The organism is Pseudomonas sp. JH-2, assembly GCF_036231725.1.
GTDB classification, from domain to species: domain Bacteria; phylum Pseudomonadota; class Gammaproteobacteria; order Pseudomonadales; family Pseudomonadaceae; genus Pseudomonas; species Pseudomonas delhiensis.
Map to the genome: position 1 here is coordinate 1 of NZ_JAZAQP010000029.1, position 54,666 is coordinate 54,666.

Sequence of the window (54,666 nt, forward strand, 5' to 3'; positions counted from 1 at the left end):
TATCTGCCACCCACCAGCTACGAGCGCAGGCCACCCAGACAACCTATCGAAGTGTCCGAAATTATTTGACCACCACACTGCGAGACTGTGGGGAACCGGCTGACTCTTGATCTTCAGCTCGCTCAGGACAAGCTCCCTCTCCCTTCAGGGAGAGGGCTGGGGAGAGGGTTCCGGACTTCGCCGATGTGTGGTGGTTGGCCTGAACTCCGTTCCCCCTCCCTAACCCTCCCCCGCAAGCGGGAGAGGGGACCGTTCGGTGTGAGGCGGGGCCGCAAAGCTCACTGCGAGACTGTGGAGCTGCCGGCGGGCTCTTGATTTTCAGCTCGCTCAGGACAAGCTCCCTCTCCCTTCAGGGAGAGGGTTGGGGAGAGGGGCGGACTTCGCCGATGTACCGGTGCCTGGCCTGAACTCCGCTCCCCCTCCCTAACCCTCCCCCGCAAGCAGGAGAGGGGACCGTTCGGCGTGCAGTGGGGCTGCGAAGCTCCCGGGACCGTAGGGCGGATAACGCCTCAAGCGTTATCCGCCGTCGTCGTGGGCTCCGGCGTTCCGGCCGGCGGCGGATAATCGCGAACGGTTATGCGTCCTACGTTCAGGCCTTCTGGTCCGCCTGCCACGCCTCTATCACTTCCTGCGCCGCGCGGAAGGCGTCGATCGCTGCCGGTACGCCGGCGTAGACCGCGCAGTGCAGCAGCGCTTCGCGGATTTCTTCCACCGTGCAGCCGTTGTTCAGCGCGCCGCGCACGTGGCCTTTCAGTTCCTGCGGGCATTTCAGCGCGGTCAGGGCGGCCAGGGTGATCAGGCTGCGGGTCTTGCGCGGCAGGCCGTCGCGGGACCAGACGCTGCCCCAGGCGTTTTCGTTGACGAAGTCCTGCAGCGGCCGGGTGAAGTCGGTGGCGTTGTTCAGGGCGCGGTCGACGAAGGCGTCGCCCATCACTTCCCGGCGTACCTGTTCGCCGGCCTTGCGCTTGTCGGTCATTCGGACTGCTCCTAGTCGATGGCTTCCAGGCGCACCGGCGCCGTGCCGGTGCGCAACATGTCGAGGCGTTGCGCCGCACCGCGGGACAGGTCGATGATCCTGCCACGGCCGAAGGGCCCGCGGTCGTTGACGCGCACCACCACGCTGCGGCCGTTGTCGAGGTTGGTGACCTTCAGCCGGGTGCCGAAGGGCAGGCTGCGGTGCGCGGCGGTCAATGCGTGCTGGTCGAAGCGCTCGCCGCTGGCGGTCTTCCTGCCGTGGTGCGCGCGGCCGTAGTAGGACGCGGTGCCTTCGGCGCGGTAGCCGCGCGCCGAGCCGCCGTCGTACGACGAAGTGGCGCAGCCGGCCAGCAGGGCCAGGCCGCAGAGCAGGGCGAGAGAACGCAGCATCGAGCCTCCGGACGAAAAAACGCCGGGCAAGCCCGGCGTCAGGAAGAGTGGGCTCAGCCTTCGAGCTTCTTCTTCAGCAGTTCGTTCACCTGCCCGGGGTTGGCTTTCCCCTTCGAGGCCTTCATGGCCTGGCCGACGAAGAAGCCGAACATCTTGCCGCGCTTGGCTTCGTCGCTGGCGCGGTACTGTTCGACCTGCTCGGCGTTGGCCGCCAGCACCTCGTCGAGCATCTTGTCTATGGCGCCGGTGTCGGTGACCTGTTTCAGGCCCTTGGCCTCGATGATCGCATCGGCCGAGCCTTCGCCGGCGGCCATGGCCTCGAAGACCATCTTGGCGATCTTGCCGCTGATGGTGTTGTCCTTGATGCGCAGGATCATGCCGCCCAGTTGCTCGGCGGAAACCGGCGACTGCTCGATCTCCAGGCCGTCCTTGTTGAGCAGGCTGGACAACTCGCCCATCACCCAGTTGGCCGCAAGCTTGGCGTCGCCGCAGATGCCCTGCACCTGCTCGAAGTAGTCGGCCATCTCGCGGCTGGCGGACAGCACGCTGGCGTCATAGGCCGACAGCCCGTACTGGCTCTCGAAGCGCTCGCGCTTCTGGTCCGGCAGTTCCGGCAGGCTGGCGCGCAACTCTTCCAGGAAGCTGCGCTCGATCACCACCGGCAGCAGGTCCGGGCAGGGGAAGTAGCGGTAGTCGTTGGCTTCTTCCTTGCTGCGCATGGAGCGCGTCTCGTCCTTGTTCGGGTCGTACAGGCGGGTTTCCTGCACCACCTTGCCGCCGTCCTCGATCAGGTCGATCTGGCGCTGCACCTCGTGGTTGATCGCCTTCTCGATGAAGCGGAAGGAGTTGACGTTCTTGATCTCGGCGCGGGTGCCGAACTCGGCCTGGCCTTTCGGGCGCACCGAGACGTTGCAGTCGCAGCGCAGCGAGCCCTCGGCCATGTTGCCGTCGCAGATGCCCAGGTAGCGCACCAGCGCGTGGATCGCCTTCACATAGGCCACGGCTTCCTTGGCGCTGCGGATGTCCGGTTCGGAGACGATCTCCAGCAGCGGCGTGCCGGCGCGGTTCAGGTCGATGCCGCTCATGCCGTGGAAGTCTTCGTGCAGGCTCTTGCCGGCGTCCTCTTCCAGGTGCGCGCGGGTGATGCCGACGCGCTTGACGGTGCCGTCTTCCAGGGTGATGTCGAGGAAGCCCTTGCCGACGATGGGGTGGTCCATCTGGCTGGTCTGGTAGCCCTTGGGCAGGTCCGGGTAGAAGTAGTTCTTGCGGGCGAAGACGTTGCGCTCGGCGATCTCGGCGTTGATCGCCAGGCCGAACCGGCAGGCCATGCGCACGGCCTCGGCGTTGAGCACCGGCAGGGTGCCGGGCATCGCCAGGTCGACCAGGCTGGCCTGGGTGTTGGGCTCGGCGCCGAAGGTGGTGGCGCTGCCGGAGAAGATCTTCGATTGGGTGGCGAGCTGCGCGTGGATTTCCAGCCCGATCACGGTTTCCCATTGCATGTGTGTCGTCCTCAGAATCCAGCCGGTGCTTGTTTGTGCCAGTCGGTCACCTGTTGGTACTGGTGCGCGACGTTGAGCAGGCGGCCTTCCTGGAAGTACGGGGCGAGCAGCTGCACGCCCACCGGCAGGCCATCGACGAACCCGGCGGGCATGGACAGCCCGGGGATGCCGGCGAGGTTGGCGGTGATGGTGTAGATGTCTTCCAGGTACTGGGCGACCGGGTCGTCGTTCTTGGTGCCGAGCTTCCAGGCCGGGTTGGGCGTGGTCGGGCCGAGGATGACGTCCACTTCGCCGAAGGCGCTGACGAAGTCGTTCTTGATCAGCCGGCGGATCTTCTGCGCCTTCAGGTAGTAGGCGTCGTAGTAGCCGGCGGACAGCGCATAGGTGCCGACCATGATGCGGCGCTTCACCTCGGCGCCGAAGCCTTCGGCGCGGGAGCGCTTGTACAGGTCCTGCAGGTCCTTCGGCTCCGCGCAGCGGTAGCCGTAGCGTACGCCATCGAAGCGCGACAGGTTGGAGCTGGCTTCCGCCGGGGCGATCACGTAGTAGGCTGGGATGGCGTGGCGCATGTTCGGCAGGGAGATGTCCTTGACCACCGCGCCCAGCTGCTTGAGCTGCTCGACCACGGCCAGCACGGCATCGGCGATGCGGCTGTCCAGGCCCTCGCCGAAGTATTCCTTCGGCAGGCCGATGCGCAGGCCGGCCAGCGGCTTGCCCAGGGCGGCCAGGTAGTCGTCCAGCGGCTGGTCGACGCAGGTGGAGTCCTTGGCGTCGAAGCCGGCCATGGCGCCGAGCATCAGCGCGCAGTCCTCGGCGGTGCGGGCCAGGGGGCCGGCCTGGTCGAGGCTGGAGGCGTAGGCGATCATGCCCCAGCGCGAGACGCGGCCGTAGGTCGGCTTGATCCCGGTGAGGTTGGTCAGCGCCGCCGGCTGGCGGATCGAGCCGCCGGTGTCGGTGCCGGTGGCGGCGGGGATCAGCCGCGCGGCCACGGCCGCGGCCGAGCCGCCGGAGGAGCCGCCGGGCACGCGGGTGGCGTCCCAGGGGTTCTTCACCGGGCCGTAGTGGCTGGATTCGTTGGCCGAGCCCATGGCGAACTCGTCCATGTTCAGCTTGCCCAGGCTCACGGCGCCGGCGGCGGCCAGGCGCTCGACCACGGTGGCGTCGTAGGGCGCGACGAAATTGTCGAGGATCTTCGAGCCGCAGCTGGTGCGCACGCCCCGGGTGCAGAACAGGTCCTTGTGGGCGATGGGCGCGCCGAGCAGGGCGCCGGCCTCGCCGTTGGCGCGCCGCTGGTCGGCGGCCCGGGCCTGGGCGAGGGCTTCGTCGGCGGTGACGCTGATGAAGCTGTTGAGCTGCGGATCGAGCTGCTCGATGCGGCTCAGCAGGGCACGGGTCAGCTCTTCGGCGGAGAACTGCTTGTCGGCGAGGCCGCGGGCGACTTCGGCGAGGGTCAGTTGGTGCAGCATGGGTCCGTGTCCTTCCTTATTACTCGATCACTTTCGGAACCAGGTACAGGCCGTCTTCCACGGCCGGTGCGATGGCCTGGTAGGCCTCGCGCTGGTTGCTTTCGGTCACCACGTCGGCGCGCAGGCGCTGGGTGGCTTCCAGGGGGTGGGCGAGGGGTTCGACGCCGTCGGTGTCCACCGCCTGCATCTGGTCGACCAGGCCGAGGATGTTGTTCAGGGTCGCGGTGGTCGGTTGGACGTCGGTTTCCGCCAGGCCCAGGCGGGCCAGGTGGGCGATTTTTTCCACGTCGGAGCGGTCAAGCGCCATCGGGGGTCTCCAGGCTAGAGCTGCCAGCGTCGATAGGACGCATGGTCGGACGAAACGTAGGCGGGGGAACGGAACCCGCGGCGGGCGGTCCCAGGGACCGCTGGGGCAGGCCTTAAAGGCGCTGAAAGTCAAGCAATTTAACACAATGCCGCCTTGCCCAAAATCCCCGTCATTGTTAGAGTTTGCCGCACTTTTTTACCCGCGCATTTTTCACCCACGCATCGTCCAGGGTTCCCTTTCCATGTTCAAAAAATTGCGTGGCATGTTCTCCAGTGATCTGTCGATCGACCTGGGCACTGCCAATACCCTCATTTATGTGCGCGAACGCGGCATCGTCCTCAACGAGCCTTCGGTAGTGGCCATCCGCAACCATGGCAACCAGAAGAGCGTGGTCGCCGTCGGTACCGAGGCCAAGCGCATGCTCGGCCGCACCCCCGGCAACATCTCGGCCATCCGCCCGATGAAGGACGGCGTCATCGCCGACTTCAGCGTCTGCGAGAAGATGCTGCAGTACTTCATCAACAAGGTGCACGAGAACAGCTTCCTGCAGCCCAGCCCTCGCGTGCTGATCTGCGTGCCGTGCAAGTCCACCCAGGTGGAGCGCCGCGCCATCCGTGAATCGGCCCTGGGCGCCGGCGCCCGCGAGGTGTACCTGATCGAGGAGCCCATGGCCGCGGCCATCGGCGCCGGCCTGCCGGTCGAGGAAGCCCGTGGCTCGATGGTCGTCGACATCGGCGGCGGCACCACCGAGATCGCGCTGATCTCCCTGAACGGCGTGGTCTACGCCGAATCCGTCCGCGTCGGCGGCGACCGCTTCGACGAAGCCATCGTCACCTACGTGCGCCGCAACTACGGCAGCCTGATCGGCGAATCCACCGCCGAGCGCATCAAGCAGGAGATCGGCGCCGCCTTCTCCGGTGGCGAAGTGCGCGAGGTGGACGTCCGCGGCCGCAACCTGGCCGAAGGCGTGCCGCGCAGCTTCACCCTGAACTCCAACGAGGTGCTCGAAGCCCTGCAGGAGTCCCTGGCGACCATCGTCCAGGCGGTCAAGAGCGCCCTGGAGCAGTCCCCGCCGGAGCTGGCCTCGGACATCGCCGAGCGTGGCCTGGTGCTGACCGGCGGTGGTGCCCTGCTGCGCGACCTGGACAAGCTGCTGGCCCAGGAAACCGGCCTGCCGGTGATCGTCGCCGAAGACCCGCTGACCTGCGTGGCCCGTGGCGGCGGCAAGGCGCTGGACATGATGGACCGCCACTCCATGGACCTGCTCTCCACCGAGTGAGGTGGGAGCCCTTGAGGGTGGTTGACGTTTTGCCGCGCACGGCGAAACATCAACCGCCTTCAATCAGCTAGGAGCTGGTCATCAAACCGCTATTCTCCAAAGGGCCCTCGCTGGGCGTGCGCCTGCTGGTGCTCGCCGTGCTTTCGGTGGGCCTGATGGTGGTCGACGCGCGTTTCGACTACCTCAAGCCCGTGCGCAGCCAGATGGGCCTGGTGCTGACCCCCTTCTATGGCGTGGCCGACCTGCCGGTGCGTGCCTGGGAAGGCGTGCGCGACCAGTTCACCAGCCGCAGCGAGCTGCTCGCCGAGAACGAGCGGCTCAAGGCCGAGTCGCTGCTGATGCAGCGCCGCCTGCAGAAGCTGGCCGCCCTGACCGAACAGAACGTGCGCCTGCGCGAGCTGCTCAATTCCGCCGCCCTGGTGGACGACAAGGTGCTGGTCAGCGAACTGATCGGCGTCGACCCCAACCCCTTCACCCAGCGCATCCTCATCGACAAGGGCGCGAAGGACGGCGTGTTCCAGGGCCAGCCGGTGCTCGACGCCAGCGGCCTGATGGGCCAGGTGGTCGAGGTCATGCCCTACACCGCCCGCGTGCTGCTGCTCACCGACACCACCCACAGCATCCCGGTGCAGGTCAACCGCAACGGCCTGCGCGCCATCGCCGTCGGCACCGGCAACCCGGAGCGCCTGGAACTGCGTTTCGTCGCCGACACCGCGGACATCAAGGAAGGCGACCTGCTGGTCAGCTCCGGCCTCGGCCAGCGCTTCCCGGCCGGCTACCCGGTGGCGGTGGTCAAGGAGGTCATCCACGACTCCGGCCAGCCGTTCGCGGTGATCCGCGCCGTGCCCACCGCGAAGATGAACCGCAGCCGCTACGTGCTGCTGGTGTTCAGCGACAGCCGCACCCCCGAGCAGCGCGCCACCGAGGCCGCCGAGGCCCAGGCCGAGGCCGACCGCCAGGCAGCCGAGGCTGCTGGCCAGGCGCCGGCGCCCGCCGCTCCAGCCGCGCCTGCTGCCCCGGCCGCTCCGGCCCAGGGCGCCGCCCCGGCACCCGCCACGCCAGCCGCCACACCCGCGCATCCGCCGGCGCCGGCCCAGGCCGCGCCACAAAGGAACCGTCACTGATGCCCGCCCAAGGACCGCGCAATGGCTGGCTGATCTGGGTCAGCCTGCTGCTGGCGCTGCTGCTGTCGGTGGCGCCGATGCCCAGCTTCACGGAAATCGGCCGGCCGCTGTGGCTGGCGCTGTTCCTCACCTTCTGGGTGCTGATGGTGCCGCAGAAGGTGGGCATGGTCACCGCCTGGGTCTGCGGCCTGGCCGAGGACGTGCTGTACGGCAGCCTGCTCGGGCAGAACGCCCTGATCCTCAGCTTCATCGTGTTCCTGGTCATGGCCCTGCAGCAGCGCCTGCGCCTGTACCCCGTCTGGCAGCAGTGCCTGGTGCTGATGGTGGTCTATGGCCTGGCGCAACTGGTGCAGCTGTGGCTCAACGCCCTGACCGGCAACCGCCCGCCGACCCTGGCCTTCCTCTTGCCGGCGCTGGTCAGCGGCCTGCTTTGGCCCTGGGTGCTGGTGCTGCTCAAGGGCCTGTCCCAGCGCCTTAAGGTCTACTAATACCCGTCCCGCCGCTTCCCACCTGGCACGGGGCCGGGAGAGGGGCGGCCGGGACTCTTCCGGGAGTCGCAGATGCCCCAGCTTTACCTGGCCTCCAGCTCGCCGCGCCGGCGCGAGCTGCTGACGCAGATCGGCCTGTCCTTCCACCTGGTTTCCGGCAATATCGACGAAACGCCCGAGGATGGCGAGACGCCGGCGGCCTACGTCGAGCGCCTGGCGCGCGGCAAGGCCCTGGCCGGACTGACTATGCTTGCCCAGAGGCCCGACGTCTGCGTGCTCGGCGCCGATACCGCGGTGGTGCTCGACGGCCGCATCCTTGGCAAGCCGAAGGACCACGAGGACAGCCTGGCCATGCTGAGCGCGTTGTCCGGCCGCCAGCACCAGGTGCTGACCGCGGTGGCGGTGGCCGACCGCGACCGCTGCGAAGTGCGGGTGGTGGCGAGCACCGTGTCGTTCCGCCGCATCGGCGAGGCCGAGGCGCAGGCCTACTGGGCCACCGGCGAGCCCCAGGACAAGGCGGGCGGCTACGCTATCCAGGGGTTGGCGGCGATCTTCGTCAACCGCGTCGAGGGCAGCTACAGCGGGGTGGTCGGCCTGCCCTTGTGCGAGACCGCGGAACTGTTGGCTGACTTCGCGATCCCTTGCTGGCAGTCTTGAAGAAGTAGCGCTGCACACGGGCGCGATAAGGAAGGGCGCATGAGCGAAGAGATCCTGATCAATATCACGCCGATGGAATCGCGCGTGGCGGTGGTGGAAAACGGTGTCCTTCAGGAAGTCCACGTCGAGCGCACGTTGCGCCGCGGGATAGTCGGCAACATCTACAAGGGCAAGGTGGTCCGCGTGTTGCCGGGGATGCAGGCGGCTTTCGTCGACATCGGCCTGGAGCGCGCGGCCTTCATCCACGCGGCGGAAATCTCCACCCGCGAGGGCAGCGCGGTGGAAAGCATCGGCGCCCTGGTCCACGAGGGCCAGAGCCTGGTGGTGCAGGTCACCAAGGACCCCATCGGCACCAAGGGCGCGCGCCTGACCACGCACCTGTCGATCCCCTCGCGCTACCTGGTGTACATGCCGCGCACCAGCCACGTCGGGATTTCCCTGAAAATCGAGGACGAGCAGGAGCGCGAGCGCCTCAAGCAGGTGGTGGCCAAGTGCGTCGAGGCCGAGGGCATCGTCGAGAAGGGCGGCTTCATCCTGCGCACCGCCGCCGAGGGCGCCGGGGAGGACGAGATCCTCGCCGACATCCGCTACCTGCGCCGGCTGTGGGACCAGATAGACGCGCAGATCCAGACGGTCGGCGCGCCGACGGTGATCTACGAGGACCTGTCCCTGGCCCAGCGCACCCTGCGCGACCTGGTCAACCCGCGCATCGAGAAGATCCGCGTCGACTCGCGGGAGAACTTCCAGAAGATCACGCAGTTCGTCGACGAGCTGATGCCGGAAATCGCCGACCGCCTGGAGCACTACCCCGGCGAGCGGCCGATCTTCGACCTCTACGGCGTCGAGGACGAGATCCAGAAGGCCCTGGAGCGCAAGGTGCTGCTCAAGTCCGGCGGCTACCTGATCATCGACCCGACCGAGGCGATGACCACCATCGACGTCAACACCGGCGCCTTCGTCGGCCACCGCAACCTCGAAGAGACCATCTTCAAGACCAACCTCGAGGCGGCCACCGCCATCGCCCGCCAGCTGCGCCTGCGCAACCTCGGCGGGATCATCATCATCGACTTCATCGACATGGAGGACGAGGAGCACCGCCGCCAGGTCCTGCGCACCCTGGAGAAGCAGCTCGAGCGCGACCACGCCAAGACCAACATCATCGGCATCACCGAACTGGGCCTGGTGCAGATGACCCGCAAGCGCACCCGCGAGAGCCTGGTGCAGGTGCTCTGCGAGCCCTGCCCGTGCTGCCAGGGGCGCGGCATGCTGAAGACCCCCGAGACCATCTGCTACGAGATCTTCCGCGAGATCCTCCGTGAGGCCCGCGCCTACCAGGCCGATTCCTACGTGGTGCTGGCCAACCAGAAGGTGGTCGACCGCCTGCTCGACGAAGAGTCGGGCAACGTCGCCGATCTGGAGATGTTCATCGGGCGCACCATCAAGTTTCAGGTTGAGCCGATCTACTCCCAGGAACAGTATGACGTCGTCCTGCTCTGAGGCGTTTTACTGACATGGAATCCTTCGGCCGCCTGTTCGCGCGCCTGCTGCGCCTGGCGCTGGGGCTGTGCGCCCTGGGCCTGGTGCTGCTGGCGCTGTACGTCAGCCTGGGGCGCCAGCTGGCGCCGCTGGTGGCGGAGTACCGCGACGAGCTGGCCGAGCAGGCCAGCGCGCGGCTGCACATGCCGGTGCGCATCGGTGCCCTGGAAGGCAGCTGGCACGGCTTCGGCCCGATCATCACGGTGCGCGACATCCAGCTCGGCGAGGGCAGCGACGCCCTGCGCCTGGAGCAGGTGCGCCTGACCCCCGACATCCCCGCCAGCCTGCTGGCGCGCCAGCCGCGCATCGACAGCCTGGAGCTGCAGGGCCTGCAGCTGAGCCTGCGCGAGGGCGAGGACGGCCACTGGCAGGTCGAGGGCCTGCCGGCCAGCCCCCAGGGCAGCGACCCGCGCCAGCTCGTCGACCTGCTGCTGACGCCGCGCCGCCTGTCGCTGCTGGACAGCCAGCTGAGCCTGCTGCCGCGTGAGGGGCAGACGCTGAACCTGACCTACCTGGGCCTGACCCTGCACAGCGGCGTGTTCGGCCAGCGCCTGGACGGCCGCTTCAACCTGCCGGACGGCCAGCCGGTGGCGCTGCGGGTGGATACGCGCATCGACCGCGAGGACTGGAAGCGCAGCTCGGCCGACGCCTACCTCAGCCTGCCGCAGAGCGACTGGGCGAAGTGGCTGCCGGCGAGCCTGACGCGGCAATGGCGCATCCAGCGGCTGGAGGCCGGCGGCGAACTCTGGGCGCGCATCGACAAGGGCCAGCCGAGCGCGGCCGTGGCCAGGCTCAATGCGCCGCAGGTGCGGGCCTCCTTCGACGGCCGCGAGGCGGTGGAGATCGGCGACCTCGGCGTGGGGCTGTACTTCCAGCGCCAGGGCGACGAGATGAGCCTGCGCGTCAATGATCTGGCGGCCAACCTCGGCGAAAAGCGCTGGGGCGAGGCGGAACTGGAGCTGAACCGGCAGACCCGCGGCGAAGAACACTGGCGCCTGCGCGCCGACCGCCTGGACCTGGGCCCGCTGCTGCCAGTGGTGGAAAGCCTGGCGCCGTTGCCGGACAAGGCGGTGGAGTGGCTGCAGGGCCTGGCGCCCCAGGGCGTGCTGCACCACCTCAACCTCGACTGGTGGCCGCAGCGCCAGGGCGCCGAGCGCCTGGCCTACGGCGTGAACCTGGAGAAGGTCGGCGTCAGCGCCTTCCACGAGGTGCCGGCGGTGGCCAACGTCGACGGCACCTTCAGCGGCAACCTCGGCGGCGGCCAGCTGGACGCCTCGGCCAAGGACTTCATGCTCCACCTGGCCACCCTGTTCCCCGAGCCCTGGCGCTTCCGCACCGCCAACGCACGGCTGTTCTGGAAGTGGGACGACGAGGCCTTCACCCTCGGCAGCCACCTGATGAAGGTGGAGGGCGACGTCGGCCGGCTGGGCGGCGACATGCTGATCCGCCTGATGCACGACCACGACAAAGAGAGCTACATGGACCTGCGCGTGGGCCTGGTGGATGGCGACGGCAGCTACACCCCGCAGTTCCTGCCCACCGTGCTGCCGGAGATGAGCAAGGACCTGGCCCACTGGCTGGCCACCGCCATCAGGGGCGGACGCGTCGAGCAGGGCTACTTCCAGTGGCAGGGCTCGCTGAACAAGGGCTCGGCGCCGGAAGACCACGCCATGAGCCTGTACTTCAAGGTCCACGACGGCGAGCTGGACTACCAGCCGGGCTGGCCGGCGCTGAGCCAGGCCGAGGGCGAGGTGCTGGTGGAGGACAGCGGCGTGCGCATCCGCGCGCAGTCCGGGCGCATCCTGCAGAGCCGGGTGAGCGACGTGCAGGTGGACATTCCCCACGTGCCCAAGGGCGAGGTCTCCCACCTGCACGTCGATGGCGACGTCGACAGCAGCCTGGGCGACGGCCTGAAGATCCTCCAGGACTCGCCCCTGGGCGTGCAGCAGGTCTTCGCCGGCTGGGAAGGCGAGGGCCCGCTCAAGGGCCACCTGAACCTGGACATCCCCCTGGCCAGGGAACAGGCGAAGCAGGCGCGGGTGGTGGTGGACTTCGCCACCGAGGGCGCGCGCCTGAAGATCGCCAAGCCCACCCTGGAACTGGCCCAGCTCAAGGGCGACTTCCGCTACGACACCAACAGCGGCCTGAGCGCCAAGGGCCTCAGCGCCCAGGCCCTGGGCAGCCGCGTCAGCGGCAGCATCCGCGCCGAGGGCAGCCCGGGCAAGCCGCGTACCCGCGTGCTGGTGGGCGGCCAGGTGGCGCTGAAAAGCCTGCTCGACTGGGGCGGCGTGCACCAGGCGTTGCCGGCCTCCGGGCGCCTGCCGTACCAGCTCGACCTGCTGCTCGACGGCAAGGACAGCCAGCTGCAGGTCAGCTCCGACCTCAAGGGCCTGGCCATCGACCTGCCGGCGCCCCTCGGCAAGGCCGCCGAGGAGAGCCGCGCCAGCGACTGGCGCATGACTCTCGAGGGCCCGGAGCGGCGCTACTGGGCCAACTACGACAAGGTGGCCAGCCTGGCCTACGCCGCCCCCGCCGACAAACCCCTGGGCGGCCGCGGCACCCTGCGCCTGGGCGGCGACCCGGCGCTGCTGCCGAACTGGAACGGGGTGCAGGTGCGCGGCAACCTGGACACCCTGGACGTGGACCAGTGGCAGGCGGCGCTGAAGAAGTACGGCATCGGCGGCGTGCCCGGCGATACCCAGGGCCTGCTGCGCGGCGCCGACCTGCGGATCGGCCACTTCCGCGGCTTCGGCACCAGCCTGGACAACCTCAAGGTCGACCTCGCGCGGGTTGCCGGCGGCTGGCAGCTGGGCGTCGACAGCGCCCCGATGGCCGGCCAGGCGGTATTCCCGGACAGCGCCCAGCGGGCCATCCAGATCGACCTGGCGCGCCTGGACCTGCCGAAGAACCCCACCAACGACCTGGCCGCCGCGCCGACCATCGCCCCCGACCCGCTGGAGAAGTTCGACCCGCGCAGCCTGCCGGCGATGGACGTGGCCATCCGCCAGATCTCCCAGGGCGGCAAGCCCATCGGCGCCTGGAGCTTCAACCTGCGCCCGACCACCAGCGGCGTGGCCTTCAACAACGTCAACCTCGACCTGCGCGGCCTCAAGGTCGGCGGCACGTTGCGCTGGGAAGGGCCGGTGGGCTCGACGCGCAGCACCTTCCAGGGGCGCCTGGAGGGCAAGAACCTGGCGGACGTGCTCAAGGCCTGGGACTTCGCCCCCACCGCCACCAGCGAACGCTTCGGCCTGGACATCGACGGCAACTGGCCCGGCTCGCCGGCCTACATCAGCCTGCGGCGTTTCGGCGGGCGCCTGGCGGCCGACATGCGCAAGGGCCAGTTCGTCGACGTCGAGGGCAGTGCCCAGGCCCTGCGGGTGTTCGGCCTGCTCAACTTCAACGCCATCAACCGCCGCCTGCGCCTGGACTTCTCCGACCTGTTCGGCAAGGGCCTGAGCTACGACCGCGTGCAGGGCGTGCTCGGCGCCACCAACGGCGTCTACCTGACCCGCGAGCCGATCAAGCTGACCGGGCCGTCCAGCAACATCGAGATGAACGGCACCCTCGACCTCGCCCACGACCAGATCGACGCCAGGCTGCTGGTGACCCTGCCGCTGACCAACAATCTACCGCTGGCCGCGCTCATCGTCGGCGCCCCGGCGGTGGGCGGCGCGCTCTTCGTGGTGGACAAGCTGCTGGGCGACAAGGTGTCCCGTTTCGCCAGCGTGCAGTACAGCGTCAAGGGCCCCTGGCAGAACCCCGAGATCGCCTTCGACAAGCCTTTCGAGAAACCCCGGTGAGCAGAGCCGGCGGGCATCGGTTAGGATGAAACGCAGTCGCTGTTGGAGAGACGCATGTCCATCGCCGTGATCCAGATGGTCAGCCAGGACGATGTCCCGGCCAACCTGGCCGCCGCTCGTCGCCTGCTCGAACAGGCCGCCGAGGGCGGCGCCCGCCTGGCCGTGCTGCCGGAGAACTTCGCCGCCATGGGCCGCCGCGACCTGGCCGAGCTGGGCCGCGCCGAGGCCCGGGGCGAGGGGCCGATCCTGCCGTGGTTGAAAAGCGCCGCGCGCGACCTCAGGTTGTGGATAGTCGCCGGTACCCTGCCGTTGCCGCCGGACGGCCAGCCCGAGGCCAAGGCCAACGCCTGCTCGCTGCTGGTCGACGAGCGCGGCGAACGGGCGGCGCGCTACGACAAGCTGCACCTGTTCGACGTGGACGTCGCCGATGCCCGCGGCCGCTACCGCGAGTCCGACGACTACGCGTTCGGCGGCCAGGTGGTGGTCGCCGATACCCCGGTCGGCCGCCTGGGCCTGACGGTGTGCTACGACCTGCGCTTCCCCGAGTTGTACACCCGGCTGCGCGAGGCCGGCGCCGAGCTGATCAGCGCGCCCTCGGCCTTCACCGCGGTGACCGGCCAGGCGCACTGGGAAGTGCTGATCCGCGCCCGCGCCATCGAGACCCAGTGCTACCTGCTGGCGGCGGGGCAGGGCGGGACGCACCTGCGCGGCCGCGAGACCTGGGGCCAGTCGGCCATCGTCGACCCCTGGGGGCGCATCCTCGCCGAGCGCGACAAGGGCGAGGCGGTATTGCTGGCCGAGCGCGACAGCGCGGAACAGGCGGCGGTCCGGCAGCGCATGCCGGTGGTCCGCCATCGAAGATTCTATCCGCCGGCCGTACCCGGACCGGCGCCTACGGAGTAGCCATGAGCGAGTTGTTGTCATCCGTCAGCCAGCACCTGCTGGCCCCCGGCGGCCTGGACGTCGACGGCCTGCAGCCGATCCTGCACGAGCTGAGCGGCCCGGGCATCGACGCCGCCGACCTGTACTTCCAGAGCCAGGTCTCCGAGTCCTGGATGCTCGAGGACGGCATCGTCAAGGAAGGCAACTTCCACATGGACCAGGGCGTGGGCGTGCGCGCCCAGTCCGGCGAGAAGACCGGCTTCGCCTACAGCAACGCCATCACCCCCGACGCCCTGTCCCAGGCGGCGCGCGCCGCGCGCTCGATCTCCCGGGCCGGGCAGAACGGCAGGGTGCAGGCGTTCAAGGCGGTCGCGCCGACGCGCCTGTACGCCGGCGAGAACCCGCTGGACGTGCTCAGCCGCGCCGAGAAGGTCGAGCTGCTGCAGAAGATCGACGCTGCCACCCGGGCCCTCGACCCGCGCATCCAGCAGGTCACCGTGAGCCTGGCCGGCGTCTGGGAGCAGGTGCTGATCGCCGCCGCCGATGGCTCGCTGGCCGCGGACATCCGCCCGCTGGTGCGCTTCAACGTCAGCGTCATCGTCGAGCAGAACGGCCGCCGCGAGCGCGGCGGCCACGGCGGCGGCGGCCGTACCGATTATCGCTATTTCCTCAGCGAAGACCGCGCCATGTCCTACGCCCGCGAGGCGCTGCGCCAGGCTCTGGTCAACCTCGAAGCGGTCCCCGCGCCGGCCGGCACCCTGCCGGTGGTGATGGGCGCCGGCTGGTCCGGCGTGCTGCTGCACGAGGCGGTGGGCCACGGCCTGGAAGGCGACTTCAACCGCAAGGGCAGCTCCGCCTACAGCGGGCGCATCGGCGAGAAGGTGGCCTCCAGCCTGTGCACCATCGTCGACGACGGTACCCTGGCCGGGCGCCGCGGCTCGCTGTCGGTGGACGACGAGGGCACCCCGACGCAGTACAACGTGCTGATCGAGAACGGCATCCTCAAGGGCTACATGCAGGACAAGCTCAACGCCCGCCTGATGGGCGTGGCACGCACCGGCAACGGCCGCCGCGAGTCCTACGCGCACCTGCCGATGCCGCGCATGACCAACACCTACATGCTGGCCGGGCAGAGCGAGCCGGAGGAGATCATCGCCTCGGTGGAGAAGGGCATCTACTGCGCCAACCTCGGCGGCGGCCAGGTGGACATCACCAGCGGCAAGTTCGTCTTCGCCAGCAGCGAGGCCTACCTGATCGAGAACGGCAGGATCACCCGCCCGGTGAAGGGCGCGACGCTGATCGGCAACGGCCCGGAAGTGATGAGCCGGGTGTCCATGGTCGGCAACGACATGGCCCTGGACAGCGGCGTGGGCACCTGCGGCAAGGATGGCCAGTCGGTACCGGTGGGCGTCGGCCAGCCGACGCTGAAGATCGACGGCATCACCGTGGGCGGGACCGGCGCCTGAGGCGCCGGGAAGCATTTGGAAAGTCTGCTCACGGCCTCGCGAGCTAGAGCAGAACAAGGCAAAAACAGGTGAGGAAGCGCAGTTTACTGATGCTAAATGAGCATTTCTCACCTGTTTTTAACGCAGTTATGCCGACGCGCAGCAGGTCGTGGGTAGGCTTTCAGCGGAGGCCGCGCTTGAGCTCGTCTAGTTCGCGGATGTACTTGAAGATCTTCCGCGCCGCGGCCGGGGGCTTGTCGTGAGCGGCCTCGTGCTGGGCGTGGCGGATCAGCTGCAGCAGGTGCTGGCGGTCGCTGTCCGGGTATTCGGCGAAGAAGGCGGAAAGGGCCTCGTCGCCACCGGTGATGAGGCGGTCGCGCCAGCGCTCCAGGGCGTGGAAGCGCTCGTTGTACTGGCGCGTCGAGCTGTCGAGCTGGTCGAGCAGGGCGACGATGGCGTCGAGGTCCTGGTCGCGCATCAGCTTGCCGATGAACTGCCGGTGGCGTTTGCGGGCGGCGTTGGCCTTGTGCTTGGGCGCCTCGTCGATGGCGCGGCGCAGCGGCTCGGTGAGCGGCAGGCGGTCGAGCATGTCCGGCTTGAGCGCGGTCAGGCGCTCGCCGAGGTCCTGCAGGGCGTGCAGCTCGCGTTTTACTTGCGACTTGCTCTTCTCTTCGAACAGCGAGTCGTCGTCTTGATATTCAGCCATGGCGGTGGTCCAGTGGAAAACGCCGCCATGATAACGAGTCGAGGGTCGCTTGTCCGGCCCGCCCGCGAGGCCACGGGGCCCGATGCCCCGTCCGCGGAACAGAACAGGAGAGTTTGGCAATGAGCGAACAGGCCAAGGCCGTCGGCCCAGAGGCACTTCCGGCACTGCGCGAGCAGGTCGAGCGGATCGTCGCCGAGGCGAAGCGCCAGGGCGCCAGCGGCTGCGAAGTGGCGGTGTCCCTGGAGCAGGGGCTGTCCACCAGCGTGCGCCAGCGCGAGGTCGAGACGGTCGAGTTCAACCGCGACCAGGGCTTCGGCATCACCCTCTACGTCGGCCAGCGCAAGGGCTCGGCGAGCACCTCGGCGACCGGCGACGAGGCCATCCGCGAGACGGTGGCGGCGGCCCTGGCCATCGCCAGGCATACTTCCGAGGACGATTGCTCCGGCCTGGCCGACCCCGCGCTGATGGCCCGCGACCTGCCCGACCTGGACCTCTACCATGCCTGGTCGCTGACCCCGGACCAGGCGGTGGAGCGCGCCCTGGCCTGCGAGGCCGCGGCCTTCGACGCCGACCCGCGGGTGACCAAGGCCGACGGCACCACCCTGAACATCCACCATGGCTGCCGTGTCTACGGCAACAGCCACGGCTTCATCGGCGGCTACGCCAGCACCCGCCACAGCCTCAGCTGCGTGATGATCGCCGAGGGCGAAGGGCAGATGCAGCGCGACTACTGGTACGACGTGAAGCGCCGCGGCGAGCTGCTGGACAGCCCGCAGAGCATCGGCCGCCGCGCCGCCCAGCGCGCCGCCAGCCGCCTCGGCGCACGCCCGGTGCCGACCGCCGAGGTGCCGGTGCTGTTCGCCCCGGAGGTCGCCGTGGGCCTGTTCGGCCACTTCCTCGGCGCCATCTCCGGCGGCAGCCTGTACCGCAAGTCGTCGTTCCTCGAAGGCTGCCTGGGCCAGCGCCTGTTCCCCGAATGGCTGACCCTCGACGAACGCCCGCTGCTGCCCGGCGCCCTGGGCAGCGCCGCGTTCGACAACGATGGCCTGGCCACCTACGCCAAGCCCTTCGTGGAGAACGGCACCCTGGTTTCCTATGTGCTGGGCACCTATTCCGGGCGCAAGCTGGGCATGCCCAGCACGGCCAACGCCGGCGGCGTGCACAACCTCTTCGTCAGCCACGGCGACGAGGACCAGAAGGCCCTGCTGCGGCGCATGGGCCGCGGCCTGCTGGTCACCGAGCTGATGGGGCAGGGCGTCAACCTGGTCACCGGCGACTACTCCCGCGGCGCCGGCGGCTACTGGGTGGAGAACGGCGAGATCCAGTTCCCGGTGCAGGAAGTCACCATCGCCGCCAACCTCAAGGACCTGTTCGCCAGCATCCTGGCCATCGGCAACGACGTGGAGAACCGCGGCAACCTGCACACCGGCTCGGTGCTGGTGGAAAGGATGATGGTGGCTGGGAACTGATAGCAGGCTGTGGTTCTGGAGAACGCCGCTTCCTGCCGAGGGAAGCGGCGTTTCTTTTTTCGTAGGAGCGAGCTTGCTCGCGAATGGCATTGTGCCGGCTAGGCTCGGCGCTCGCCCCAAGAGCACCCTCTCCCCAGCCCTCGGCTGCGCGCCCCGCCCTGAAGGGAGAGGGGGCAGTCCGTGCCGAGAGGAGGAATGGTTTCAGCCGGAAACCTTCGGCGCTGCCGGCTAACTGCAGAACATCCAAATACACCGAACGGTCCCCTCTCCCTTCAGGGAGAGGGTTAGGGAGAGGGAAAGGCGCCTCCCTTATGCAGCGGCGTTTCAGGGGAACTCCCTTCGCGAGCAAGCTCGCTCCTACGAAGAGCACCCGGCGAAACTACCTCCTCGATTTGCCCTACTCCCTTGGTCTGACTTGTATTTTCTTTCTCTCGTAACGATAATCAATCTCATTATCGGTTGAGGGATTCCCATGTTCGTCGAAACCCACACCTCCCTGCTCGACCGCTGGTACCGCCTGGGTACCCGCATCCGCTGCGCGCTGGAGCCCGACGAGCCGCGCCTGCTGGAGCTCTACCTGTTCGAGACGCGCTACCTGGTGGCCTGGGAGCCGCTGCCGGCCTGGCAGTTGTTCGAGAAGAGCTTCCAGTTGCTGCTCGACACCGCCGCCGATGTCGCCTTGCCCTGGCACTGGCGCGGCCTGTGCCTCGATCACGCCTACCGCCCGCTCTGCGACCTGCGCCGCCTGGCCGGCGATGCCGAGCGCAGGCAGCGCCTGCAACAGCTTTCGCGCCGGCTGGCCACCCAGCCGATGGCGCCTTCCCTGACGTACCACGACCTGTAAGCGAGAAAGCAGAATGACTGACAGCCGTATCGAACGCGACAGCATGGGTGAACTGGCGGTGCCGGCCGCGGCGCTGTACGGGGCCCAGACCCAGCGTGCGGTGAACAACTTCCCGGTCAGCGGCCAGCGCATGCCCGCCGCCTTCATCCGTGCGCTGCTGCTGGCCAAGGCCGCCGCGGCGCGGGCCAACGTCGCCCTGGAGCAACTGGACGCCGAGACCGGCGCGGCCATCGTCGCCGCCTGCGAGGAATTGCTGGCCGGCGATTTCCTCCAGCATTTCCCGGTGGACGTGTTCCAGACCGGCTCCGGCACCAGCTCCAACATGAACGCCAACGAGGTGGTGGCGACCCTCGCCGGGCGCCGCCTGGGCCGTGCGGTCAACCCCAACGACCAGGTCAACTGCGGGCAGAGCAGCAACGACATCATCCCCTCGACCATCCACATCAGCGCCGCCCTGGAAATCCACGAGCGCCTGCTGCCGGCCCTGCGCCACCTGCTGGCCACCCTCGAGCGCAAGGCCGGCGAGGTGCAGCGCTACGTGAAGACCGGCCGCACCCACCTGATGGACGCCATGCCGGTGCGCCTGAGCCAGGTGCTCGGCGGCTGGGCCCAGCAGGTGCGCCAGGCCACCGCCCACCTCGAGGCCCTGCAGCCGGCGCTGCAGCAACTGGCCCAGGGCGGCACCGCAGTGGGCACCGGGGTGAATGCCCACCCGCAGTTTTCCGCGCGCTTCTGCCAGGAACTCAACGGCCTGACCGGCCTGGCCTTCCGCCCGGGCGACGACTTCTTCGCGCTGATCGGCGCCCAGGACACCGCCGTGGCCGTCTCCGGCCAGCTCAAGACCCTCGCCGTGGCGCTGATGAAGGTCGCCAACGACCTGCGCTGGATGAACTCCGGCCCGCTCGCCGGCCTCGCCGAGATCGAGCTGGAGGCCCTGCAGCCGGGCTCCTCGATCATGCCCGGCAAGGTCAACCCGGTGATCCCCGAGGCCACCGCCATGGTCGCCGCCCAGGTGATCGGCAACGACGCGACCATCGCCGTGGCCGGGCAGTCCGGCAACTTCGAGCTGAACGTGATGCTGCCGGTGATCGCCGACAACCTGCTGCAGAGCATCCAGCTGCTGGGCAACGTCAGCCGCCTGCTGGCCGACAAGGCCATCGCCAGCTTCAAGGTCAACGAGGCGAGCCTGCGCGAGGCGCTGGCGCGCAACCCCATCCTGGTCACCGCGCTGAACCCGATCATCGGCTACCAGAAGGCCGCCGAGATCGCCAAGCAGGCCTACCGCGAAGGCCGGCCGATCATCGAGGTGGCGCTGGAGAACACCGATCTCGGCCGCCAGCGCCTGGAGGCCCTGCTGGACCCCGAGAAACTCACCGCCGGCGGCCTCTGAAGGCCGCCCCCACCGTGGAGGTACGCGACATGCGCCATTGGCAACAGACCATCGAACTGGGGAACCGCTGCTTCATCCGCAACGAGTTGATCGATGCCCGCGAGCACTACCTCCACGCCCTGGCCCACGCCCAGTTGCTGCTGGGTCGCTGGCACGAGCCGGACGAGGCGGTGATGGCCTTCGTCATCTCCCACCACAACCTCGGTGACCTGCACGTGCAGCTGGGCCAGCCGGAAGAGGCCGCCGAATACCTGTGCAACTGCCACGAGCGGCTGCTGGAACTGAGCATCGACCCGCGGCAGAGCCGCGACATGCGCGAGGCCGCGCTGCGCCACAGCCGGCGCAGCTACCTCGAGCTGCTCAATTTCATCGGCGAGCACGGCAACTACCCGCGCACCCGCGAGCTGCTGCACCAGCAGGGCGAAGTGGAGCTGCGCCCCGGCCTCTTCGCCGCCCCGCAATCCATGCGCTACCACTAGGAGCGACCATGCCCCACAGTCTTCCCGCCTTGCCCTACACCTACGATGCCCTGGAACCGCACATCGACGCGCGGACCATGGAGATCCACCACAGCAAGCACCACCAGACCTACGTCAACAACCTGAACGCCGCGCTGGAAGGCACGCCCTTCGCCGAGCTGCCGGTGGAAGAACTGCTGCAGCAGCTGAACCGCCTGCCGGAGAAGCTGCTCGGCCCGGTGATCAACAACGGCGGCGGCCACGCCAACCACTCGCTGTTCTGGCAGGTGATGTCGCCCGCGGGCGGCGGCGAGCCCGACGGCGCCCTGGCCCGCGCCATCGAAACCGAGCTGGGCGGCTACAAGGCCTTCCGCGAAGCCTTCACCAAGGCCGCGCTGACCCGCTTCGGCAGCGGCTGGGCCTGGCTCTGCGTCGACAGCCAGGGACGCCTGAAGGTGGAAAGCAGCGCCAACCAGGACAGCCCGCTGATGCAGGACCTGATCCCCATCCTCGGCCTGGACGTCTGGGAACACGCCTACTACCTGCAGTACCAGAACCGCCGGCCGGAATACATCGCGGCCTTCTACGAGGTGGTCGACTGGCCGGAAGTGGCGCGCCGCTACCGCCTGGCCCTGGAGCAGCGGGGGCTCGCCTGATGCCTGCCGGGGAAGTGACGCCATGCGCCCGCTAGAGGCAAGCGCGCGCCAGGCCGGCGCACGCAATCTGCGCTGGTGGCTCGGCCTGGGGATAGTGCTCCTGGGCAGTGGCCTGCTGTTCAACCACCTGTTGCTGCTGGCGCGCCTGCAATTGCCGGCGCCGTTGTACCAGGCGCTGGTCGGCGGCCTGGTCTGCGCCCTGGGTACCGCCCTGGGAGCCGTGCCGGTGCTGCTGATCCGCAGCATGCCGGCGCGGGTGGCCGATGCCCTGCTGGGCTTCGGCGCCGGGGTGATGCTGGCGGCGACCGCGTTCTCGCTGCTGCTGCCGGCGCTGGAGGCGGTCGAGGCCAGTGGCCGCTCGCCGCTCTACGCGGCCCTGCTGGTGAGCTTCGGCATGGCCCTGGGGGCGCTGGGGCTGATGCTGGCCGGGCGGGTCCTGGACGATGCCCAGCATGACCTGCGGGACGCGCCGGGGCCGGCCATCCCCGCGCGCATCCTGCTGTTCGTCGCGGCCATCGTCCTGCACAACATTCCCGAAGGCATGGCCGTGGGCGTCGCCGCCGGTGGCGAGGTCGAAGGGGCGGGCGGCCTGGCGCTGGGCATCGCCCTGCAGGACGTGCCCGAAGGCCTGGCGATCGCGCTGGTGCTGGCGGGGGCGGGCATGTCGCGGGGCAAGGCGATGCTGGCCGGCGCGGCTTCCGGGCTGGTCGAGCCGTTGTTCGCGGTGCTCTGCGCCTGGCTGGTGGGCGTATCGCGGATGCTGCTGCCCTGGGGCCTGGCCCTGGCGGCGGGCGCCATGCTCTACGTGGTGGTGCGGGAAATCGTTCCGGAATCGCAGCGCCGTGGCTATGCCGGGGAGGCCACCCTGGGGCTGATCGTCGGCTTCTGCCTGATGATGGTGCTGGATACGTCGCTGGGCTAGCGCGCGGCGTCGTGCGGGCGGGCGGTCACTCGCCTTCGTCGAAGTAGTTGTTGATCAGGTCGACGAGCGCCTGCAGGGCCTCGTCGGCCTGCTCGCCCTCGGCGTTCAGGTGCAGGTTGGTGCCCTTGCCCGCGGCCAGCATCATCACGGCCATGATGCTCTTGCCATCCACCGTGCTCTCCGGGCTGCGGCCGACGCGGACCTGGCACGGGAAGCGGCCGGCCACGCCGACGAATTTGGCCGCCGCGCGGGCATGCAGGCCGAGCTTGTTGATGATGGTGATCTCGAGGGCGGGCATCGCGAGGGGGCTGTCCTTTCGTTATCTGCTGCTAGCTCAGGTCGCGGTGGCGAATCTGCACGTTCTTCAGGGTGGCTCTCAGGGCACTGCCGATGCGCTCGGCGAGGTAGACCGAGCGATGATGGCCGCCCGTGCAGCCGATGGCAATGGTGACGTAGGCACGGTTGCTGGCGGCGAAGCGCGGCAGCCATTTGTTCAGGTAGCCCAGGGTGTCCTGGTACATCTCTTCCACGTCGGGCTGCTCGGCGAGGTATTGCTGCACGTCCTTGTCCAGGCCCGATTGCTCGCGCAGTTCCGGTTTCCAGTAGGGGTTGGGCAGGCAGCGCACGTCGAACACCAGGTCGGCGTCCACCGGCATGCCGCGCTTGAAGCCGAAGGACTCGACGAGGAAGGCGGTGCCCGGCTCGGGTTTGTTCAGCAGGCGCAGCTTGATGACGTCGCGCAGCTGGTAGAGGTTGAGGTTGGTGGTGTTCAGCTTGAGGTCGGCGAGGTCGGCGATCGGGCTGAGCAGTTGCTCCTCGTCGGCGATGGCCTCGGCGAGGGAGCGGTTGTCGGTGGTCAGCGGGTGGCGCCGGCGCGTTTCGGAGAAGCGCTTGAGCAGCGTCTCGTCGTCGGCGTCCAGGTACAGCACGTCGCACTGGATGTGCTTGTCGCGGGCCTCCTGCAGCAGCTCGGGAAAACGCTTGAGCTGGCTGGGCAGGTTGCGCGCGTCGATCGACACGGCCACCTGCGGGTGCATCAGCTCGGTGTGCAGCAGCGCGCGCTGGGCCAGGTCCGGCAGCAGGCTGGCCGGCAGGTTGTCGATGCAGTAGAAGCCGCTGTCCTCGAGGACGTTGAGGGCAGTGCTCTTGCCGGAGCCGGAACGGCCGCTGACGATGATCAGGCGCATGCTAGTGGCCGTTCTGCACTTCCACGACTATCTGGTACAGCGCGTCGCCATCGCTCGCGCGGCGCAGGCGGTCGCGCACCTCGGAACGGTCGAGCATGGAGGCGATCTGGCGCAGCAGCTCCAGGTGCTCCTCGGTGGCCGCTTCGGGTACCAGCAGGACGAACAGCAGGTCGACCGGGGCGCCGTCGAGGGCGTCGAAGTCCACCGGTGCATCGAGGTGAAGGATTGCGCTGATCGGCGCCTTGCAGCCGGTCAGGCGGCAGTGGGGAATGGCGATGCCATTGCCGAAGCCGGTGGAGCCCAGGCGTTCGCGGGCCACCAGGCTTTCGAAGATGTCTTGCGCGTCGAGGCCGGGAAGGTCTTTCACGACCAGGTTGGCGATCTGTTCGAGTACGCGCTTCTTGCTGCCGCCCGGCACGTTCACCAGGGAACGGCCGGGGGACAGGATCTGCTCAAGTCGGATCATAGGGGAGGGGGGTTAGCGGACTCCAACGCCCTGTTGGCGTTCGAGGTACTTTTCCTTGTGTTTGATCAGTTGGCGGTCGAGTTTGTCGGTCAGCAGGTCGATGGCTGCGTACATGTCTTCATGTTCGGCGCAGGCCACCACTTCGCCACCGGCGATGTGCAGGGTGGCCTCGATGCGCTGTTTCAGCTTTTCGACCTCCATGATGACCTGAACATTGGTGATCTTGTCGAAGTGGCGCTCCAGTCGGCCGAGTTTCTCGCCGACGTAGTCGCGCAGGGCGTCGGTCACATCCAGTTGATGTCCACTGATGTTGACTTGCATACCGCTTTCTCCTTATTGCCCGTGTATAAGTGGCAGGTTATGGGGCCTGCCGCCGGAACACCTTGGCTTGGGTCAATCAGACCAGTCGCTTGCGCTCGCTCGACGGAGCTATCCCGAGGGATTCCCGGTACTTGGCGACTGTCCGACGTGCCACTTGAATGCCCTGTGCCTCCAGTAAACCAGCGATCTTGCTGTCGCTCAACGGCTTTTTCGGACTTTCTGCCGCGACCAGTTTCTTGATGATGGCGCGGATCGCCGTGGACGAGCATTCGCCGCCCTCGGAGGTGCTGACGTGGCTGGAGAAGAAGTACTTCAGCTCGAAGATGCCACGCGGGGTGTGCATGAATTTCTGCGTGGTGACCCGCGAGATGGTCGACTCGTGCATGCCCACCGCCTCGGCGATGTCATGCAGGACCAGCGGCTTCATGGCCTCCTCGCCGTACTCGAGGAAGCCGCGCTGGTGCTCGACGATCTGCGTCGCCACCTTCATCAGCGTCTCGTTGCGGCTCTGCAGGCTCTTGATGAACCAGCGGGCTTCCTGCAGCTGGTTGCGCATGAAGGTGTTGTCGGCGCTGGAGTCGGCGCGGCGCACCAGGCCGGCGTACTGCGAATTGACGCGCAGGCGCGGCACCGCTTCCTGGTTCAGTTCCACCAGCCAGCGCTCGTTGTGCTTGCGCACTATCACGTCCGGCACCACGTACTCGGCCTCGCCGGACTCGATCTGCGAGCCCGGGCGCGGGTGCAGCGACTGGATCAGCTCGATGGTCTCGCGCAGCTCGTCTTCCTTGAGCTTCATGCGCCGCATCAGCTGGGTGTAGTCGCGGCTGCCGAGCAGGTCGAGGTGGTCGGCGACCAGGCGCAGGGCCTCGTTCAGCAGGTGGGTGTTGGCGGGCATCTGGCGTAGCTGCAGCAGCAGGCATTCGCGCAGGTTGCGCGCGCCGACGCCGGCCGGCTCCATCTGCTGGATGCGCCGCAGCACCACTTCCACCTCGTCCATCTCGACGTCCAGCTCGGGGTCGAGGGAGACGAGGATGTCCTCCAGGGACTCCTCCAGGTAGCCGTCGTCGTTGATGCCGTCGATGATGCTGAGGGCGATCAGGCGGTCGGTGTCGGACATGGGGGAGAGGTTCAGCTGCCACAGCAGGTGGCTCTGCAGGCTCTCGCCGGCGGAGGTGCGGGCGGTGAAGTCCCACTCGTCGTCGTCGTTGCTGGGCAGGCTGCTGGCGCTGGTCTGGTAGACGTCTTCCCAGGCGGTGTCGACCGGCAGCTCGTTGGGGATGCGTTCGGCCCACTGGTCCTCGTCCAGGCTGTCGGCGCTGGGCGTGGTGGTTTCCTGGAAGCTTTCGCTCTGCGAGTTGGCGTTGGTGTTGGCGGGGGTTTCCGCGCCTTCGGCGTAGGGGTCGCTAGCGTCGAAGTCGTCGCCTTCTTCCTGGCGCTCGAGCATCGGGTTGGATTCCAGCGCCTCCTGGATCTCCTGTTGCAGGTCCAGGGTGGAGAGTTGGAGCAGTCGGATGGCCTGTTGCAGCTGCGGGGTCATCGTCAGCTGCTGGCCCATCTTGAGGACAAGCGATGGTTTCATGGCTGGAACTTGGCACCTTGTTCGCTGGCGTGTAGTGCGCCATATCCACGACTACGGGCGCCAGGGCCGAAGCTCCGGAACGCCGCTAGGAAGCAAATTATATGCCTGAATTCTCGGACTTTGCCTAGGGCGTTTACGCATAAATCTGATGTCGGTCGGTCGGGCCGACGTGATGGGGTGCCTGCGCCCCGGCGCGAGGCCGGGGCGTGGGGGCTCAGAGGCGGAACTCGTGGCCCAGGTAGACTTCCTTGACCAGCTCGTTGGCCATGATTGCCGTGGAGTCGCCTTCGGCGATCAACTGGCCGTCGTTGACGATGTAGGCCGTCTCGCAGATGTCCAGGGTCTCGCGCACGTTGTGGTCGGTGATGAGCACGCCGATGCCCTTGGCCTTGAGGTGGTGGATGATCTGCTTGATGTCGCCCACCGAGATCGGGTCCACGCCGGCGAAGGGTTCGTCGAGGAGGATGAACTTCGGCGAGCTGGCCAGGGCGCGGGCGATCTCCACGCGGCGGCGCTCGCCACCGGACAGGCTCATGCCGAGGTTGTCGCGGATGTGGTGGATGTGGAACTCCTCCAGCAGGCTCTCCAGGGCTTCCTTGCGGCCGTTGCGGTCGAGGTCGGCGCGGGTCTCGAGGATGGCGCCGATGTTGTCCGCCACCGACAGCTTGCGGAAGATCGAGGCTTCCTGCGGCAGGTAGCCGATGCCGGCGCGGGCGCGGCCGTGCATGGGCAGGTTGGTGACGTCCTGCTCGTCGATGCGGACCACGCCCTGGTCGGCGCGCACCAGGCCGACGATCATGTAGAAGCAGGTGGTCTTGCCGGCGCCGTTGGGACCGAGCAGGCCGACGATCTGCCCGCTGTCGATGCTCATGCTGACGTCGCGGACGACCTGGCGACCCTTGTAGCTCTTGGCGAGGTGCTGTGCGGTGAGCGTGGCCATTACTGGGCTTGATCCTGCTTCTTCTTGGGCTGGATGACCATGTCGATGCGCGGGCGCGGGGTGGTCACCTGGGTGCCCGTGGCGCGGCCGGCGTTGACGATCTGCCGTTCGGTATCGTAGACGACCTTCTCGCCTTCGAAGGTGTTGCCTTCCTGGATCACCTTGGCCTGGTCGATCAGGATCACCCGGTTCTGGGTGACGAAGTACTGGATGGTCAGGCCGTAGGCCTTGGTGATTTCCTTTTCCGGCGCCGGCTTCTGCTCGAAGTAGGCGGGCTTGCCGACCGAGGTGACCACCTCGATCTCGCCGTCCTTGTTCTGCTTGAGGGTGACGGTGTTGCCGGTCAGCTTCATGCTGCCCTGGGTCACCACCACGTCGCCGCGGTAGACCGCGACGCCCTGCTTGTCGTCCAGCTCGGCGCTGTCGGCCTGCACGCGGATCGGTTGTTCGCGATCGGTCGGCAGCGCCCAGCTTGCGCTGCTGCCCAGGCTGGCGACGAGGCCGAGGAAAAGGGGGAAGGTTTTAACGAACCTCATGCTGACCTCTTACGTTGGACAGCAGGGTCATCCGGCTGTCTTTCAGATACGCTTTCATGCCTACCGCCGTGGTCACCCCTTGGGGCTCGGTGATCTTAACGGGTTGACTGGTCTCGGCATAATCCTTGTCCGGGAACACCGTCATGCGCGTGGTGGTGAGCAGCAGGGTGCGGTTCTGCGCGTCGGTGCGCTGGACCCGGACGTTGTCTATCAGTTCGACCTGCTTGCCTTCCGGGCCCACCTCGGCGCGCACGCTCTGCACGTGCCACGGCTGCGGCTGGCCCTCGCGGAAGAAGAACAGGTCCGGCGTGGTGACGTTGGTGACGTCGGTGGCCTTCATGTGTTCCAGCCGATCGGCGGTCATCTCGTAGGCCAGGCTGCCGTCCTCGCGGTACTGCAGGCTGTGGGCATTGGCCGCGTAGAAGTCGATGGCGTCGTTGCTGGGCGTGACCTGGCGCTCGTTGAAGTCCAGGCGCACGTTCCAGTAGTAGCCCAGTGCGACCAGCAGGACCGCGATCAGGGCGAGGAGGAGCTTCTGGCGAAGGGTCTTCGGCATATCCGGCTCTACAGGTAGGCGCTCTGCGCCGCCTCGAGGTTGCCCTGGGCGCGCAGGATGAGTTCGCAGAATTCACGGGCCGCGCCTTCGCCGCCGCGCGCCTGGGTCACGCCGTGGGCGTGCTGGCGAACGAAGGCGTCGGCGCTGGCCACCGCCATGCCCAGGCCGACCCGGCGGATGACCGGAAGGTCGGGCAGGTCGTCGCCCAGGTAGGCGACCTGTTCATAGCCTAGCCCGAGTTCGGCGAGCAGTTGGTCGAGGACCACCAGCTTGTCCTCGCGGCCCTGGAACAGGTGCTCGATGCCCAGGTTCTGGGCGCGGCGCTCGACCACGGCGCTCTTGCGGCCGCTGATGATGGCGGTGCGCACGCCCGAGGCGATGAGCATCTTGATGCCGTGGCCGTCGAGGGTGTTGAAGGTCTTGAACTCGCCGCCGTCGGGCAGGAAGTAGAGCTTGCCGTCGGTCAGCACGCCGTCCACGTCGAACACCGCCAGGCGCACGCCACTGGCGCGTTGCAGCAGGTCTGCGGTCATTCAGATGACTCCGGCGCGGGTCAGGTCGTGGACGTGCAGCACGCCCACCGGGTGGTCGTCGCCGTCGACCACCACCAGGACGTTGATCTTGTGGTCGTCCATGATCTTCAGGGCTTCGGCGGCGAGCATGTCCGGGCGCACGGTCTTGCCGTGCACGGTCATCACCTGGTCGATGGTGGCCGTGCGCACGTCCACGCCCTTGTCCAGGGTGCGGCGCAGGTCGCCGTCGGTGAACACGCCGGCCAGGCGGCCGTCCTCGCCCAGGACGATGGTCATGCCCAGGCCCTTGCGGGTCATTTCCAGCAGGGCGCCGCTGAGCGAGGTGCCGGGGGAGACCTGCGGCAGTTCTTCACCCACGTGCATGATGTTTTCCACTTTCAGCAACAATCGCCGGCCCAGGGCGCCGCCCGGGTGGGAGAAGGCGAAGTCCTCGGCGGTGAAGCCGCGGGCCTCCAGCAGGGCCACGGCGAGGGCGTCGCCGAGCACCAGGGAGACGGTGGTGGAGGAGGTCGGCGCCAGGTTCAGCGAGCAGGCCTCGTGCTCGACGCTGGCGTCCAGGTTCACCGCGGCGGCCTTGGCCAGCGGCGACTCGGGGTTGCCGGTCATGCTCACCAGGGTGATGCCCAGGCGCGCGATCAGCGGCAGCAGGGTGATGATCTCGGCGGTGGAGCCGGAGTTGGACAGCGCCAGGACCACGTCGTCCCTGGTGATCATGCCCATGTCGCCGTGGCTGGCCTCGGCCGGGTGGACGAAGAACGCCGGGGTGCCGGTGCTGGCCAGGGTGGCGGCGATCTTGCGGCCGATGTGCCCGGACTTGCCCATGCCGACCACCACCACGCGGCCCTTGCAGGCGAGCAGCAGCTCGCAGGCTCGGGAGAAATCGGCCCCGATGCGTGGCAGCAGGGCATCCACCGCATCGCGCTCGAGGCCGATGGTGCGTTGTGCCGACTGGATGAAATCGTGATTCTGGCTCATGTTCCGATCGCGTGGGGCGAAGTGAAGGGCGAGATTATAACGGTAAAGCGGTCCGGGCTTCACCCTGCCGATACCGGATCTTGCACACGCGAACCTGAATCCGAGCTGAATCGCCGGTGGCGGCCCTTGGGCCGCCGCGCACGCCAGTGCTATAGTTCGCCGCCGTTCGGCCTGTCTTGCGTCACCGTGTTCCGGCGGTTCGACGGGGCATTGCAGGGACAGGGCCGTCATGCAAGGAGTTCTATGAGCACCGATGAAAAATACGCTGTCGAGCTGAAGGGGGTTACCTTCAAGCGCGGTACCCGCGCCATCTTCGACAACGTGGATATCCGTATTCCGCGCGGCAAGGTCACCGGCATCATGGGGCCGTCCGGTTGTGGCAAGACCACCCTGCTGCGCCTGATCGCCGCACAGCTGCGCCCGGTCAGGGGCGACGTCATGGTCAACGGGCAGAACCTGCCCAAGCTGGCCCGCGCCGACCTGTTCGACATGCGCAAGCAGTTCGGCGTGCTGTTCCAGAGCGGCGCGCTGTTCACCGACCTGGACGTGTTCGAGAACGTCGCCTTCCCGCTGCGGGTGCACACCGACCTGCCCGAGGAGATGATCCGCGACATCGTCCTGATGAAACTGCAGGCCGTCGGCCTGCGCGGCGCGGTGGAGCTGATGCCGGACGAGCTGTCCGGCGGCATGAAGCGCCGCGTGGCACTGGCCCGGGCGATAGCCCTGGACCCACAGATACTTATGTACGACGAGCCTTTCGTCGGCCAGGACCCGATCGCCATGGGCGTGCTGGTGCGGCTGATCCGCCTGCTCAACGACGCCCTGGGCATCACCAGCATCGTGGTTTCCCACGACCTGGCGGAAACCGCCAGCATCGCCGACTACATCTATATCGTCGGCGACGGCAAGGTGCTGGGGCAGGGCACGCCGGCGGAGCTCAAGGAGCTCGACGATCCGCGCGTGCGCCAGTTCATGAAAGGCATCCCGGATGGTCCGGTGCCCTTCCACTATCCCGCGCGCGACTACCGCGCCGACCTGCTGGGGGAACGCTGATGCGCAAGACTTCACTGCTCGAGCGGATCCGCCTGCTCGGGCGGTCGGGCCTCGACGTGCTCGAGGCGCTCGGCCGTTCCACGCTGTTCCTCGGCCACGCCGTGCTCGGCCGCCGGGTGCCCGGCGGCATGGGCCAGCTGCTGGTCAAGCAGTTGTACTCGGTGGGCGTGCTGTCGCTGGCGATCGTCGTGGTTTCGGGCATCTTCATCGGCATGGTGCTGGCCCTGCAGGGCTACAACATCCTCAAGGACTACGGTTCCGAGCAGGCGGTGGGGCAGATGGTGGCCCTGACCCTGCTGCGCGAACTGGGCCCGGTGGTGACCGGCCTGCTGTTCGCCGGCCGCGCAGGCTCCGCGCTGACCGCCGAGATCGGCAACATGAAATCCACCGAGCAGCTTTCCAGCCTGGAGATGATCGGCGTCGACCCGCTGCGCTACGTGATCGCGCCGCGCCTGTGGGCCGGCTTCATCTCGATGCCGCTGCTGGCGGCGATCTTCAGCGTGGTCGGCATCTGGGGCGGCGCCGCCGTCGCCGTCGACTGGCTGGGCGTATACGAGGGCTCCTTCTGGTCGAACATGCAGAACAGCGTGCAATTCGGCGAGGATGTGCTCAATGGCGTGATCAAGAGCGTGGTGTTCGCCTTCGTTGTGACCTGGATCGCCGTGTTCCAGGGCTATGACTGCGAGCCGACCTCCGAAGGGATCAGCCGCGCGACGACTCGAACCGTGGTCTATGCCTCCCTGGCGGTACTGGGGCTGGACTTCATACTGACCGCTTTGATGTTTGGAGACTTCTGATGCAAACCCGCACCCTGGAAATCGGTGTAGGCCTGTTTCTTCTCGGCGGCCTGCTGGCCCTGCTGCTGCTGGCCCTGCGTGTCAGTGGACTGACCATCGGGCATTCCACCGACACCTACCAGCTGTATGCCTACTTCGACAACGTCGCCGGCGTGACCGTGCGCGGCAAGGTGACCATGGCCGGCGTGACCATCGGCAAGGTGGTCGCCGTGGACCTGGACCACGACAGCTACCGTGGCCGGGTGACCATGGAGATCAACAAGAGCGTCAACAACCTGCCGGACGACTCCACCGCGTCTATCCTCACCGCAGGCCTGCTGGGCGAGAAGTACATCGGCATCAGCGTCGGCGGCGACGACAAGATGCTCGCCGACGGCGGGGTGATCCACGACACCCAGTCCGCGCTGGTGCTGGAAGACCTGATCGGCAAGTTCCTGTTGAACTCGGTCAACAAAGAAGAGCCCAAGAAGCAATGACGATGATGAGGATGAACGCCATGCTGACTCTCCTGCGCCGCGGCCTGCTGGTCCTGCTCGCCGCGCTGCCGCTGATCGCCAACGCCAACGCCGCGCCCAATGCGCAGCAGGTGGTGCAGCAGACCGTCGACAACCTGCTGTCCGACCTCAAGACCAACAGGCCGGCCTACCGCGCCGATCCCAAGCAGCTCTACGCCGCCCTGGACCGCATCCTCGGCCCGGTGGTGGACTCCGAGGGCATCGCCAAGGGCGTGATGACCGTCAAGTACTCGCGCCAGGCCACCCCGGAGCAGATCAAGCGCTTCGAGACGGTGTTCAAGAACAGCCTGATGCAGTTCTACGGCAACGCCCTGCTCGAGTACGACAACCAGGACATCCGCGTGCTGCCGTCCACCGGCAAGCAGGACCCGGAGCGCTCCAGCGTGAACATGGAGATCCGTGACAGCAAGGGCACCGTCTATCCGGTGCAGTACACCATGGTCAACCAGGCGGGCAACTGGCGCCTGCGCAACGTGATCATCAACGGCATCAACATCGGCAAGCTGTTCCGCGACCAGTTCGCCGACTCCATGCAGAAGAACGGCAACGACCTGGAGAAGACCATCGCCGGTTGGGACCAGGTGGTCGCCCATGCCAAGGACGCCGCCAAGGGCAACCCGGACGAGGGCAGCGCGCAATGAGCAGCGCCGCCAGCATCAGCGAGGGCGCGGCCGGCGAGCTGCGCCTGGCCGGGGTGCTCGACTACCGCAGCGGTGCGCAGCTGCGCGAGCAGGGCAAGGCCCTGATCGCCGCGAGCGGCGCCCAGCAGCTGGTGGTGGACTGCTCGGCGGTGGAGAAATCCAGCAGCGTCGGCCTGTCGCTGTTGCTGGCCTTCCTGCGCGATGCCCACGACGCGGGCAAGAGCCTGCAGGTCCGCGGCCTGCCCAAGGACATGCAGGACATCGCCAAGGTCAGCGACCTCGACGGCATCCTGCCGCTGCAGGGCTGACCGGGGCGGTCGAAAGCCCCTCCGTCTGCGACTTCCCATGGCGGGGTTCGCAGGCGGGGGGCTTTTTTGTATCATTGCCGGCCCGCGCGCGTTGAGCGCCGATTGAGGTCGAGCATGCAGGCGATTGAAGTCAAGAACTTCCTGGAAACCAAGCTTCCGGGTACCCAGGTCGAAGTGGAAGGCGAAGGCTGCAACTTCCAGCTGAACCTGATCAGTGACGAACTGGCCGGTCTGAGCCCGGTGAAACGTCAGCAGCAGATCTACGCGCACCTTAACGAATGGATCGCCAGTGGCGCCATCCATGCCGTGACCATGAAATTCTTCAGCCGCGCCGCCTGGGCCGAGCGTTCCTGAGCCGCCGGGGATAACCTGCTATGGACAAACTGATCATTACCGGCGGTTCCCGTCTCGACGGCGAAATCCGCATCTCCGGCGCCAAGAACTCCGCGCTGCCGATCCTCGCCGCCACCCTGCTGGCGGACACCCCGGTCACCGTGTGCAACCTGCCGCACCTGCACGACATCACCACCATGATCGAGCTGTTCGGTCGCATGGGCGTGCAGCCGGTGATCAACGAGAAGCTCAACGTCGAAGTCGACGCCAACAGCATCAAGACCCTGGTCGCGCCCTACGAGCTGGTGAAGACCATGCGCGCCTCGATCCTGGTGCTCGGCCCCATGGTCGCGCGCTTCGGCGAGGCCGAGGTGGCCCTGCCCGGCGGCTGCGCCATCGGTTCGCGTCCGGTCGACCTGCACATCCGCGGCCTCGAGGCCATGGGCGCGCAGATCACCGTCGAAGGCGGCTACATCAAGGCCCGGGCCCCGGCCGGTGGCCTGCGCGGCGCGCACTTCTTCTTCGATACCGTGTCCGTGACCGGTACCGAGAACATCATGATGGCCGCGGCCCTGGCCAACGGCCGTACCGTGCTGGAAAACGCAGCCCGCGAGCCTGAGGTGGTCGACCTGGCCAACTGCCTGATCGCCATGGGCGCGCAGATCCAGGGCGCCGGCACCGACACCATCGTCATCGACGGCGTGAAGCGCCTGGGCGGCGCCAAGTACAACGTGCTGCCCGACCGCATCGAGACCGGCACCTACCTGGTCGCCGCCGCGGCCACCGGTGGCCGCGTCAAGCTCAAGGACACCGATCCGACCATCCTCGAGGCGGTGCTGCTGAAGCTGGAGGAGGCCGGTGCGCACATCAACACCGGCAACGACTGGATCGAGCTGGACATGAAGGGCAACCGGCCGAAGGCGGTGAATATCCGCACCGCGCCGTACCCGGCGTTCCCCACCGACATGCAGGCCCAGTTCATCTCGCTGAACGCCGTGGCCGAAGGCACTGGCGCGGTGATCGAGACCGTGTTCGAGAACCGCTTCATGCACGTCTACGAGATGAACCGCATGGGCGCGCAGATCCTCGTCGAGGGCAACACCGCCATCGTCACCGGCGTGCCGCAGCTCAAGGGCGCACCGGTCATGGCCACCGACCTGCGGGCTTCCGCCAGCCTGGTGATCGCGGGCCTCGTGGCCGAGGGCGACACCCTGATCGACCGCATCTACCACATCGACCGTGGCTACGAGTGCATCGAAGAGAAGCTGCAACTGCTCGGCGCCAAGATCCGCCGCGTACCGGGCTAGGGCTGACCAGACATGCTGACCATCGCCCTGTCCAAGGGCCGGATCCTCGATGACACCCTGCCGCTGCTCGCAGCGGCGGGCATAGTGCCGACCGAGAACCCGGACAAGAGCCGCAAGCTGATCATCCCCACCAGCCTCGACGACGTGCGCCTGCTGATCGTCCGCGCCACCGACGTGCCGACCTACGTCGAACACGGCGCCGCCGACCTCGGCGTGGCCGGCAAGGACGTGCTCATGGAGTACGGCGGCCAGGGCCTGTACGAGCCGCTGGACCTGCGCATCGCCAACTGCAAGCTGATGACCGCGGGCGCGGTCGGCGCGCCGGAGCCCAAGGGCCGCCTGCGGGTGGCCACCAAGTTCGTCAACGTCGCCAAGCGCTACTACGCCGAACAGGGCCGCCAGGTCGACGTGATCAAGCTCTACGGCTCGATGGAGCTGGCGCCGCTGATCGGTCTGGCCGACAAAATCATCGACGTGGTCGACACCGGCAACACCCTGCGCGCCAACGGCCTGGAGCCCCAGGAGCTGATCGCCCACATCAGCTCGCGCCTGGTGGTCAACAAGGCGTCCATGAAGATGCAGCACGCCCGTATCCAGGCGCTGATCGACACCCTGCGCGACGCCGTCGAGGCGCGACACCGTCACTGATATCCACCGCGGTCCCATGACCGCGGCAGCCTATCCGTGTCATAGCCAATTTTCTCGGGTGCCCGCACGGCAGGCTTGCTAGTCTAGCGGCGCCCGAGATCACGCCAATTAAAGAGGCCAGCTATGACCGCACCCTTCGCCATCCGTCGACTCAATGCCGCCGATCCGGACTTCGCGCGTCATCTGGACCATCTGCTGTCCTGGGAAAGCGTGTCCGACGACGCCGTGAACCAGCGCGTGCTGGACATCATCGCCGCCGTGCGCAGCCGCGGCGACGCCGCCCTGGTCGAGTTCACCCAGCGCTTCGACGGCCTCGCCGTCAACTCCATGGCCGACCTGATCCTGCCGCGCGAGCGCCTGGAGCTGGCCCTGACGCGCATCACCCCGGCCCAGCGCGAGGCGCTGGAAACCGCCGCCGAGCGCGTGCGCAGCTACCACGAGAAGCAGAAGCAGGACTCCTGGCGCTACACCGAGGCCGACGGCACCGTGCTCGGCCAGCAGGTCACCCCGCTGGACCGCGCCGGCCTGTACGTACCCGGCGGCAAGGCATCCTATCCGTCCTCGGTGCTGATGAACGCGATTCCCGCCAAGGTCGCCGGCGTCGCCGAGGTGGTGATGGTGGTGCCGACGCCGCGTGGCGAGATCAACGAGATCGTCCTGGCCGCCGCCTGCATCGCCGGCGTCGACCGCGTCTTCACCATCGGCGGCGCCCAGGCCGTGGCCGCGCTGGCCTATGGCACCGAGAGCGTGCCCCAGGTGGACAAGATCGTCGGCCCGGGCAACATCTACGTGGCCACCGCCAAGCGCCACGTGTTCGGCCAGGTGGGCATCGACATGATCGCCGGCCCCTCGGAGATCCTCGTGGTCTGCGACGGCGGCACCGACCCGGACTGGATCGCCATGGACCTGTTCTCCCAGGCCGAGCACGACGAGGACGCCCAGTCGATCCTGGTCAGCCCGGATGCCGCCTTCCTCGACAAGGTCGCCGCCAGCATCGAGAAACTGCTGCCGACCATGGAGCGCGCCGAGATCATCCGCACCTCGCTGGGCAACCGCGGCGCGCTGATCCAGGTCGCCGACCAGGCCCAGGCCTGCCAGGTGGCCAACCGTATCGCCCCGGAGCACCTGGAGCTGTCGGTGGCCGACCCGCAAAGCTGGCTGCCGGGCATCCGCCACGCCGGCGCCATCTTCATGGGCCGCTACACCGCCGAGGCCCTGGGCGACTACTGCGCAGGCCCGAACCACGTGCTGCCGACCTCCGGCACCGCGCGCTTCTCCTCGCCGCTGGGGGTGTACGACTTCCAGAAGCGTTCGTCGATCATCTTCTGCTCGGCCGATGGCGCCTCGGTACTCGGCAAGACCGCCTCGGTCCTGGCCCGCGGCGAGTCGCTGACCGCCCATGCCCGCAGCGCCGAATACCGCATCAAGAACTGAACCCGTGCCGCCGCCCCGTGACGGGGCGGTCCCACCACCGCATTCGAGGAGAGAAGGGCGATGAGCAAGTTCTGGAGCCCCTTCGTCAAGGACCTGGTGCCCTACGTGCCGGGTGAGCAACCCAAGCTGGCCAAACTGGTCAAGCTGAACACCAACGAGAACCCCTACGGCCCGTCGCCCAAGGCGCTGGCCGCCATGCAGGGCGAGCTGAACGATGCCCTGCGGCTGTACCCGGACCCCAACGCCGACCGCCTGAAGCAGACCATCGCCGACTACTACGGCGTGCGCCCGGGCCAGGTGTTCGTCGGCAACGGCTCCGACGAGGTGCTGGCCCACGCCTTCCACGCGCTGTTCCAGCACGACGGCCGGCCGCTGCTGTTCCCCGACGTGACCTACAGCTTCTACCCGGTGTACTGCGGCCTCTACGGCATCCCCTTCGAGGCGCTGGCGCTGGACGAGCGGTTCCAGATCCGCGTCGAGGACTACGCCAGGCCCAACGCCGGCATCATCTTCCCCAACCCCAACGCGCCCACCGGCTGCCTGCTGCCCCTGGAGGCCATCGAGCGCCTGCTGCTGGCCAACCCGGACAGCGTGGTGCTGGTGGACGAGGCCTACGTCGACTTCGGCGGCGAGACCGCGATCGCCCTGGTGGAGCGCTACCCGAACCTGCTGGTGGCGCAGACCCTGTCCAAGTCGCGTTCCCTGGCCGGGCTGCGCGTCGGCCTGGCGGTCGGCCACGAGGACCTGATCGAGGCCCTGGAGCGGGTCAAGAACAGCTTCAACTCCTACCCGCTGGACCGCGTGGCCCAGGCCGGCGCCATCGCCGCCTTCGAGGACCGCGAGTACTTCCAGCGCACCTGCCAGGCGGTGATCGACAGCCGCGAGAAGCTGGTGGGCGAGCTGAGCGGCATGGGCTTCGAGGTGCTGCCCTCGGCGGCCAACTTCATCTTCGCCCGCCACCCGCGGCACGACGCCGCCGAACTGGCCGCCGGCCTGCGCGAGCAGGGGGTGATCGTGCGCCACTTCAAGCAGGCGCGCATCGCCCAGTTCCTGCGCATCAGCATCGGCACCGAGGAGCAGAACCAGGCGCTGCTGGACGCCCTGCGCCCGCGGCTCTGAGCCTCTGGCGGCTGGAAAAGCAACGGCGCCCTCGGGCGCCGTTCTTCGTCATTGCTGCTGCTGTTGCTGCGCGGGCGGGGCCGGCGGCGGGCGCAGGCCCACTTCGGCCTGCAGGGTGACGTGCTTGCCGTTGCGCAGCACCTGGATGCTGATCTGCTCGCCCGGCTTGGTGCGCGCCACCTGGTTCATCGCGGTGCGGCCGTCGGCGGCCTTCTTGCCGTCGATGTCGAGGATGATGTCGCCCGGCTGCATGCCGGACTGGGCCGCGGGGCCGTCGCGGTAGACGCCGGCGACCACCACGCCGCCCTGGTCCTGCAGGCCGAAGGACTCGGCCAGCTCCGGCGTCAGCGGCTGCACTTCGACGCCCAGCCAGCCGCGGATCACCGAGCCGTGCTCGATGATCGACTGCATCACTTCCAGCGCCAGCTTGACCGGGATGGCGAAGCCGATGCCCTGGGAGCCGCCGGACTTGGAGAAGATGGCGGTGTTGATGCCCACCAGGTTGCCGCTGGCATCCACCAGGGCGCCGCCGGAGTTGCCCGGGTTGATCGCCGCGTCGGTCTGGATGAAGTCCTCGTAGGTGTTCAGCCCCAGCTGGTTGCGGCCGGTGGCGCTGATGATGCCCATGGTCACCGTCTGGCCCACGCCGAAGGGGTTGCCGATGGCCAGGCAGACGTCGCCGGTGCGGATGCCGTCGGAACGGCCGAGGGTCATCACCGGCAGGTCCTTGAGGTCGATCTTGAGCACCGCCAGGTCCGTCTCCGGGTCGCTGCCGACCAGGCGCGCGGTGGTCTCGCGGCCGTCGCGCAGGGCCACGACTATCTGGTCGGCGCCGGCGGTGACGTGGTTGTTGGTCAGCAGGTAGCCTTCCGGGCTCATGATCACCGCCGAGCCCAGGCTCGACTCCATGCGCTTCTGTTGCGGCAGGTTGTCGCCGAAGAAGCGGCGGAACAGCGGGTCGTCAAGCATCGAGTTGCCCGGCCGGCTGACCATCTTGGTGGTGTACAGGTTGGCCACGGCCGGGGCGGCGCGGGTCACGGCGTCGGCATAGGTCCCGGGGCCCTGCTGCAGGCGGCTGAGCAGGGGCGCCTGCTGCAGGTGGACTTCCTGTTCGGGCAGGCCGACCCATTCGGGGTTACGCTGGATGATCAATAGCGCCAGCAAGACGCCGACAAGCGCGGGCCAGCCGAGAAAACGCAGGGCCTTCAGCATCGGGGGACGATCCTTGGGGGTTGCTCGGCCTGGGGAAGGCCGCTAGGGTGGCCGCCATTATACGGGCGGCGTGGCAAGAAAATAGCCGTCTCCCTTATTGCCTGGAGGAAAATCGATGGCGATCGATCTGACCGTTCTGGTCGAAGAGGCCGACCGCTACCTGGACGCCGCGCGCATCCAGGACTACTGCCCCAACGGCCTGCAGGTGCAGGGCCGGCCGCAGGTGCGGCGCATCGTCAGCGGCGTCACCGCCAGCCAGGCGCTGCTGGACGCGGCGGTGGCCGCGCAGGCCGATGCGGTGCTGGTCCACCACGGCTACTTCTGGAAGGGCGAGAACCCCTGCGTGGTGGGCATGAAGCAGCGTCGCCTGAAGACCCTGCTGGCCCACGACATCAGCCTGATCGCCTACCACCTGCCGCTGGACCTGCACCCGCAGGTGGGCAACAACGTGCAGCTGGGGCAACAGCTCGGCCTGGACATCGAGGGCCCGCTGGAGCCGGGCAACCCGCGTTCCATCGTGTTGCTGGGCGCCCCCGCGGCGCCCACGGCGCCGGCCGATTTCGCCGCCCACGTGGCCCGGGTGCTGGGCCGCGAGCCGCTGCTGGTGGAAGGCGAGCGGCCGATCCGGCGCATCGCCTGGTGCACCGGCGGTGCCCAGGGCTACATCGACCAGGCCATCGCGGCGGGCGTGGATGCCTACCTCACCGGCGAGGTCTCCGAGCAGACGGTGCACAGCGCCCGCGAGAACGGCATCACCTTCATCGCCGCCGGCCACCACGCCACCGAGCGCTACGGCGTGCAGGCGCTGGGCCGCTACCTGGCGGAGCGCTTCGGCATCGAGCACCGCTTCATCGACTGCCCGAACCCCGCCTGACGCGGCGGGGCATTCAGGGCGTCGAGGCGTAGCGGCGCCGGGCCTGGTCCACGGCCGCACCGAGCTGCCACACCGCCATCGCATAGTGGGTGCTGTGGTTGTAGCGGGTAATCACATAGAAGTTCGGCAGGCCGTACCAGTACTGGTAGTCGCGCCCCATGTCCAGGCGCAGCAGGCTGGCGCTGCGGTGCGGGCCCAGCGAGGCCTGCGGGCGCAGCCCGGCGGCGGCCAGCGTCTCGACCGGGTACTGCGTCTTGAAGCCATCCTCCAGCCCGCGCGCCTGGCCATTGGCCGGCACGGCGATGGTGTCGTGGGTGACCCAGCCGTGCTGCTGGAAGTAGTTGGCGACGCTGCCGATGGCGTCCCGCGGGTTCCACAGGTCGACGTGGCCGTCGTTGTCGAAGTCCACCGCGTAGCGGGCGAACGAGGTCGGCATGAACTGGCCGTAGCCCATGGCGCCGGCATAGGAGCCGCGCAGGGCCAGCGGGTCGTCGCGCTCCTTGCGGGCCAGCAGGAGGAACTGCTCCAGCTCGCCGGCGAAGAAGTCGGCTCGCCGCGGGTAGTCGAAGGCCAGGGTGGCCAGGGCGTCCATGATCCGCGTCTTGCCCATCACCCGGCCCCAGCGGGTTTCTACGCCGATGATGCCGACGATGATCTCCGGCGGCACGCCGTAGGTTTTCGAGGCGCGTGTGAGCGCGTCTTCGTATTGGTTCCAGAAGGCCACACCGTTCTGGATGTTGTCCGGGGTGACGAACTTCCTGCGGTAGCGCAGCCAGGCGCCATTGGGGCCGATCGGCGCCTGGTAGGTCGGCGCCTGGCGGTCCATCAGGCGGATCACCCAATCCAGGCGCTGGGTGCGGGCCAGCACGTCCTGCAACTGTTGGCGATCGAAGCCGTGCAGGCTGACCATCCTGTCGACGAAACGCTGCGCGTTCGGGTTGTTGGCGAAGTCGCCGGTCAGCGGGCTGATCGGCTGCACCGGGTTCGCCGGGGTGTACAGGCGCGTCGTGGTGGGCGCGCCACCCTTTTGCGGGGCGGTTGCCGGCGGTGGCGAAGTGGGCTTGCTGCTGCAGGCGGCGATCAGGAGGAACAGGGGCAGGAGCGGGGCGATGCGGCGCATGGGAAATCTGCTGGGGCGTCGGGGAATGAAGGTATGGTAGCGCAGATGGGCGCGCCTACCGGGGCATACTCTAGCGGAGGCCGGGGTGCGCTTCCTCCTGAATTCGCGCCTGGCCCGTTTTCCCGCACTGCCGGTCGGCAAGGCTGTTCGTCGGCGGGGCGGGCGTCTGTGGATATCTTCTTTACCAGCGGCGCGCCCCAGCCCGCCCACCAAGGCCGGGGCCTTAGTCTCCTGGGCGCTGGCGCGGTCTGACAAGTGGCTATATGGGTATATTCTTTCGGTATAAGTGGGCGCCCGGTTAGAGTCTGGCGTTGTGGTAGAGTGCGCCCTCGTCTACGGCCCGAAGGCCGTCCATAAGCAATTCCGTGAGTAGCCATGGTCGACAAACTGACGCATCTGAAACAGCTGGAGGCGGAAAGCATCCACATCATCCGCGAGGTGGCCGCCGAGTTCGACAACCCGGTGATGCTGTACTCGATCGGCAAGGACAGCGCGGTGATGCTGCATCTGGCGCGCAAGGCCTTCTTCCCCGGCAAGCTGCCGTTCCCGGTGATGCACGTCGACACCCGCTGGAAATTCCAGGAGATGTACCGCTTCCGCGACAAGATGGTCGAGGAAATGGGCCTGGACCTGATCACCCACATCAACCCCGATGGCGTGGCCCAGGACATCAACCCCTTCACCCACGGCAGCGCCAAGCACACCGACATCATGAAGACCGAAGGCCTCAAGCAGGCCCTCGACAAGTACGGCTTCGACGCCGCCTTCGGTGGTGCCCGCCGCGACGAGGAGAAGTCCCGCGCCAAGGAGCGCGTCTACTCCTTCCGCGACAGCAAGCACCGCTGGGACCCGAAGAACCAGCGCCCGGAGCTGTGGAACGTCTACAACGGCAAGGTGAAGAAGGGCGAGTCGATCCGCGTCTTCCCGCTGTCCAACTGGACCGAGCTGGACATCTGGCAATACATCTACCTGGAACAGATCCCGATCGTCCCGCTGTACTTCGCCGCCGAGCGCGAAGTGATCGAGATGAACGGCGCGCTGATCATGATCGACGACGAGCGCATCCTCGAGCACCTCAGCGATGAACAGAAGGCCAGCATCCAGAAGAAGATGGTGCGCTTCCGCACCCTGGGCTGCTACCCGCTGACCGGCGCGGTGGAATCCACCGCCACCACGCTGCCGGAAATCATCCAGGAAATGCTGCTGACGCGCACTTCCGAACGCCAGGGCCGGGTCATCGACCACGACCAGGCAGGTTCGATGGAAGAAAAGAAACGTCAGGGCTATTTCTGACGAAAGGCTGCAAGCTGCAAGCGGCAGGCTGCAAGTAAAAGCAGGAGGCTTTCGAGAGTGGATTTTGAAAGACTCGAGGTTTGGCAGCGTGCCAAGCGCCTGGCGGTAGAGGTGTACAGGGCGATGGAGGGATGTCGCGATCTGGGATTCAAGGACCAGATCACACGATCCGCGCTTTCGATACCGAGCAATATCGCCGAGGGCATGGAGAGGGAAAGCGATCGGGAGAAATGTCGCTTTCTCTGGATTGCCAAAGGTTCCTGCGGTGAGTTGAGGACCCAGGCAATGATTGGCATCGAGATTGGTTATGTTGCCGAGCCGCTTGCAACTGGATGGATTAAAGAAGCCCGTGAGCTGTCGCGCATGCTGCATGGGTTGATCAGCAAAATTTCTGACTAGCTGTGAACTGACAGGCTTGCCGCTTGAAGCTTACAGCTTGGAGCTCGAATGAAATGAGTCACCAATCCGATCTGATCAGCGAGGACATCCTCGCCTACCTGGCCCAGCACGAGCGTAAAGAGCTGCTGCGCTTCCTCACCTGCGGCAACGTCGACGACGGCAAGAGCACCCTGATCGGGCGCTTGCTGCACGACTCCAAGATGATCTACGAGGATCACCTGGAGGCCATCACCCGCGATTCGAAGAAAGTCGGCACCACCGGCGACGACGTCGACCTGGCGCTGCTGGTGGACGGCCTGCAGGCCGAGCGCGAGCAGGGCATCACCATCGACGTGGCGTACCGCTACTTCAGCACCGCCAAGCGCAAGTTCATCATCGCCGACACCCCCGGCCACGAGCAGTACACCCGCAACATGGCCACCGGCGCGTCCACCTGCGACCTGGCCATCATCCTGATCGACGCCCGCTACGGCGTGCAGACCCAGACCCGCCGGCACAGCTTCATCGCCTCCCTGCTGGGCATCAAGCACATCGTCGTCGCCATCAACAAGATGGACCTGAAGGACTTCGACCAGGGCGTCTTCGAGCAGATCAAGGCCGACTACCTGCAGTTCGCCGGGAAGATCGAGCTGAAGGCCAGCTCGCTGCACTTCGTTCCCATGTCGGCGCTCAAGGGCGACAACGTGGTCAACAAGTCCGAGCGTTCGCCCTGGTACACCGGCCAGTCGCTGATGGAGATCCTCGAGACCGTCGAGATCGCCGGCGACCGCAACCTGGACGACATGCGCTTCCCGGTGCAGTACGTCAACCGCCCGAACCTGAACTTCCGCGGCTTCGCCGGCACCCTGGCCAGCGGCATCGTGCGCAAGGGCGACGAGGTCGTGGCGCTGCCGTCGGGCAAGGGCAGCAAGGTCAAGTCCATCGTCACCTTCGAAGGCGAGCTGGAACACGCCGGCCCGGGCCAGGCCATCACCCTGACCCTGGAAGACGAGATCGACGTCTCCCGTGGCGACATGCTGGTGCATGCGGACAACCGCCCGCAGGTCACCGACGGCTTCGACGCCATGCTCGTGTGGATGGCCGAGGAGCCCATGCTCCCGGGCAAGAAATACGACATCAAGCGCGCCACCAGCTACGTGCCGGGATCGATCCCGAGCATCACCCACAAGGTGGACGTGAACACCCTGGAAGAGACCGCCGCCAGCGAACTCAAGCTCAACGAGATCGCCCGCGTGAAGGTCAGCCTGGATGCGCCCATCGCCCTCGACGGCTATGCGCAGAACCGCACCACCGGCGCCTTCATCGTCATCGACCGGCTGACCAACGGCACCGTCGGCGCCGGCATGATCATCGCCGCGCCGCCAGCCGGCCAGAGCCATGCCGGCCACCACGGCCAGGGCGCCCACGTGAGCCGCGAGGAGCGCTCCGCGCGCTTCGGCCAGCAGCCGGCCACGGTGCTGTTCAGCGGCCTCTCCGGCGCCGGCAAGAGCACCCTGGCCTACGCCCTGGAGCGCAAGCTGTTCGACATGGGCCGCGCGGTCTACGTGCTGGATGGCCAGAACCTGCGCCACGACCTGAACAAGGGCCTGCCCCAGGACCGCGCCGGGCGCACCGAGAACTGGCTGCGCACCGCCCACGTCGCCAGGCAGTTCAACGAGGCCGGGCTGATCAGCCTGTGCGCCTTCGTCGCGCCCAGCGCCGAAGGCCGCGAGCAGGCCAGGGCGCTGATCGGCGACGAGCGCCTGATCACCGTCTACGTCCAGGCATCGCCGCAGGTCTGCCGCGAGCGCGACCCGCAGGGCCTGTACGCGGCCGGCCAGGACAACATCCCCGGCGAGTCCTTCCCCTACGACGTGCCGCTGGATGCCGACCTGGTGATCGACACCCACCACCAGTCGGTGGAAGAGGGCGTGAAAGCGGTCCTCGACCTGCTGCGCCAGCGCGGCGCGATCTGATCGCGACAGCGTTGTGAAAAGCCCCGCCTAGGCGGGGTTTTTTCTTTTTTGTGTAGGCGCGAGCTTGCTCGCGAAGGGGGCTGCCGAGGACTTTAGGTGCCGGGCTTTAGAGCGCCCTCTCCCCAGCCCTCTCCCTGAAGGGAGAGGGGGCCTGTCCGTGCCGAGAGGAGGAATGGTTTCAGTCGGAAACCAACGGTGTTGCCGGCTGACTCCAGAATATCCAAGCACACCGAACGGTCCCCTCTCCCTGAAGGGAGAGGGTTAGGGAGAGGGGCTCTTCGGGGCGAACACCAGGCACCAGCCGATAAACACCCTTCGCGAGCAAGCTCGCTCCTACGAAAGCCTGTTTCCAGACATGAAAAAACCCCGCCATGGCGGGGCTTTTTTCCGGGGCGCTGCGGGCTCAGAGCTTGCGCTTGAGGCCGTAGGTCTCGTCCAGGGTGCCGGGGCCTTCGCCGGTCTTCGGCGCGTAGTCCTTCGGCGCTTCCTGGCTGGCCGGCGGGGTCAGGCGTTCGCGGCGCTCGGGGTAGCTGTCCTCGGCGTGCAGGGCGGCCAGCAGGCGCTGCTTGGTCTGCTCGTCCAGGGCCAGGCGCTCGGCGCTCTCGGACAGGTGTTCCTGGACGTCCTGGTAGCTCTGGGTGAGCTTCTTCACCAGGCTGGCGGTGGTGTTGAAGTGCGTCACCACCTCGCGCTGGTAACTGTCGAAGCGTTCCTGCAGGTCATCGACCTGGCGTTGCATGCGGTTGGGCGCGGTGCCGGGCAGCAGGCGGGCGATCAGGAAGCCGACAGCGGCCCCGACGAGCAGAGCGATGACCGGGACCAACCAGGTGGTGAGGGACTGTTCCACGCGAATCCTTCCTCTATAGACGGCTTTGCTTTACGTTAGCGGCTTGCACCTGCGCTGTATACCACGGGGCGAGGCCTCGGTGTCGGCGCGGTATCGAGCTAGACGAGACGACCCGCCTCGGGGTCACGGAGTTGCTGTTTGTCCACCCGCGAAATCCCCCTGTTCATCGATGGCCCGGACGGCCCCCTGGAAGCCCTGCACCTGGACACGCCGGACGCCGTCGGCGTGGCGCTGATCTGCCATCCGCACCCGCTGTTCGCCGGCACCATGCAGAACAAGGTGGTCGCCACCCTGCAACGCATCGCCCGGGATGCCGGCTACGCGACCCTGCGTTTCAACTTCCGTGGCGTCGGCCAGAGCGCCGGCAGCTACGCCGACGGCCGTGGCGAGATCGACGACGCCCTGGCCGCGGCCCGCTGGCTTGGGGAGAAACACCCCGGCCTGCCGCTGACGCCGATGGGCTTTTCCTTCGGCTCCTGCGTGGCCGGCAACGCCGCCGCGCGCCTGGAAGGGCAGGGCGTGGCCCTGCGCCATCTGTTCATGCTGGCGCCGCCGGTGGAACGCTTCGCGGTCGAGCTGCCGCGGCAGTGCCCCATCACCGTGGTACAGCCCGAAGATGACGAAGTGGTGACCCCGGCCCGCGTCTATGCCTGGAGCGAGTCGCTGAGCCTGCCCCACGAACTGCTGCGGGTACCCGGCTGCAGCCACTTCTTCCACGGCAAGCTGATCGAGCTCAAGGACCTGCTGCAGCCCCGGCTCGCGCCGGCCGGCGCCGCGGGTTAACATCCAGGCCGCTCATTTTTCCCGCGCTGATTTCTGGTATCCCATGACGACCCGCATCCTCACCGGCATCACCACCACCGGCACCCCGCACCTGGGCAACTACGCTGGCGCCATCCGCCCGGCGATCGTCGCCAGCCGCGACCCGCAGGCCGACTCCTTCTACTTCCTGGCCGACTACCATGCGCTGATCAAGTGCGACGACCCGCTGCGCATCCAGCGCTCGCGCCTGGAGATCGCCGCCACCTGGCTGGCCCTGGGCCTGGATACCGACAAGGCGACCTTCTACCGCCAGTCCGACATCCCCGAGATCCCCGAGCTGACCTGGCTGCTGACCTGCGTCACGGCCAAGGGCCTGCTCAACCGCGCCCACGCGTACAAGGCCTCGGTGGACAAGAACGTCGAGGCCGGGGAGGACCCGGACGCCGGCGTCAGCATGGGCCTGTACAGCTACCCGATCCTGATGGCCGCGGACATCCTGATGTTCAACGCGCACAAGGTGCCGGTCGGCCGCGACCAGATCCAGCACGTGGAGATGGCCCGCGACATCGGCCAGCGCTTCAACCACCTGTTCGGCAACGGCAAGGAGCTGTTCACCCTGCCGGAAGTGGTGATCGAGGAAGAAGTGGCGACCCTGCCGGGCCTGGACGGGCGCAAGATGTCCAAGAGCTACGACAACACCATCCCGCTGTTCGGCAGCAGCAAGCAGCTCAAGGACGCCATCGCCCGCATCGTCACCGACTCCCGCGCGCCGGGCGAGCCGAAGGACCCGGACAATTCGCACCTGTTCACCCTCTACCAGGCCTTCGCCAAGCCGGCGCAGCTGGCCGAATTCCGCGCCGCGCTGCTCGAGGGCCTGGCCTGGGGCGAAGCCAAGCAGCGCCTCTACGAGCTGCTGGAAGCCGAGCTGGGCGAGGCCCGCGAGCGCTACCACACGCTGATCACCCGCCCGGGCGACCTGGAGGACATCCTCCTGGCCGGCGCCGCCAAGGCCCGCCGCATCGCCACCCCGTTCCTCGGCGAGCTGCGCGAGGCCGTGGGCCTGCGCTCCTTCCGCGAGCAGGTGCAGGTGGCCGGCGAGGGCAAGAAGAAGGCCGCCAAGAGCGCGCGCATCGTCAGCTTCCGCGAGGAAGACGGCAGCTTCCGCTTCCGCCTGCTGGACGCCGCCGGCGAGCAGCTGCTGCTGTCCAATGCCTTCGCCGACGGCAAGTCCGCCGGGGCGGTGAGCAAGCGCCTGCAGAGCGGCGAGGCGCTGGACCTGCGCGCCGAAGGCAATGCCTTCGCCCTGTGGCTGGACGGTGCGGCCGTGGCGCAGAGCCCGGCGTTCGCCGACGCCGCCAGCCGCGACGCCGCCATCGAGCGTGTGCGCGAGGCGCTGGCGCCCCAGGAGTAAGGCCGCGAACGGCCATCCTCGACGGATGGCCGATTGCCAAGAGGCGGGGCCGTCGCTAAAGTGTCGGCCCCGTTTTCGTTGCCTTGCTACCGATCATGACGCCTCTTCAGCGCTACCAGGAAGACCTCAAACGTCCCGATTTCTTCCACGATGCGGCCCAGGCCAATGCCGTGAAGCACCTGCAGCGTCTGTACGACGACCTGCTGGCGGCTGACCAGGCCAAGCCCGGGTTGTTCGGCAAACTGCTCGGCAAGAAGCCCAACGGGCCGGTCAAGGGCCTGTACTTCTGGGGCGGCGTGGGGCGCGGCAAGACCTACCTGGTGGACACCTTCTTCGACGCGCTGCCGTTCAAGCAGAAGATGCGCACGCACTTCCACCGCTTCATGAAGCGCGTGCACGAGGAAATGAAGACCCTCAAGGGCGAGAAGAACCCGCTGACCATCATCGGCAAGCGCTTCGCCGACGAGGCCCGGGTGATCTGCTTCGACGAATTCTTCGTCTCCGACATCACCGACGCCATGATTCTCGCGACCCTGCTGGAGGAACTGTTCAAGAACGGCGTCAGCCTGGTGGCGACCTCCAACATCGTGCCCGACGGCCTGTACCGGGACGGCCTGCAGCGCGCCCGCTTCCTGCCGGCCATCGCCCTGCTCAAGGAGCACACCGAGGTGGTCAACGTCGACAGCGGCGTGGACTACCGCCTGCGCGCCCTGGAGCAGGCCGAGCTGTACCACTGGCCGCTCACCGAGCAGGCCGAGCAGGCCATGGCCCGCGACTTCCGCAAGCTCACCCCGGAATGCGCCGCGGCCACCCGTGACGACGTACTGATGATCGAGAACCGCGAGATCCGCGCGCGCCTGACCTGCGACGACGTGGCCTGGTTCGAGTACCGCGAGCTGTGCGACGGCCCGCGCAGCCAGAACGACTACATCGAGCTGGCGAAGATCTTCCATGCGGTGCTGATCTCCAACGTCGAGCAGATGAACGTGGCCAAGGACGACATGGCCCGCCGCTTCATCAACCTGGTGGACGAGTTCTACGACCGCAACGTCAAGCTGATCATCTCCGCCGAGGTCGAGCTGAAGGACCTGTACACCGGCGGCCGCCTGGAGTTCGAGTTCCAGCGCACCTTGAGCCGCCTGCTGGAGATGCAGTCCCACGAGTTCCTCAGCCGGCCGCACCGGCCTTGATGGGGTAGTGGTGATGCGAAAAGGGCTGCCGGATGGCAGCCCTTTTTCGTTTCTGGCTCTTCGTAGGAGCGAGCAAGCTCGCTCCTACGAAAAGCATTCAGCGCTGCGCGGTCTGCGCCTCGGCCTTCTGCAGCAACTGCCTGGCGTGCGCCACTTCCAGGGCTTCCATGGCGTTGATCGGCTTGATCGCTACCGCTTTCTGCAGTTGTTCCAGGGCCTTCCGCTGCTCGTCATCGCCATACACGTAGCCCAGCGCGTTGGCATATTCGTAGTGCCCGATGGGCAGGTCGTCGCTGGCGCGGAAGGAGCGGGCGAAGTAGCTCTCCATCTTGTCCGCGCTGACGCCATAGGTCATGCGCCCGACCAGCTTGCCGACCTTGCGGATCACCCCGGCCTCGTAGCCGCCGTACAGTGCCAGGGCGAAGGGCTGATTGGGCTGTTTGGCGAGGATGGCGTCCAGTTCCCTGGGAATGTCGCTGGTGTAGCCGCGCTTGAGCACCACCGGCACCGGCAGTTCCTCCGCCAACCGGGCCTTGGCATAGGCGCGGCCGAACTGGGCGATGGGGTCGGCGTTGAGCAGCGGGCCGGCCTGGTCGGTGTAGCTGATCACTTCCTCCAGCAACTGCTGCTTGTCCGCCGCCGGGGCCAGGAACATGGCGTAGAGCACCTGGGCGAACATCGCCGGCACCTGGCCGCCGACGCCCAGGGCCAGGCCGTCCTGCTTGGCCTGGGCGAAGTCGCCGCGGAACACCTTGCGCCATACGTCCTGCAGCTTCTCGGCGTAGGCCTGGGCTTCCTCGGGCTTGCCGCTGAAGCCGCTGCCGGCGGCGACGGTCCTGGCCACCGCGTCCGGGTGGGCGGCGGCCATCTTCGTCACCCAGGCAGCGTCGGGGAAGGGGTAGCCGCCGAAGCCGCGGGTCAGCTGCGGCCAGGCGCTGCGCAGCTTGTCGCCTGAATAGTCGAAAGCGTTCTGGTCGTAGGGGAAGGGCTTCCAGTCCCCCGCGGCGAAGGCGGGCAGGCAGAAGCTGGCGAGCAGGACGAGCAATAGGCGGCGCATGGCGGTATCCCGTGTTCTTGTTCTGGAAGGGCAGCCCCGATCATAGGCGGCTGCCCCGGTGCACGGGACCTATCCTACGGCTGGCGTGTTTCAGGCCTCTTTCCGCCGGTACTGGTTGCGGTAGTGGTTGGGTGACAGCTTGGTGTGCTGGCGGAACAGCCGGGCGAAGAAGCTGGCGTCGTCGTAGCCCACCTCGTAGCTGATGGTCTTGATGCTCTTGCGCGAGGTCGACAGCAGGCTGCGCGCCGTCTCGATGCGCAGGCGCTGCAGGTAGTGCAGCGGCTTGTCGCCGGTGGCGGCCTGGAAGCGGCGCATGAAGTTGCGGATGCTCATGCCGTGCTCGCGGGCCACGTCCTCGAAGCGGAACTTGTCCGCGTAGTGCTCCTCCAGCCATTGCTGGACCTGCAGGATGGCCGGGTCGTGGTGCAGCTTCTGGCCGCCGAAGCCCAGGCGCCCGGGGGTATAGCTGCGCTGCACCTCGAAGAGGATGTCGCGGGAGACGCCCTGGGCCACGTTGGCGCCGCAGAAGCGCTCGATCAGGTACAGGTAGAGGTCGCGGGCGGAGGTCACGCCGCTGGCGGCGTAGAGATTGTCGGCGTCGGTGATGTGCTTCTCGCGGTTGAGCAGCACCTTGGGGTAGCGCGCGGCGAAGTCGTCGAAGAAGCGCCAGTAGGTGGTCGCCTCCTTGCCGTCCAGCAGGCCGGCCTCGGCCAGCCAGAACACCCCGGTGGCCTCGCTGCCGATGGCGCAGCCGGCGGCGTGGCGTTCGCGCAGCCAGGGCACCACCTGTGGATAACGCGCCAGCAACTGGTCGAAGTCGCCCCAGAAGGCCGGCAGTATCACCAGGTCGGATTCGTCGAGGGCGCCGTCAACCGCCAGCAGGTCGCCGCTGAACGCGCGCACCGGCTGGCCGTCGGGGCTGACGATGCGGCTGCGCAGCAGCGGCGTGAGGCCCAGGCCTTCCTGCCTGCCGAAGCGCAGGCTGGCCATGTGCAGAAAGTCCCGCGCCTGCATGAGGGTAGAGGCGAAGACACCGTCGGTCGCAAGAATGCTGACCCTTTTCAGGGAAGATACGGATTGTTCGGACATCGTTCTTATCATTGTTGTTGAGGGCCGCATTCGACGCTTAACCGGTCAAATGGCGGCTGGATCGTCTTATTTTTTGGCGCAAGTGTCCAGTAGGCGCCGCTCGGCGGGCTGCCCTACATTCGGCCCTCCAGCGAGGCGCCAGGAGGCGAGCATGATCCCCAGAACCCTGTTCAGTTCCGACCATGAGCTTTTCCGCGACAGCGTGCGCAAGTTCCTCGAGCAGGAAGCCGTGCCTTTCCACCACCAGTGGGAGAAGGACGGCCACATCGACCGCGCCCTGTGGAACAAGGCGGGGGAGGCGGGGATGCTCTGCTCGCACATCCCCGAGGCCTACGGCGGCATGGCCGCGGACTTCCTCTACAGCGCCGTGGTGATCGAGGAGATCGGCCGCTTCGGCCTGACCGGCATCGGCTTCTCCCTGCACTCGGACATAGTCGCGCCCTACATCCTGCATTACGGCAGCGAGGCGCAGAAACTGCACTACCTGCCGAAGCTGGTTTCCGGCGAGATGGTCGGCGCCATCGCCATGACCGAGCCGGGTGCCGGCTCCGACCTGCAGGGGGTGAAGACCACCGCGGTGCTGGATGGCGATGAATACGTCATCAACGGCTCCAAGACCTTCATCACCAACGGCTTCCTCGCCGACCTGGTGATAGTGGTCGCCAAGACCGACCCCAAGGCCGGCGCCAAGGGCACCAGCCTGTTCCTGGTCGAGGCCGGCACCCCGGGCTTCGAGAAGGGCAAGCGCCTGGAGAAGGTCGGCATGAAGGCCCAGGATACCTCCGAGCTGTTCTTCCAGGACGTGCGGGTGCCCAGGGAGGCCCTGCTCGGCCAGCCGGGGCAGGGCTTCGTCTACCTGATGCAGGAGCTGCCCCAGGAGCGCCTGACCGTGGCCCTGGGCGCCCTGGCCTCGGCCGAGGCGGCGCTGAAGTGGACACTCGACTACACCCGCGACCGCAAGGCCTTCGGCAAGGCCGTGGCGGACTTCCAGAACACCCGCTTCAAGCTGGCCGAGATGGCCACCGAGATCCAGGTCGGGCGCACCTTCGTCGACCGCTGCCTGGAGCTGCACCTGGAAGGCAAGCTCGACGTACCCACCGCGGCCATGGCCAAGTACTGGACCACCGACCTGCAGTGCAAGGTACTCGACGAGTGCGTGCAACTGCACGGCGGCTACGGCTACATGTGGGAATACCCGGTGGCCCGCGCCTGGGCAGACGCGCGGGTGCAGCGCATCTACGCGGGGACCAACGAGATCATGAAGGAAATTATCGCCCGGTCGTTGTAAGCGGCTGCGGGCCTTTCGTAGGAGCGAGCTTGCTCGCGAACCTTCCTTGCACCGGGCCAGTCCGGCAGAGTGCGGTTCGCGAGCAAGCTCGCTCCTACAGGGGCTGCTCTCAGGGCGCCGGGTTGGGCTGGTCCTTGTGGATCGCCTCGATGCCGGCCAGTACCTCTTCCGAGAGCTGCAGGTGGAGGCTGCCCAGGTTGCTTTCCAGCTGCTCCAGCGAGGTCGCGCCAATGATGTTGCTGGTCACGAACGGCTGGCGGGTGACGAAGGCCAGGGCCATTTGCGCCGGGTCCAGGCCGTGCTCGCGGGCCAGGGCCACGTAGCGAGCGCAGGCGCGCTCGCTCTGCGGGTTGGTGTAGCGGGTGAAGCGGCTGAACAGGGTGATGCGGGCGTTGGCCGGGCGCGCGCCGTTGTCGTACTTGCCCGAGAGCATGCCGAAGGCCAGCGGCGAGTAGGCCAGCAGGCCGCAGCGCTCGCGGATGGCGATTTCCGCCAGGCCCACCTCGAAGCTGCGGTTGAGCAGGTTGTAGGGGTTCTGGATCGACACCGCCCTTGGCCAGCCGCGCTGCTCGGCCAGCTGCAGGAAGCGCATGGTGCCCCAGGGCGTCTCGTTGGACAGGCCGACGTGGCGGATCTTGCCGGCGCGCACCTGCTCGTCGAGCACGTCCAGGGTTTCCTCCAGCGGGGTGAAGTCCTGGGCCTTGTGCTGGTAGCCGAGCTGGCCGAAGAAGTTGGTGCTGCGCTCGGGCCAGTGCAGCTGGTACAGGTCGATCCAGTCGGTCTGCAGGCGCTTCAGGCTGGCGTCCAGCGCGGCCACGATGTTCTTGCGGTCATGCCTGAGCTGGCCGTCGCGGATGTGGCTGATGCCGTTGCCGGGGCCGGCCACCTTGCTGGCCAGGATCCAGTCGGCGCGGTCGCCGCGCTGGCGGAACCAGTTGCCGATGATCTGCTCGGTGCGCGAGTAGGTTTCGGCGCGCGGCGGCACCGGGTACATCTCGGCGGTGTCGATGAAGTTGACGCCGGCGGCCTTGGCCAGGTCGATCTGGGCGAAGGCCTGGGCTTCGCTGTTCTGCTCCCCCCAGGTCATGGTGCCGAGGCACAGGGCGCTGACTTGCAGTCCGGTGCGGCCGAGCGGGCGGTACTCCATGCGCTTCTCCTAGTGAAATCGAGTGTCGACGAGGTTGTAAATTCTGCCGGAATCTGCATAATTCGCCAGCCTTTCATCGGTGGGGGATGCCTAGCCTGCCGATTGATACATCTAGTCGTTACGGACGCACACTGACCCGAGCCCCAAATCGTGTCTGTTTCTGGCTGTCCTTGACTTGTCAAGGCAACCACTGTCCAGTAAGATTCGCCGTCTTATTTTCAGGCGGCCCCTGAGGCTATAACGAATGAAAACTTTCACCGCGAAACCAGAAACTGTTAAGCGCGACTGGTTCGTCGTCGACGCTGCTGGCCTGACCCTGGGTCGCCTGGCTACCGAAATCGCTACCCGCCTGCGCGGCAAGCACAAGCCGGAATACACCCCGCACGTTGACACCGGCGACTACATCGTCGTCATCAACGCCGAGCAGGTTCGTGTCACTGGCGCGAAAACCACCGACAAGATGTACTACCACCACTCGGGCTTCCCGGGCGGTATCAAGTCGATCAACTTCGAGAAGCTGATTGCCAAGGCTCCCGAGCGCGTCATCGAGATCGCGGTCAAAGGCATGCTGCCGAAGAACCCGCTGGGTCGCGACATGTACCGCAAGCTGAAAGTGTACAAGGGTGCCAGCCACCCGCACACCGCTCAGCAGCCTCAAGAACTGAAGATTTAACGGGATAGCTCATCATGTCGGCGACTCAAAATTACGGCACTGGCCGTCGTAAGACCGCTACCGCACGCGTCTTCCTGCGTCCGGGTACCGGCAATATTTCCATCAACAACCGCAGCCTGGACGTGTTCTTCGGCCGCGAAACCGCTCGCATGGTCGTACGTCAGCCGCTCGAGCTGACCGAGAACACCGAGAAGTTCGACATCTACGTCACCGTCGTCGGTGGTGGTGTCAGCGGCCAGGCCGGTGCGATCCGCCACGGTATCACCCGCGCCCTGATCGAATACGACGAAACCCTGCGCAGCGCCCTGCGCAAAGCCGGCTACGTCACCCGCGACGCCCGTGAGGTTGAGCGTAAGAAAGTCGGTCTGCGTAAAGCGCGTAAGCGTCCGCAGTACTCCAAGCGTTAATACGGCGCTTCGAAAAAAACGCCCAGCTCCAACAGGACTGGGCGTTTTTTTATGCCTAGGATTAAGGTGGCCGGCAATTTATGCGGCAAGGTGTCGCACGCCTGAGAGCCGCGTGGCACAAGGGCTCCAGCTTCCTGTTCAAGGGTAATTACCTTGTCAGGTACAGGGCTTTTCTTTACCATTTGGCGAATTTTTCTGCGGCACAACTTTTACTCTAAGGCCCGAGAAGATAACGGGCTAAAGCTGATGGGAGACGACTGAATGAGTAATGACGGCGTGAATGCAGGCCGGCGTCGCTTCCTCGTCGCGGCCACTTCGGTGGTCGGCGCCGCGGGAGCTGTCGGTGCTGCGGTCCCGTTCGTGGGGTCATGGTTCCCTAGTGCCAAGGCCAAGGCGGC

Annotated in this window: 57 protein-coding genes (1 of these 57 only partly in view); 35 read left to right on the forward strand and 22 right to left on the reverse strand. The window is 67.3% G+C overall.

Annotated elements, in window-relative coordinates:
* Positions 1-589: 589 nt before the first annotated feature.
* The 5 genes from VV867_RS19250 to gatC are packed head-to-tail and all read right to left on the reverse strand — an operon-like array spanning position 590 to position 4,637.
* Positions 590-976, reverse strand: coding sequence for a carboxymuconolactone decarboxylase family protein (locus tag VV867_RS19250; RefSeq protein WP_109936865.1), 387 nt, complete (start codon positions 974-976; stop codon positions 590-592).
* An 11-nt stretch (positions 977-987) separates the two neighbouring features.
* Complete coding sequence (locus VV867_RS19255; protein WP_089390595.1) at positions 988-1,365, reverse strand: septal ring lytic transglycosylase RlpA family protein; 378 nt, start codon at positions 1,363-1,365, stop codon at positions 988-990.
* A gap of 53 nt (positions 1,366-1,418) precedes the next feature.
* Positions 1,419-2,864 (reverse strand): Asp-tRNA(Asn)/Glu-tRNA(Gln) amidotransferase subunit GatB, encoded by a 1,446-nt coding sequence (gene gatB / locus VV867_RS19260; RefSeq protein ID WP_328567292.1) that lies wholly within the window; start codon positions 2,862-2,864, stop codon positions 1,419-1,421.
* Between the two features lie 11 nt (positions 2,865-2,875).
* Positions 2,876-4,330 (reverse strand): Asp-tRNA(Asn)/Glu-tRNA(Gln) amidotransferase subunit GatA, encoded by a 1,455-nt coding sequence (gene gatA, locus VV867_RS19265; protein WP_328567293.1) that lies wholly within the window; start codon positions 4,328-4,330, stop codon positions 2,876-2,878.
* A 19-nt stretch (positions 4,331-4,349) separates the two neighbouring features.
* Positions 4,350-4,637 (reverse strand): Asp-tRNA(Asn)/Glu-tRNA(Gln) amidotransferase subunit GatC, encoded by a 288-nt coding sequence (gene gatC / locus VV867_RS19270; RefSeq protein WP_109936868.1) that lies wholly within the window; start codon positions 4,635-4,637, stop codon positions 4,350-4,352.
* Between the two features lie 241 nt (positions 4,638-4,878).
* Between gatC and mreB the strand changes: the two genes are divergently transcribed.
* The 8 genes from mreB to tldD all read left to right on the forward strand — a co-directional run bounded on the left by mreB (position 4,879) and on the right by tldD (position 15,872).
* Positions 4,879-5,916, forward strand: a complete 1,038-nt coding sequence (gene mreB, locus VV867_RS19275) for a rod shape-determining protein MreB (RefSeq protein WP_009617768.1) — start codon at positions 4,879-4,881, stop codon at positions 5,914-5,916.
* Positions 5,917-5,996: 80 nt separating this feature from the next.
* Positions 5,997-7,040 carry a rod shape-determining protein MreC gene (mreC, locus tag VV867_RS19280; protein WP_275630529.1) on the forward strand — a complete coding sequence of 348 codons (1,044 nt, stop codon included), beginning with the start codon at positions 5,997-5,999 and terminating at the stop codon, positions 7,038-7,040.
* On the forward strand, positions 7,040-7,528 hold the full coding sequence (gene mreD / locus VV867_RS19285) for a rod shape-determining protein MreD (RefSeq protein WP_109936870.1): 489 nt from the start codon (positions 7,040-7,042) through the stop codon (positions 7,526-7,528). Before mreC ends, mreD begins: the two co-directional genes overlap by 1 nt.
* A 72-nt stretch (positions 7,529-7,600) precedes the next feature.
* On the forward strand, positions 7,601-8,185 hold the full coding sequence (locus VV867_RS19290; protein WP_109936871.1) for a Maf family protein: 585 nt from the start codon (positions 7,601-7,603) through the stop codon (positions 8,183-8,185).
* A gap of 39 nt (positions 8,186-8,224) precedes the next feature.
* Entirely contained in the window at positions 8,225-9,682 is a 1,458-nt protein-coding gene (gene rng, locus VV867_RS19295) for a ribonuclease G (RefSeq protein ID WP_109936872.1), read from the forward strand.
* A 14-nt stretch (positions 9,683-9,696) separates the two neighbouring features.
* A complete protein-coding gene (locus tag VV867_RS19300) occupies positions 9,697-13,524 on the forward strand; it encodes a YhdP family protein (RefSeq protein WP_328567294.1) in 3,828 nt (1,275 codons plus the stop codon).
* Between the two features lie 54 nt (positions 13,525-13,578).
* Positions 13,579-14,427, forward strand: a complete 849-nt coding sequence (locus VV867_RS19305; RefSeq protein WP_328567295.1) for a carbon-nitrogen hydrolase family protein — start codon at positions 13,579-13,581, stop codon at positions 14,425-14,427.
* 2 nt (positions 14,428-14,429) lie between these two features.
* Positions 14,430-15,872 carry a metalloprotease TldD gene (gene tldD, locus VV867_RS19310; protein WP_328567296.1) on the forward strand — a complete coding sequence of 481 codons (1,443 nt, stop codon included), beginning with the start codon at positions 14,430-14,432 and terminating at the stop codon, positions 15,870-15,872.
* 160 nt (positions 15,873-16,032) lie between these two features.
* On the opposite strand, the gene yjgA is transcribed toward tldD, so the two are convergent.
* Positions 16,033-16,557 (reverse strand): ribosome biogenesis factor YjgA, encoded by a 525-nt coding sequence (gene yjgA, locus VV867_RS19315; protein ID WP_043272347.1) that lies wholly within the window; start codon positions 16,555-16,557, stop codon positions 16,033-16,035.
* Between the two features lie 119 nt (positions 16,558-16,676).
* On the opposite strand from yjgA, the gene pmbA reads away from it, so the two are divergent.
* The 6 genes from pmbA (at position 16,677) to VV867_RS19345 (ending at position 22,296) form a co-directional block, all read left to right on the forward strand.
* Positions 16,677-18,026 (forward strand): metalloprotease PmbA, encoded by a 1,350-nt coding sequence (gene pmbA / locus VV867_RS19320; protein ID WP_109935845.1) that lies wholly within the window; start codon positions 16,677-16,679, stop codon positions 18,024-18,026.
* A 472-nt stretch (positions 18,027-18,498) separates the two neighbouring features.
* Positions 18,499-18,870 carry a hypothetical protein gene (locus VV867_RS19325; RefSeq protein WP_009617785.1) on the forward strand — a complete coding sequence of 124 codons (372 nt, stop codon included), beginning with the start codon at positions 18,499-18,501 and terminating at the stop codon, positions 18,868-18,870.
* A 13-nt stretch (positions 18,871-18,883) separates the two neighbouring features.
* Positions 18,884-20,260, forward strand: a complete 1,377-nt coding sequence (gene fumC / locus VV867_RS19330; RefSeq protein WP_328567297.1) for a class II fumarate hydratase FumC — start codon at positions 18,884-18,886, stop codon at positions 20,258-20,260.
* A 29-nt stretch (positions 20,261-20,289) separates the two neighbouring features.
* The gene (locus VV867_RS19335; RefSeq protein WP_328567298.1) at positions 20,290-20,739 is read left to right on the forward strand and encodes a hypothetical protein; all 450 of its coding nucleotides are present in this window, start codon (positions 20,290-20,292) and stop codon (positions 20,737-20,739) included.
* 8 nt (positions 20,740-20,747) lie between these two features.
* Positions 20,748-21,374, forward strand: a complete 627-nt coding sequence (locus VV867_RS19340) for a superoxide dismutase (protein ID WP_328567299.1) — start codon at positions 20,748-20,750, stop codon at positions 21,372-21,374.
* 22 nt (positions 21,375-21,396) lie between these two features.
* On the forward strand, positions 21,397-22,296 hold the full coding sequence (locus VV867_RS19345) for a ZIP family metal transporter (protein ID WP_328567300.1): 900 nt from the start codon (positions 21,397-21,399) through the stop codon (positions 22,294-22,296).
* Between the two features lie 25 nt (positions 22,297-22,321).
* Here the strand turns inward: VV867_RS19345 and VV867_RS19350 are convergent, their stop codons facing one another.
* The 10 genes from VV867_RS19350 to VV867_RS19395 all read right to left on the reverse strand — a co-directional run bounded on the left by VV867_RS19350 (position 22,322) and on the right by VV867_RS19395 (position 29,389).
* Positions 22,322-22,594, reverse strand: a complete 273-nt coding sequence (locus VV867_RS19350; RefSeq protein ID WP_009617794.1) for an HPr family phosphocarrier protein — start codon at positions 22,592-22,594, stop codon at positions 22,322-22,324.
* Between the two features lie 31 nt (positions 22,595-22,625).
* A complete protein-coding gene (rapZ, locus tag VV867_RS19355; protein ID WP_089390613.1) occupies positions 22,626-23,483 on the reverse strand; it encodes an RNase adapter RapZ in 858 nt (285 codons plus the stop codon).
* Between the two features lies 1 nt (position 23,484).
* A complete protein-coding gene (gene ptsN, locus VV867_RS19360; protein ID WP_089390614.1) occupies positions 23,485-23,949 on the reverse strand; it encodes a PTS IIA-like nitrogen regulatory protein PtsN in 465 nt (154 codons plus the stop codon).
* 12 nt (positions 23,950-23,961) lie between these two features.
* Positions 23,962-24,270, reverse strand: coding sequence for a ribosome hibernation-promoting factor, HPF/YfiA family (hpf, locus tag VV867_RS19365; protein WP_089390615.1), 309 nt, complete (start codon positions 24,268-24,270; stop codon positions 23,962-23,964).
* Positions 24,271-24,346: 76 nt separating this feature from the next.
* Complete coding sequence (locus VV867_RS19370) at positions 24,347-25,849, reverse strand: RNA polymerase factor sigma-54 (protein WP_109931857.1); 1,503 nt, start codon at positions 25,847-25,849, stop codon at positions 24,347-24,349.
* Positions 25,850-26,063: 214 nt separating this feature from the next.
* Complete coding sequence (gene lptB / locus VV867_RS19375; protein ID WP_109931855.1) at positions 26,064-26,789, reverse strand: LPS export ABC transporter ATP-binding protein; 726 nt, start codon at positions 26,787-26,789, stop codon at positions 26,064-26,066.
* Positions 26,789-27,325 carry a lipopolysaccharide transport periplasmic protein LptA gene (lptA, locus tag VV867_RS19380; RefSeq protein WP_089390618.1) on the reverse strand — a complete coding sequence of 179 codons (537 nt, stop codon included), beginning with the start codon at positions 27,323-27,325 and terminating at the stop codon, positions 26,789-26,791. Before lptA ends, lptB begins: the two co-directional genes overlap by 1 nt.
* Complete coding sequence (lptC, locus tag VV867_RS19385) at positions 27,312-27,881, reverse strand: LPS export ABC transporter periplasmic protein LptC (protein WP_089390619.1); 570 nt, start codon at positions 27,879-27,881, stop codon at positions 27,312-27,314. The genes lptA and lptC overlap by 14 nt, the downstream gene beginning before the upstream one ends.
* A gap of 8 nt (positions 27,882-27,889) precedes the next feature.
* The gene (locus VV867_RS19390; protein WP_058488599.1) at positions 27,890-28,414 is read right to left on the reverse strand and encodes a KdsC family phosphatase; all 525 of its coding nucleotides are present in this window, start codon (positions 28,412-28,414) and stop codon (positions 27,890-27,892) included.
* On the reverse strand, positions 28,415-29,389 hold the full coding sequence (locus tag VV867_RS19395) for a KpsF/GutQ family sugar-phosphate isomerase (protein WP_275627586.1): 975 nt from the start codon (positions 29,387-29,389) through the stop codon (positions 28,415-28,417).
* Positions 29,390-29,632: 243 nt separating this feature from the next.
* Here VV867_RS19395 and VV867_RS19400 point away from each other — a divergent pair, with 243 nt between their 5' ends.
* The 10 genes from VV867_RS19400 to hisC all read left to right on the forward strand — a co-directional run bounded on the left by VV867_RS19400 (position 29,633) and on the right by hisC (position 37,544).
* Positions 29,633-30,442 carry an ATP-binding cassette domain-containing protein gene (locus VV867_RS19400; protein WP_109931850.1) on the forward strand — a complete coding sequence of 270 codons (810 nt, stop codon included), beginning with the start codon at positions 29,633-29,635 and terminating at the stop codon, positions 30,440-30,442.
* Complete coding sequence (gene mlaE, locus VV867_RS19405) at positions 30,442-31,239, forward strand: lipid asymmetry maintenance ABC transporter permease subunit MlaE (RefSeq protein WP_109931848.1); 798 nt, start codon at positions 30,442-30,444, stop codon at positions 31,237-31,239. Before VV867_RS19400 ends, mlaE begins: the two co-directional genes overlap by 1 nt.
* Positions 31,239-31,715, forward strand: a complete 477-nt coding sequence (mlaD, locus tag VV867_RS19410) for an outer membrane lipid asymmetry maintenance protein MlaD (protein ID WP_109931847.1) — start codon at positions 31,239-31,241, stop codon at positions 31,713-31,715. The genes mlaE and mlaD overlap by 1 nt, the downstream gene beginning before the upstream one ends.
* A gap of 20 nt (positions 31,716-31,735) precedes the next feature.
* Positions 31,736-32,395, forward strand: coding sequence for an MlaC/ttg2D family ABC transporter substrate-binding protein (locus VV867_RS19415; protein WP_109932927.1), 660 nt, complete (start codon positions 31,736-31,738; stop codon positions 32,393-32,395).
* On the forward strand, positions 32,392-32,703 hold the full coding sequence (locus VV867_RS19420; RefSeq protein WP_109931845.1) for an STAS domain-containing protein: 312 nt from the start codon (positions 32,392-32,394) through the stop codon (positions 32,701-32,703). Before VV867_RS19415 ends, VV867_RS19420 begins: the two co-directional genes overlap by 4 nt.
* Positions 32,704-32,817: 114 nt before the next feature.
* Complete coding sequence (locus VV867_RS19425; RefSeq protein WP_109931843.1) at positions 32,818-33,057, forward strand: BolA family protein; 240 nt, start codon at positions 32,818-32,820, stop codon at positions 33,055-33,057.
* Positions 33,058-33,077: 20 nt separating this feature from the next.
* On the forward strand, positions 33,078-34,343 hold the full coding sequence (gene murA, locus VV867_RS19430; protein WP_089390624.1) for a UDP-N-acetylglucosamine 1-carboxyvinyltransferase: 1,266 nt from the start codon (positions 33,078-33,080) through the stop codon (positions 34,341-34,343).
* 12 nt (positions 34,344-34,355) lie between these two features.
* Complete coding sequence (gene hisG / locus VV867_RS19435) at positions 34,356-34,991, forward strand: ATP phosphoribosyltransferase (protein ID WP_109931841.1); 636 nt, start codon at positions 34,356-34,358, stop codon at positions 34,989-34,991.
* A 123-nt stretch (positions 34,992-35,114) separates the two neighbouring features.
* On the forward strand, positions 35,115-36,425 hold the full coding sequence (gene hisD, locus VV867_RS19440; RefSeq protein ID WP_328567301.1) for a histidinol dehydrogenase: 1,311 nt from the start codon (positions 35,115-35,117) through the stop codon (positions 36,423-36,425).
* 60 nt (positions 36,426-36,485) lie between these two features.
* Positions 36,486-37,544, forward strand: a complete 1,059-nt coding sequence (gene hisC, locus VV867_RS19445; RefSeq protein ID WP_328567302.1) for a histidinol-phosphate transaminase — start codon at positions 36,486-36,488, stop codon at positions 37,542-37,544.
* 48 nt (positions 37,545-37,592) lie between these two features.
* Here the strand turns inward: hisC and algW are convergent, their stop codons facing one another.
* Positions 37,593-38,756 carry a Do family serine endopeptidase AlgW gene (algW, locus tag VV867_RS19450; protein WP_328567303.1) on the reverse strand — a complete coding sequence of 388 codons (1,164 nt, stop codon included), beginning with the start codon at positions 38,754-38,756 and terminating at the stop codon, positions 37,593-37,595.
* Positions 38,757-38,871: 115 nt separating this feature from the next.
* On the opposite strand from algW, the gene VV867_RS19455 reads away from it, so the two are divergent.
* The gene (locus VV867_RS19455; protein WP_328567304.1) at positions 38,872-39,630 is read left to right on the forward strand and encodes a Nif3-like dinuclear metal center hexameric protein; all 759 of its coding nucleotides are present in this window, start codon (positions 38,872-38,874) and stop codon (positions 39,628-39,630) included.
* 13 nt (positions 39,631-39,643) lie between these two features.
* Here VV867_RS19455 and mltB read toward each other — a convergent pair whose 3' ends face one another.
* Positions 39,644-40,750, reverse strand: coding sequence for a lytic murein transglycosylase B (gene mltB / locus VV867_RS19460; RefSeq protein ID WP_328567305.1), 1,107 nt, complete (start codon positions 40,748-40,750; stop codon positions 39,644-39,646).
* A gap of 375 nt (positions 40,751-41,125) precedes the next feature.
* Between mltB and cysD the strand changes: the two genes are divergently transcribed.
* Genes cysD through cysN form a run of 3 tightly spaced genes read left to right on the forward strand, consistent with a single transcriptional unit; the run spans position 41,126 to position 44,397 of the window.
* On the forward strand, positions 41,126-42,043 hold the full coding sequence (gene cysD / locus VV867_RS19465) for a sulfate adenylyltransferase subunit CysD (RefSeq protein ID WP_043272357.1): 918 nt from the start codon (positions 41,126-41,128) through the stop codon (positions 42,041-42,043).
* A 57-nt stretch (positions 42,044-42,100) separates the two neighbouring features.
* On the forward strand, positions 42,101-42,442 hold the full coding sequence (locus VV867_RS19470; RefSeq protein ID WP_328567306.1) for a four helix bundle protein: 342 nt from the start codon (positions 42,101-42,103) through the stop codon (positions 42,440-42,442).
* 53 nt (positions 42,443-42,495) lie between these two features.
* Positions 42,496-44,397 (forward strand): sulfate adenylyltransferase subunit CysN, encoded by a 1,902-nt coding sequence (gene cysN / locus VV867_RS19475; RefSeq protein WP_089390632.1) that lies wholly within the window; start codon positions 42,496-42,498, stop codon positions 44,395-44,397.
* Positions 44,398-44,800: 403 nt separating this feature from the next.
* On the opposite strand, the gene VV867_RS19480 is transcribed toward cysN, so the two are convergent.
* Complete coding sequence (locus tag VV867_RS19480) at positions 44,801-45,244, reverse strand: YhcB family protein (RefSeq protein WP_328567307.1); 444 nt, start codon at positions 45,242-45,244, stop codon at positions 44,801-44,803.
* A 138-nt stretch (positions 45,245-45,382) separates the two neighbouring features.
* Between VV867_RS19480 and VV867_RS19485 the strand changes: the two genes are divergently transcribed.
* From VV867_RS19485 to zapE, 3 genes are all read left to right on the forward strand, one after another.
* Positions 45,383-46,027 (forward strand): alpha/beta hydrolase, encoded by a 645-nt coding sequence (locus tag VV867_RS19485; protein ID WP_328567308.1) that lies wholly within the window; start codon positions 45,383-45,385, stop codon positions 46,025-46,027.
* A 43-nt stretch (positions 46,028-46,070) separates the two neighbouring features.
* Complete coding sequence (locus tag VV867_RS19490; protein WP_328567309.1) at positions 46,071-47,417, forward strand: tryptophan--tRNA ligase; 1,347 nt, start codon at positions 46,071-46,073, stop codon at positions 47,415-47,417.
* Positions 47,418-47,512: 95 nt separating this feature from the next.
* A complete protein-coding gene (gene zapE, locus VV867_RS19495; RefSeq protein ID WP_275627577.1) occupies positions 47,513-48,607 on the forward strand; it encodes a cell division protein ZapE in 1,095 nt (364 codons plus the stop codon).
* Between the two features lie 97 nt (positions 48,608-48,704).
* Here zapE and VV867_RS19500 read toward each other — a convergent pair whose 3' ends face one another.
* Positions 48,705-49,664 carry a hypothetical protein gene (locus tag VV867_RS19500; protein WP_275627576.1) on the reverse strand — a complete coding sequence of 320 codons (960 nt, stop codon included), beginning with the start codon at positions 49,662-49,664 and terminating at the stop codon, positions 48,705-48,707.
* A gap of 90 nt (positions 49,665-49,754) precedes the next feature.
* Positions 49,755-50,654, reverse strand: coding sequence for a GlxA family transcriptional regulator (locus VV867_RS19505; protein ID WP_275630528.1), 900 nt, complete (start codon positions 50,652-50,654; stop codon positions 49,755-49,757).
* Between the two features lie 250 nt (positions 50,655-50,904).
* Here VV867_RS19505 and VV867_RS19510 point away from each other — a divergent pair, with 250 nt between their 5' ends.
* Positions 50,905-52,041 (forward strand): acyl-CoA dehydrogenase family protein, encoded by a 1,137-nt coding sequence (locus tag VV867_RS19510; protein ID WP_275627575.1) that lies wholly within the window; start codon positions 50,905-50,907, stop codon positions 52,039-52,041.
* A 109-nt stretch (positions 52,042-52,150) separates the two neighbouring features.
* Here the strand turns inward: VV867_RS19510 and VV867_RS19515 are convergent, their stop codons facing one another.
* Positions 52,151-53,188 (reverse strand): NADP(H)-dependent aldo-keto reductase, encoded by a 1,038-nt coding sequence (locus VV867_RS19515; RefSeq protein WP_328567310.1) that lies wholly within the window; start codon positions 53,186-53,188, stop codon positions 52,151-52,153.
* A gap of 244 nt (positions 53,189-53,432) precedes the next feature.
* Between VV867_RS19515 and rplM the strand changes: the two genes are divergently transcribed.
* From rplM to petA, 3 genes are all read left to right on the forward strand, one after another.
* Positions 53,433-53,861 carry a 50S ribosomal protein L13 gene (gene rplM / locus VV867_RS19520; protein ID WP_109932058.1) on the forward strand — a complete coding sequence of 143 codons (429 nt, stop codon included), beginning with the start codon at positions 53,433-53,435 and terminating at the stop codon, positions 53,859-53,861.
* Between the two features lie 14 nt (positions 53,862-53,875).
* Entirely contained in the window at positions 53,876-54,268 is a 393-nt protein-coding gene (gene rpsI, locus VV867_RS19525; RefSeq protein WP_009617885.1) for a 30S ribosomal protein S9, read from the forward strand.
* Positions 54,269-54,529: 261 nt separating this feature from the next.
* Positions 54,530-54,666 carry the 5' portion of a ubiquinol-cytochrome c reductase iron-sulfur subunit gene (petA, locus tag VV867_RS19530; protein WP_109932056.1) on the forward strand. Its footprint extends 454 nt past the window's final position, so the window shows 137 of its 591 coding nt (coding positions 1-137); it begins with the start codon at positions 54,530-54,532; the stop codon falls past the right edge of the window.

What these genes read in the sequence shown, in the direction of transcription:
- VV867_RS19510 (WP_275627575.1), top strand. Translation starts at nt 50,905, where the DNA reads ATGATCCCCAGAACCCTGTTCAGTTCCGACCATGAGCTTTTCCGCGAC.
- tldD (WP_328567296.1), top strand. Translation starts at nt 14,430, where the DNA reads ATGAGCGAGTTGTTGTCATCCGTCAGCCAGCACCTGCTGGCCCCCGGC.
- VV867_RS19325 (WP_009617785.1), top strand. Translation starts at nt 18,499, where the DNA reads ATGTTCGTCGAAACCCACACCTCCCTGCTCGACCGCTGGTACCGCCTG.
- yjgA (WP_043272347.1), bottom strand. Translation starts at nt 16,557, where the DNA reads ATGGCTGAATATCAAGACGACGACTCGCTGTTCGAAGAGAAGAGCAAG.
- VV867_RS19370 (WP_109931857.1), bottom strand. Translation starts at nt 25,849, where the DNA reads ATGAAACCATCGCTTGTCCTCAAGATGGGCCAGCAGCTGACGATGACC.
- mreD (WP_109936870.1), top strand. Translation starts at nt 7,040, where the DNA reads ATGCCCGCCCAAGGACCGCGCAATGGCTGGCTGATCTGGGTCAGCCTG.
- VV867_RS19515 (WP_328567310.1), bottom strand. Translation starts at nt 53,188, where the DNA reads ATGGAGTACCGCCCGCTCGGCCGCACCGGACTGCAAGTCAGCGCCCTG.
- mreB (WP_009617768.1), top strand. Translation starts at nt 4,879, where the DNA reads ATGTTCAAAAAATTGCGTGGCATGTTCTCCAGTGATCTGTCGATCGAC.
- zapE (WP_275627577.1), top strand. Translation starts at nt 47,513, where the DNA reads ATGACGCCTCTTCAGCGCTACCAGGAAGACCTCAAACGTCCCGATTTC.
- pmbA (WP_109935845.1), top strand. Translation starts at nt 16,677, where the DNA reads ATGAGCGAACAGGCCAAGGCCGTCGGCCCAGAGGCACTTCCGGCACTG.
- VV867_RS19505 (WP_275630528.1), bottom strand. Translation starts at nt 50,654, where the DNA reads ATGGCCAGCCTGCGCTTCGGCAGGCAGGAAGGCCTGGGCCTCACGCCG.
- hisC (WP_328567302.1), top strand. Translation starts at nt 36,486, where the DNA reads ATGAGCAAGTTCTGGAGCCCCTTCGTCAAGGACCTGGTGCCCTACGTG.
- hisG (WP_109931841.1), top strand. Translation starts at nt 34,356, where the DNA reads ATGCTGACCATCGCCCTGTCCAAGGGCCGGATCCTCGATGACACCCTG.
- VV867_RS19455 (WP_328567304.1), top strand. Translation starts at nt 38,872, where the DNA reads ATGGCGATCGATCTGACCGTTCTGGTCGAAGAGGCCGACCGCTACCTG.
- mltB (WP_328567305.1), bottom strand. Translation starts at nt 40,750, where the DNA reads ATGCGCCGCATCGCCCCGCTCCTGCCCCTGTTCCTCCTGATCGCCGCC.
- VV867_RS19425 (WP_109931843.1), top strand. Translation starts at nt 32,818, where the DNA reads ATGCAGGCGATTGAAGTCAAGAACTTCCTGGAAACCAAGCTTCCGGGT.
- rapZ (WP_089390613.1), bottom strand. Translation starts at nt 23,483, where the DNA reads ATGCGCCTGATCATCGTCAGCGGCCGTTCCGGCTCCGGCAAGAGCACT.
- VV867_RS19500 (WP_275627576.1), bottom strand. Translation starts at nt 49,664, where the DNA reads ATGCGCCGCCTATTGCTCGTCCTGCTCGCCAGCTTCTGCCTGCCCGCC.
- VV867_RS19345 (WP_328567300.1), top strand. Translation starts at nt 21,397, where the DNA reads ATGCGCCCGCTAGAGGCAAGCGCGCGCCAGGCCGGCGCACGCAATCTG.
- gatB (WP_328567292.1), bottom strand. Translation starts at nt 2,864, where the DNA reads ATGCAATGGGAAACCGTGATCGGGCTGGAAATCCACGCGCAGCTCGCC.
- hisD (WP_328567301.1), top strand. Translation starts at nt 35,115, where the DNA reads ATGACCGCACCCTTCGCCATCCGTCGACTCAATGCCGCCGATCCGGAC.
- mlaE (WP_109931848.1), top strand. Translation starts at nt 30,442, where the DNA reads ATGCGCAAGACTTCACTGCTCGAGCGGATCCGCCTGCTCGGGCGGTCG.
- mlaD (WP_109931847.1), top strand. Translation starts at nt 31,239, where the DNA reads ATGCAAACCCGCACCCTGGAAATCGGTGTAGGCCTGTTTCTTCTCGGC.
- VV867_RS19290 (WP_109936871.1), top strand. Translation starts at nt 7,601, where the DNA reads ATGCCCCAGCTTTACCTGGCCTCCAGCTCGCCGCGCCGGCGCGAGCTG.
- lptC (WP_089390619.1), bottom strand. Translation starts at nt 27,881, where the DNA reads ATGCCGAAGACCCTTCGCCAGAAGCTCCTCCTCGCCCTGATCGCGGTC.
- rplM (WP_109932058.1), top strand. Translation starts at nt 53,433, where the DNA reads ATGAAAACTTTCACCGCGAAACCAGAAACTGTTAAGCGCGACTGGTTC.
- VV867_RS19395 (WP_275627586.1), bottom strand. Translation starts at nt 29,389, where the DNA reads ATGAGCCAGAATCACGATTTCATCCAGTCGGCACAACGCACCATCGGC.
- rpsI (WP_009617885.1), top strand. Translation starts at nt 53,876, where the DNA reads ATGTCGGCGACTCAAAATTACGGCACTGGCCGTCGTAAGACCGCTACC.
- VV867_RS19350 (WP_009617794.1), bottom strand. Translation starts at nt 22,594, where the DNA reads ATGCCCGCCCTCGAGATCACCATCATCAACAAGCTCGGCCTGCATGCC.
- VV867_RS19420 (WP_109931845.1), top strand. Translation starts at nt 32,392, where the DNA reads ATGAGCAGCGCCGCCAGCATCAGCGAGGGCGCGGCCGGCGAGCTGCGC.
- gatC (WP_109936868.1), bottom strand. Translation starts at nt 4,637, where the DNA reads ATGGCGCTTGACCGCTCCGACGTGGAAAAAATCGCCCACCTGGCCCGC.
- VV867_RS19305 (WP_328567295.1), top strand. Translation starts at nt 13,579, where the DNA reads ATGTCCATCGCCGTGATCCAGATGGTCAGCCAGGACGATGTCCCGGCC.
- ptsN (WP_089390614.1), bottom strand. Translation starts at nt 23,949, where the DNA reads ATGATCCGACTTGAGCAGATCCTGTCCCCCGGCCGTTCCCTGGTGAAC.
- VV867_RS19255 (WP_089390595.1), bottom strand. Translation starts at nt 1,365, where the DNA reads ATGCTGCGTTCTCTCGCCCTGCTCTGCGGCCTGGCCCTGCTGGCCGGC.
- lptB (WP_109931855.1), bottom strand. Translation starts at nt 26,789, where the DNA reads ATGGCCACGCTCACCGCACAGCACCTCGCCAAGAGCTACAAGGGTCGC.
- cysN (WP_089390632.1), top strand. Translation starts at nt 42,496, where the DNA reads ATGAGTCACCAATCCGATCTGATCAGCGAGGACATCCTCGCCTACCTG.
- VV867_RS19250 (WP_109936865.1), bottom strand. Translation starts at nt 976, where the DNA reads ATGACCGACAAGCGCAAGGCCGGCGAACAGGTACGCCGGGAAGTGATG.
- lptA (WP_089390618.1), bottom strand. Translation starts at nt 27,325, where the DNA reads ATGAGGTTCGTTAAAACCTTCCCCCTTTTCCTCGGCCTCGTCGCCAGC.
- hpf (WP_089390615.1), bottom strand. Translation starts at nt 24,270, where the DNA reads ATGCAAGTCAACATCAGTGGACATCAACTGGATGTGACCGACGCCCTG.
- gatA (WP_328567293.1), bottom strand. Translation starts at nt 4,330, where the DNA reads ATGCTGCACCAACTGACCCTCGCCGAAGTCGCCCGCGGCCTCGCCGAC.
- VV867_RS19340 (WP_328567299.1), top strand. Translation starts at nt 20,748, where the DNA reads ATGCCCCACAGTCTTCCCGCCTTGCCCTACACCTACGATGCCCTGGAA.
- VV867_RS19400 (WP_109931850.1), top strand. Translation starts at nt 29,633, where the DNA reads ATGAGCACCGATGAAAAATACGCTGTCGAGCTGAAGGGGGTTACCTTC.
- VV867_RS19300 (WP_328567294.1), top strand. Translation starts at nt 9,697, where the DNA reads ATGGAATCCTTCGGCCGCCTGTTCGCGCGCCTGCTGCGCCTGGCGCTG.
- algW (WP_328567303.1), bottom strand. Translation starts at nt 38,756, where the DNA reads ATGCTGAAGGCCCTGCGTTTTCTCGGCTGGCCCGCGCTTGTCGGCGTC.
- fumC (WP_328567297.1), top strand. Translation starts at nt 18,884, where the DNA reads ATGACTGACAGCCGTATCGAACGCGACAGCATGGGTGAACTGGCGGTG.
- VV867_RS19390 (WP_058488599.1), bottom strand. Translation starts at nt 28,414, where the DNA reads ATGACCGCAGACCTGCTGCAACGCGCCAGTGGCGTGCGCCTGGCGGTG.
- murA (WP_089390624.1), top strand. Translation starts at nt 33,078, where the DNA reads ATGGACAAACTGATCATTACCGGCGGTTCCCGTCTCGACGGCGAAATC.
- rng (WP_109936872.1), top strand. Translation starts at nt 8,225, where the DNA reads ATGAGCGAAGAGATCCTGATCAATATCACGCCGATGGAATCGCGCGTG.
- cysD (WP_043272357.1), top strand. Translation starts at nt 41,126, where the DNA reads ATGGTCGACAAACTGACGCATCTGAAACAGCTGGAGGCGGAAAGCATC.
- VV867_RS19490 (WP_328567309.1), top strand. Translation starts at nt 46,071, where the DNA reads ATGACGACCCGCATCCTCACCGGCATCACCACCACCGGCACCCCGCAC.
- VV867_RS19415 (WP_109932927.1), top strand. Translation starts at nt 31,736, where the DNA reads ATGCTGACTCTCCTGCGCCGCGGCCTGCTGGTCCTGCTCGCCGCGCTG.
- VV867_RS19335 (WP_328567298.1), top strand. Translation starts at nt 20,290, where the DNA reads ATGCGCCATTGGCAACAGACCATCGAACTGGGGAACCGCTGCTTCATC.